At 31.4% G+C, this 57,671-nt stretch carries 48 protein-coding genes (2 of these 48 cut by a window edge); 29 read left to right on the top strand and 19 right to left on the bottom strand.

Features of this window, described 5'->3' with window-relative positions; all coding sequences use genetic code 11:
• From ACE193_RS07945 to ACE193_RS07915, 7 genes are all read left to right on the top strand, one after another.
• A protein-coding gene (locus ACE193_RS07945) for an SGNH/GDSL hydrolase family protein (RefSeq protein WP_375562468.1) crosses the window boundary here: on the top strand, positions 1–823 show its 3' portion. It extends 704 nt beyond the left edge of the window; the window shows 823 of its 1,527 coding nt (coding positions 705–1,527); the start codon falls outside the window, past its left edge; its stop codon occupies positions 821–823.
• Positions 824–964: 141 nt separating this feature from the next.
• Positions 965–1,678 carry a leucyl/phenylalanyl-tRNA--protein transferase gene (gene aat, locus ACE193_RS07940; RefSeq protein WP_375562467.1) on the top strand — a complete coding sequence of 238 codons (714 nt, stop codon included), beginning with the start codon at positions 965–967 and terminating at the stop codon, positions 1,676–1,678.
• Positions 1,679–1,901: 223 nt separating this feature from the next.
• The gene (locus ACE193_RS07935; protein WP_375562466.1) at positions 1,902–3,149 is read left to right on the top strand and encodes a glycosyltransferase; all 1,248 of its coding nucleotides are present in this window, start codon (positions 1,902–1,904) and stop codon (positions 3,147–3,149) included.
• A 214-nt stretch (positions 3,150–3,363) separates the two neighbouring features.
• Complete coding sequence (locus ACE193_RS07930; protein WP_375562465.1) at positions 3,364–4,476, top strand: type I restriction enzyme HsdR N-terminal domain-containing protein; 1,113 nt, start codon at positions 3,364–3,366, stop codon at positions 4,474–4,476.
• A 20-nt stretch (positions 4,477–4,496) separates the two neighbouring features.
• Positions 4,497–5,216 (top strand): response regulator transcription factor, encoded by a 720-nt coding sequence (locus tag ACE193_RS07925; protein ID WP_375562464.1) that lies wholly within the window; start codon positions 4,497–4,499, stop codon positions 5,214–5,216.
• Between the two features lie 97 nt (positions 5,217–5,313).
• On the top strand, positions 5,314–7,323 hold the full coding sequence (locus tag ACE193_RS07920) for a T9SS type A sorting domain-containing protein (protein ID WP_375562463.1): 2,010 nt from the start codon (positions 5,314–5,316) through the stop codon (positions 7,321–7,323).
• A 348-nt stretch (positions 7,324–7,671) separates the two neighbouring features.
• Positions 7,672–8,103, top strand: a complete 432-nt coding sequence (locus tag ACE193_RS07915; RefSeq protein ID WP_375562462.1) for a VOC family protein — start codon at positions 7,672–7,674, stop codon at positions 8,101–8,103.
• Positions 8,104–8,429: 326 nt separating this feature from the next.
• On the opposite strand, the gene ACE193_RS07910 is transcribed toward ACE193_RS07915, so the two are convergent.
• Positions 8,430–8,771, bottom strand: a complete 342-nt coding sequence (locus ACE193_RS07910; protein WP_375562461.1) for a 2Fe-2S iron-sulfur cluster-binding protein — start codon at positions 8,769–8,771, stop codon at positions 8,430–8,432.
• A gap of 387 nt (positions 8,772–9,158) precedes the next feature.
• Between ACE193_RS07910 and ACE193_RS07905 the strand changes: the two genes are divergently transcribed.
• The 3 genes from ACE193_RS07905 (at position 9,159) to ACE193_RS07895 (ending at position 12,210) form a co-directional block, all read left to right on the top strand.
• Positions 9,159–10,481: a hypothetical protein gene (locus ACE193_RS07905; protein WP_375562460.1), complete on the top strand. Its 1,323-nt coding sequence runs from the start codon at positions 9,159–9,161 to the stop codon at positions 10,479–10,481.
• 146 nt (positions 10,482–10,627) lie between these two features.
• Positions 10,628–10,819: a Lacal_2735 family protein gene (locus ACE193_RS07900; RefSeq protein ID WP_375562459.1), complete on the top strand. Its 192-nt coding sequence runs from the start codon at positions 10,628–10,630 to the stop codon at positions 10,817–10,819.
• A gap of 137 nt (positions 10,820–10,956) precedes the next feature.
• A complete protein-coding gene (locus ACE193_RS07895) occupies positions 10,957–12,210 on the top strand; it encodes a nucleotide sugar dehydrogenase (protein ID WP_375562458.1) in 1,254 nt (417 codons plus the stop codon).
• Between the two features lie 48 nt (positions 12,211–12,258).
• Here the strand turns inward: ACE193_RS07895 and ACE193_RS07890 are convergent, their stop codons facing one another.
• Positions 12,259–13,128 (bottom strand): DUF4349 domain-containing protein, encoded by an 870-nt coding sequence (locus tag ACE193_RS07890; RefSeq protein WP_375562457.1) that lies wholly within the window; start codon positions 13,126–13,128, stop codon positions 12,259–12,261.
• Between the two features lie 283 nt (positions 13,129–13,411).
• On the opposite strand from ACE193_RS07890, the gene ACE193_RS07885 reads away from it, so the two are divergent.
• Positions 13,412–14,182 (top strand): class I SAM-dependent methyltransferase, encoded by a 771-nt coding sequence (locus ACE193_RS07885; RefSeq protein ID WP_375562456.1) that lies wholly within the window; start codon positions 13,412–13,414, stop codon positions 14,180–14,182.
• Positions 14,183–14,271: 89 nt separating this feature from the next.
• Positions 14,272–14,835, top strand: coding sequence for a hypothetical protein (locus ACE193_RS07880; RefSeq protein ID WP_375562455.1), 564 nt, complete (start codon positions 14,272–14,274; stop codon positions 14,833–14,835).
• Here ACE193_RS07880 and ACE193_RS07875 read toward each other — a convergent pair.
• The 3 genes from ACE193_RS07875 to ACE193_RS07865 all read right to left on the bottom strand — a co-directional run bounded on the left by ACE193_RS07875 (position 14,830) and on the right by ACE193_RS07865 (position 17,784).
• Positions 14,830–15,585 (bottom strand): IS1 family transposase, encoded by a 756-nt coding sequence (locus tag ACE193_RS07875; RefSeq protein WP_375562454.1) that lies wholly within the window; start codon positions 15,583–15,585, stop codon positions 14,830–14,832. The two genes, ACE193_RS07880 and ACE193_RS07875, sit on opposite strands and share 6 nt — an antisense overlap.
• A gap of 100 nt (positions 15,586–15,685) precedes the next feature.
• Positions 15,686–16,690 carry a helix-turn-helix transcriptional regulator gene (locus ACE193_RS07870; RefSeq protein WP_375562453.1) on the bottom strand — a complete coding sequence of 335 codons (1,005 nt, stop codon included), beginning with the start codon at positions 16,688–16,690 and terminating at the stop codon, positions 15,686–15,688.
• Between the two features lie 536 nt (positions 16,691–17,226).
• Complete coding sequence (locus ACE193_RS07865) at positions 17,227–17,784, bottom strand: hypothetical protein (RefSeq protein WP_375562452.1); 558 nt, start codon at positions 17,782–17,784, stop codon at positions 17,227–17,229.
• 152 nt (positions 17,785–17,936) lie between these two features.
• On the opposite strand from ACE193_RS07865, the gene ACE193_RS07860 reads away from it, so the two are divergent.
• Positions 17,937–20,117: a DPP IV N-terminal domain-containing protein gene (locus tag ACE193_RS07860; protein ID WP_375562451.1), complete on the top strand. Its 2,181-nt coding sequence runs from the start codon at positions 17,937–17,939 to the stop codon at positions 20,115–20,117.
• A gap of 72 nt (positions 20,118–20,189) precedes the next feature.
• Here the strand turns inward: ACE193_RS07860 and ACE193_RS07855 are convergent, their stop codons facing one another.
• Positions 20,190–21,218, bottom strand: a complete 1,029-nt coding sequence (locus tag ACE193_RS07855) for a hypothetical protein (RefSeq protein ID WP_375562450.1) — start codon at positions 21,216–21,218, stop codon at positions 20,190–20,192.
• 90 nt (positions 21,219–21,308) lie between these two features.
• Positions 21,309–23,777, bottom strand: a complete 2,469-nt coding sequence (locus ACE193_RS07850; RefSeq protein WP_375562449.1) for a hypothetical protein — start codon at positions 23,775–23,777, stop codon at positions 21,309–21,311.
• 258 nt (positions 23,778–24,035) lie between these two features.
• Between ACE193_RS07850 and ACE193_RS07845 the strand changes: the two genes are divergently transcribed.
• Both ACE193_RS07845 and ACE193_RS07840 read left to right on the top strand, forming a co-directional pair.
• Entirely contained in the window at positions 24,036–24,212 is a 177-nt protein-coding gene (locus ACE193_RS07845; protein ID WP_375562448.1) for a hypothetical protein, read from the top strand.
• A 31-nt stretch (positions 24,213–24,243) separates the two neighbouring features.
• Positions 24,244–24,777, top strand: coding sequence for a transposase (locus ACE193_RS07840; protein WP_375562447.1), 534 nt, complete (start codon positions 24,244–24,246; stop codon positions 24,775–24,777).
• Between the two features lie 76 nt (positions 24,778–24,853).
• Here ACE193_RS07840 and yidD read toward each other — a convergent pair whose 3' ends face one another.
• The gene (gene yidD / locus ACE193_RS07835; RefSeq protein WP_375563350.1) at positions 24,854–25,087 is read right to left on the bottom strand and encodes a membrane protein insertion efficiency factor YidD; all 234 of its coding nucleotides are present in this window, start codon (positions 25,085–25,087) and stop codon (positions 24,854–24,856) included.
• Between the two features lie 339 nt (positions 25,088–25,426).
• Between yidD and ACE193_RS07830 the strand changes: the two genes are divergently transcribed.
• The 3 genes from ACE193_RS07830 (at position 25,427) to ACE193_RS07820 (ending at position 28,457) form a co-directional block, all read left to right on the top strand.
• Positions 25,427–25,846 (top strand): ATP-binding protein, encoded by a 420-nt coding sequence (locus tag ACE193_RS07830; protein WP_375562446.1) that lies wholly within the window; start codon positions 25,427–25,429, stop codon positions 25,844–25,846.
• 187 nt (positions 25,847–26,033) lie between these two features.
• Positions 26,034–27,293, top strand: coding sequence for an S-adenosylmethionine:tRNA ribosyltransferase-isomerase (locus ACE193_RS07825; RefSeq protein ID WP_375562445.1), 1,260 nt, complete (start codon positions 26,034–26,036; stop codon positions 27,291–27,293).
• 105 nt (positions 27,294–27,398) lie between these two features.
• Positions 27,399–28,457, top strand: a complete 1,059-nt coding sequence (locus tag ACE193_RS07820) for a hypothetical protein (protein WP_375562444.1) — start codon at positions 27,399–27,401, stop codon at positions 28,455–28,457.
• A 13-nt stretch (positions 28,458–28,470) separates the two neighbouring features.
• On the opposite strand, the gene ACE193_RS07815 is transcribed toward ACE193_RS07820, so the two are convergent.
• From ACE193_RS07815 to hslU, 3 genes are all read right to left on the bottom strand, one after another.
• Complete coding sequence (locus ACE193_RS07815) at positions 28,471–32,304, bottom strand: two-component regulator propeller domain-containing protein (protein WP_375562443.1); 3,834 nt, start codon at positions 32,302–32,304, stop codon at positions 28,471–28,473.
• A 162-nt stretch (positions 32,305–32,466) separates the two neighbouring features.
• The gene (gene floA / locus ACE193_RS07810; protein WP_375562442.1) at positions 32,467–33,495 is read right to left on the bottom strand and encodes a flotillin-like protein FloA; all 1,029 of its coding nucleotides are present in this window, start codon (positions 33,493–33,495) and stop codon (positions 32,467–32,469) included.
• Between the two features lie 218 nt (positions 33,496–33,713).
• Positions 33,714–35,108: an ATP-dependent protease ATPase subunit HslU gene (gene hslU / locus ACE193_RS07805; protein WP_375562441.1), complete on the bottom strand. Its 1,395-nt coding sequence runs from the start codon at positions 35,106–35,108 to the stop codon at positions 33,714–33,716.
• A 688-nt stretch (positions 35,109–35,796) separates the two neighbouring features.
• Between hslU and ACE193_RS07800 the strand changes: the two genes are divergently transcribed.
• On the top strand, positions 35,797–36,951 hold the full coding sequence (locus ACE193_RS07800) for an acyl transferase (protein ID WP_375562440.1): 1,155 nt from the start codon (positions 35,797–35,799) through the stop codon (positions 36,949–36,951).
• A 235-nt stretch (positions 36,952–37,186) separates the two neighbouring features.
• Complete coding sequence (locus ACE193_RS07795; protein ID WP_375562439.1) at positions 37,187–38,773, top strand: S8 family serine peptidase; 1,587 nt, start codon at positions 37,187–37,189, stop codon at positions 38,771–38,773.
• 109 nt (positions 38,774–38,882) lie between these two features.
• Here ACE193_RS07795 and ACE193_RS07790 read toward each other — a convergent pair whose 3' ends face one another.
• Complete coding sequence (locus ACE193_RS07790) at positions 38,883–39,809, bottom strand: hypothetical protein (RefSeq protein WP_375562438.1); 927 nt, start codon at positions 39,807–39,809, stop codon at positions 38,883–38,885.
• A gap of 566 nt (positions 39,810–40,375) precedes the next feature.
• Positions 40,376–40,924, bottom strand: coding sequence for a PH domain-containing protein (locus ACE193_RS07785; protein WP_375562437.1), 549 nt, complete (start codon positions 40,922–40,924; stop codon positions 40,376–40,378).
• A gap of 171 nt (positions 40,925–41,095) precedes the next feature.
• Between ACE193_RS07785 and trmB the strand changes: the two genes are divergently transcribed.
• The 5 genes from trmB (at position 41,096) to dnaB (ending at position 47,295) form a co-directional block, all read left to right on the top strand.
• A complete protein-coding gene (gene trmB / locus ACE193_RS07780; protein ID WP_375562436.1) occupies positions 41,096–41,755 on the top strand; it encodes a tRNA (guanosine(46)-N7)-methyltransferase TrmB in 660 nt (219 codons plus the stop codon).
• Positions 41,756–41,948: 193 nt separating this feature from the next.
• On the top strand, positions 41,949–43,109 hold the full coding sequence (locus ACE193_RS07775) for a hypothetical protein (RefSeq protein ID WP_375562435.1): 1,161 nt from the start codon (positions 41,949–41,951) through the stop codon (positions 43,107–43,109).
• A gap of 178 nt (positions 43,110–43,287) precedes the next feature.
• A complete protein-coding gene (locus tag ACE193_RS07770; protein WP_375562434.1) occupies positions 43,288–44,076 on the top strand; it encodes an ExbD/TolR family protein in 789 nt (262 codons plus the stop codon).
• Between the two features lie 46 nt (positions 44,077–44,122).
• Positions 44,123–44,617, top strand: a complete 495-nt coding sequence (locus ACE193_RS07765) for a hypothetical protein (RefSeq protein WP_375562433.1) — start codon at positions 44,123–44,125, stop codon at positions 44,615–44,617.
• Between the two features lie 146 nt (positions 44,618–44,763).
• The gene (dnaB, locus tag ACE193_RS07760) at positions 44,764–47,295 is read left to right on the top strand and encodes a replicative DNA helicase (RefSeq protein WP_375562432.1); all 2,532 of its coding nucleotides are present in this window, start codon (positions 44,764–44,766) and stop codon (positions 47,293–47,295) included.
• Between the two features lie 171 nt (positions 47,296–47,466).
• Here dnaB and ACE193_RS07755 read toward each other — a convergent pair whose 3' ends face one another.
• From ACE193_RS07755 to purL, 5 genes are all read right to left on the bottom strand, one after another.
• A complete protein-coding gene (locus ACE193_RS07755) occupies positions 47,467–48,534 on the bottom strand; it encodes a serine hydrolase domain-containing protein (protein WP_375562431.1) in 1,068 nt (355 codons plus the stop codon).
• Positions 48,531–49,310, bottom strand: coding sequence for a hypothetical protein (locus ACE193_RS07750; protein ID WP_375562430.1), 780 nt, complete (start codon positions 49,308–49,310; stop codon positions 48,531–48,533). The genes ACE193_RS07755 and ACE193_RS07750 overlap by 4 nt, the downstream gene beginning before the upstream one ends.
• Positions 49,311–49,404: 94 nt before the next feature.
• Positions 49,405–49,869 carry a GNAT family N-acetyltransferase gene (locus ACE193_RS07745; RefSeq protein WP_375562429.1) on the bottom strand — a complete coding sequence of 155 codons (465 nt, stop codon included), beginning with the start codon at positions 49,867–49,869 and terminating at the stop codon, positions 49,405–49,407.
• A gap of 10 nt (positions 49,870–49,879) precedes the next feature.
• On the bottom strand, positions 49,880–50,443 hold the full coding sequence (locus ACE193_RS07740) for a hypothetical protein (RefSeq protein WP_375562428.1): 564 nt from the start codon (positions 50,441–50,443) through the stop codon (positions 49,880–49,882).
• A 220-nt stretch (positions 50,444–50,663) separates the two neighbouring features.
• On the bottom strand, positions 50,664–52,892 hold the full coding sequence (gene purL / locus ACE193_RS07735; protein ID WP_375562427.1) for a phosphoribosylformylglycinamidine synthase subunit PurL: 2,229 nt from the start codon (positions 52,890–52,892) through the stop codon (positions 50,664–50,666).
• A gap of 388 nt (positions 52,893–53,280) precedes the next feature.
• On the opposite strand from purL, the gene ACE193_RS07730 reads away from it, so the two are divergent.
• The 3 genes from ACE193_RS07730 to ACE193_RS07720 all read left to right on the top strand — a co-directional run bounded on the left by ACE193_RS07730 (position 53,281) and on the right by ACE193_RS07720 (position 56,661).
• Positions 53,281–55,122: an ATP-binding protein gene (locus tag ACE193_RS07730; protein WP_375562426.1), complete on the top strand. Its 1,842-nt coding sequence runs from the start codon at positions 53,281–53,283 to the stop codon at positions 55,120–55,122.
• Between the two features lie 200 nt (positions 55,123–55,322).
• Positions 55,323–55,835 carry an Lrp/AsnC family transcriptional regulator gene (locus ACE193_RS07725; protein ID WP_375562425.1) on the top strand — a complete coding sequence of 171 codons (513 nt, stop codon included), beginning with the start codon at positions 55,323–55,325 and terminating at the stop codon, positions 55,833–55,835.
• A gap of 271 nt (positions 55,836–56,106) precedes the next feature.
• Positions 56,107–56,661 (top strand): hypothetical protein, encoded by a 555-nt coding sequence (locus tag ACE193_RS07720; RefSeq protein ID WP_375562424.1) that lies wholly within the window; start codon positions 56,107–56,109, stop codon positions 56,659–56,661.
• A 32-nt stretch (positions 56,662–56,693) separates the two neighbouring features.
• Here ACE193_RS07720 and ACE193_RS07715 read toward each other — a convergent pair whose 3' ends face one another.
• The gene (locus ACE193_RS07715; RefSeq protein WP_375562423.1) at positions 56,694–57,212 is read right to left on the bottom strand and encodes a GNAT family N-acetyltransferase; all 519 of its coding nucleotides are present in this window, start codon (positions 57,210–57,212) and stop codon (positions 56,694–56,696) included.
• 217 nt (positions 57,213–57,429) lie between these two features.
• Here ACE193_RS07715 and ACE193_RS07710 point away from each other — a divergent pair, with 217 nt between their 5' ends.
• Positions 57,430–57,671 carry the 5' end (the start) of a glycosyltransferase family 2 protein gene (locus tag ACE193_RS07710; RefSeq protein WP_375562422.1) on the top strand. Its footprint extends 736 nt past the window's final position, so the window shows 242 of its 978 coding nt (coding positions 1–242); its start codon is at positions 57,430–57,432; its stop codon lies beyond the right edge, outside the window.

The raw sequence follows: 57,671 nt of genomic DNA, 5'->3' as shown, positions 1-57,671 counted from the left end.
TTATTTCACAACAGCTACTTATAATGCTTTTGTAATTGATGCAGCACTTGCTGCACAAGTAAATGCAGGAATTGAAGCAACCATTAAAGGTGGAATAAGACAACAAGCAGAAGCTAATCGACCTGCTATTACAGCACAAGTGACTGCTGGATTAAGACAGGCAAGAATAGATGGGGGTATAGCTGCAGGACTTAGTGAAGCAGAGGCAACAGCAGCAGCAGATGCTTATCTAGCAAGTGCAGAAGGACAAGCCGATATTGCAGCTAGAGTACAAGGAGCAATAGATGCAGCAGTAGAATCAAATTATGAAGCAATACCATCTCAATTTCGCCCTACTGTTTCAGAAGGAGCAAATCCTTTTATTATTAGAAGCACTCCTAGTGCTACCAATCCAACAGGTTTGCGTTCGGCTACTCCAGATGATTTGATACTTCTTACAGTTCTTGCTTATACTGCTAGTCCAGAATTTCAAGCTCTTCCAGTTCTTCCTGAAAGTCTGGTATTAGATGTAAGTGAACAAGCAAAAGTAAATGCAGCTATTGATGCATACAATGGTGTTATCCAAGATGCAGCAGGTTCAAAATATGCGTATGTAGATATTAATGACTTCTTTAGCAAAGTAATATCTGGTTTTTCTTATCAAGGTGTTGGTTATAGCCCTAGTTTTGTAACAGGTGGTGCATTTAGTTTAGATGGAATTCACCTTACTCAACGTGGTTATGCACTTGCAGGAAATGAATTTATTAAAGCTATCAACGCAAAATACAATGCAAAATTATCATTGATTAATGTAAATGATTATCGTGGTGTATTGTTCCCATAAATCATTATAACTAATCATTAGTTTTACATAAAAGTCTTACAGAAATTTATTTTTGTAAGACTTTTTTTATTTTTTATAAAATCTAATTTCTAACTTTGGTTTTACTTCTAAATTCTAACTTCATATTTCTAACTTTATTTCATGGCATATCGTCTTAATCCAAATACATTAGATTTTCCTCCTGTTCAGTATTCTGATGATGATGGACTTTTGGCTGTTGGTGGAGATTTATCAGAAGAACGAATCAAAAAAGCCTATAATAACGGAATTTTTCCGTGGTATTCTGAATATAGTCCAGTTTTATGGTGGTCGCCTGACCCTCGTTTTGTTATTTTACCTCAAAATTTTAAATTTTCTAAGAGTCTTAGACCGATTTTAAGAAAACAGCAGTTTAGAGTTACTTTTAATCAAGCCTTCGAAAGAGTGATGCAAAACTGTAAAATGGCTTACCGACCCAACCAACATGGAACTTGGATTACTTCTGAAATGCAACAGGCTTTTATCAATCTTCATTACGAAGGTTTTGCTCATTCGGTAGAGGTTTGGCGAGAAAATGAATTAGTAGGAGGATTGTATGGAGAGATTGTAGGAACATGTTTTTTTGGGGAGTCTATGTTTGCGCTAGAAGATAATGCTTCAAAGGTTGGTTTTGTAGTCTTGGTAAAAAACTTATTAGCTAATAATTTTCAAATGATTGATTGTCAGGTTTACACAGAGCATTTGGCTAGGTTTGGAGCTGATATGATTCCTCGTGCAGGATTTATAGAGCGATTAGAAAAAGGAAAGGAAAAATCTTTTGATAAAGAAAAATTTGAAACCAATTTTAATGATTCAGCTGAATTTATTTTTTCGTAATTTATTGTTTGTGGGACATGAGCAACCTTATTTATATCTAACATGACCTCGGTATTCTATTCTTGCTTTATGTCCCTGTCAGACACTTCAGAGTGTCAGACAGCTATGTTGGACTAAATTGTCTGACACCTTGAAGGTGTACTGACAAGATAGTTGGCAAATCAGCTAATAAAGAAGCATAGACTGATAAATACATAAATTATAATACCGAGTTCTATATCTAATGAAAAAAATAAGTATTCTAGTAGCCGTCAGAAATGAAGAAAGAATAATTTTATCTTGCTTAGATAATTTACAACTAGCTATAAATGAATTTTACAAAACAGAAAAAAATAACAATAATTTTGAATTAGAAATCTTGATTGGAGATGATGATTCAATAGATGAGAGTGCAGGAATTATAAAGAAATTTAGAAACAAATTCATTCAAGAAAATCAAAAAATAAATTTTAAGTATTTTAAAATAGAAAATTCAAATAAAGAAATAAATCTGAAAGGCAAAGTAAATGTTATTCATCAATTAATCAATCATTCAGAAGGAGAAACCATTATTTTATTAGATGCTGATATTTTAGTAAATCAAAATTGGCTCAAAGAATTAGTAAAAAAATATTATCAAAAAGAATATATAAAAATGGTAATGGGAACGACAATTCCCAAATTAAATAATGCCGTTGTTGGTGTTTTAACGAAGCGACACCAACAACAATTTCTTACTACTTTTCAAATAATAGACTGGGTCTTTGGACAGGGAATTTTAGCCATTTTTTCAAAACTCCATTTTCCACAAACTGCAATGGGAAATAATCTCATTTTTGATAAAAAGACGTATCAAGAAATAGGAGGATATGAAAACATTGAGTTTTCAGTAACTGAAGATGTAGCTCTTTTTAAAGCCTTTCAAAATCACATAAATGGGCGTTGGTGGGGACACCAACAACGGCAGGAAAAACAAAATTGTCAGACACTTCAAAGTGTCAGACAATTAGAAAAGCAAAAAAAACACCGTTGCTCGTGTCCTCACGAGCGACTTATAAACAAAAATCAATTCTTCCTTCATCTTTTCAATCCTCAATCTTTAGCTTTCACAGAAGCAGAACCTACTCTAAAAGATTGGATTTTACAGCGTCATCGTTGGTTTTGTGGAGCTTGGCAGTTTTCTAATTTTCTTAAAAAAGGAATTTTGATAGCTTATTTATTCAGAATTATCTTTTTGTTAGGAATACTACTAGGAATAATTTTGAGTGGAAATTTTTACTTCATTCTATCAATTTTTATAATTTCAATAATTAATTTTTTACTGATTATTTCATTTTTTATAAAATTAAAACTCTTGCCTTTGTCGGTGTCTCTACCGACAACTATAATACAAATTTTTCTTTTCTGTTTGATAGAATCATTTTTATATTTCTTAGTAGGAATTTATTTTTTGAAAACAAAAAAGGTAAAATGGAAAGACAGAGAGTTTTGAAATATTGCCAAAAAAAATAGCAAAAGTTAGTATTTTGATAAATCAAGTTAGGATTTTTAGTAAAAAAAACGCATTTTTAGTATTACTTTTATTCTAGCTGTATTTTAGCTTCATTCTATCCAACTTACGTATTTAATTTATTCAAAAATTGGCTACAAACTCTACCTCAACAAGAAATAATAAAAAAACTGTAAAATCCTTAGATCCTTACAAAATGACCGAAATACTCAAACAAGGAGTTTTGGAAGGACTTATTCGCTTCGATGGAACAGGAACAGACCGTTATGTTTTTTATCCTCATCAATCTATGCGCTTGCGTTGGGAACCTGAAGAAGAAGTTAGGGCGTGGGCATACATAAAACTTGTAACAGAAAAAAAATACTCGCCTAGTAGAATAGCTTTTGAACGCAAAGTAAAAATGGGTTCTAGTTATAGATTTGTTGATATTGTTATATTTTCAGATAATCAACACACAAACGATGAAGTAATTATCGAATGTAAGCGTGCTGATGTAGGAAAAAGAGCGTTTTTAGAAGCTGTCGAACAAGGAAAATCCTATGATAATCAACTTTATGGAAAGTATGTTTGGGTTACTTCTCAAAAACGAAATACCTATTACAAGACCAAACCAGTAAAGAATGGTAGAGAGTATATAGAAATTGATAATTTGCCTTCTTTTTCGACTTCTTCAAAATTTACAGGTGCATTTAATGAAACTTTTTGGACAATAAAACACTCATTAAAAGCATTTTATAAAAATTATATCATTCCTCAAGCCAAAAAACCTTGGCTTACTGATGCTTTTCTTTTTGCTTTTGTATTCATTTTTATAGGTTTTCTGATAAGTTGGTTTAATGCAAAAGTTATCACAGCTCAAATCGATAATCATACTCGTTGGTTGGTAAAAGAGCGTATTCATTACGGACATTTGTATTGGACTGTTCCTATTCTGACTACTTTAGTTATGATGTGGGGATTCAAACGCAAACTTTTTCCTAAACTTACCGAAAAAAGAACAGCACGAAACCGTAAGAAAAAAGGAAAAAATCTACCTTTTGTTTTTAATAATAAAGTCATTTTTGCGACACTTATCGTCGTTATCCCTTCCCTTGTTTTGAGTGAGTTTTTGTTTGGAACAGATGAAATGTGTCGTACCTGTTGCTCTGAATACTGGTATTGTTGGTGGAGTAGAAATCATTATTATAAAGTAGAAGAATCTTGGCGAATGATGAATTATTTTGTTCCTTTTGTGATTGGAGTTCCTGTTCAATCGCTAATGATGGTAATTCTGAACTGGGTTTTTGAGGCTTTTTCTAGGGTAAGATAATTTTGAGAATGAAATAATTTATGAAAAAGATATTATTTGTAGAAGATGACCCTACACTAGGGTTTGTAGTAAAAGACCATTTAACACTAGAAGGTTATGAAATTGAATGGATAAAAGATGGACAAACAGCTTTTGAAGTTTTTGAAGATGAAAAAAATAACTTTGACTTGTGCATTTTTGATGTCATGCTTCCAAAACTAGATGGTTTTGAGTTAGCTCAAAAAATACGAACAAAAAATAAACAAATTCCGATACTTTTTCTGACTGCCAAATCATTACAAGAAGACCGTTTACATGCTCTTCGAATTGGTGCAGATGATTATCTGACAAAACCTTTTAGTATAGAAGAGTTAGTTTTAAAGATGGAGGTGTTTTTGAGGCGTTCGATAATTACAGAAAATCCTTTATTAGTACATAATCTTATCGATCAAAATTCCGTTATAGAAATAGGAAAGTATAGTTTTGATGTAAAAAATCTACTATTGCTTTCTCCTTCCCAAAATAAATATTCTCTTACTTCAAGAGAAGTTGAATTATTAGAGCTTTTTTGTAAAAATAAAGAACAGGTTTTGAGGAGAGAATTTATCTTAAAAGAACTTTGGGGAGATGATGATTATTTTTTGGGGAGAAGTTTGGATGTTTTTATTTCAAGATTACGCAAGTATTTGAAGGAAGATGAAACTATCCAAATAGAGAATATTCCTCGTGTAGGTTTTAAAATAACAACCAAAAAAGCTTGAAATGATGAATTGTTTTATTTTTTTGGCAAAAATAATTTAAAACTCAATAATTATCATTATTTTTAGGAAAAATATGGATTAAATTATTAAAAATACTATGGAAAACAAAAATTACTTACTTCATTTTTTAGCAACTGTTTTTTTGTGTTGCTTTATTAATATTGATTTATATGGGCAGTCTGACGATTGTTCATCTGCTCCTACCATTATTGTTAGCACAACAGGTTGTGTTTCTGTCCCAAGTACAAATGTAGGGTCTACATCTGGAAACGCTGCATCAGGAGGAAACCCTAGTTGTGCATTCGGTGGTGGCTTTGACCCAACAACTTTAGAAGATGTATGGTATCGTTTTGAAGCAGTAGCTAGTAATATTACTATTGAAACACAAATAGGTTCTCTTGGAGATACAGGTATTGAATTATATACTTCTACAGATGGAACATGTAATACACTTACATCTGTAGAATGTGATGATGATGGAGGTGCTGGAACTTTATCACTTATTACAAGAACTGATTTAGTTAATGGTCAAATTTATTACATAAGAATGTGGGGGTTTAATGGAGGAACAGGTGATTTTGGTATATGTGTACATTCTGTTTTACCCCCAGCTAACGATGAATGCACAGGAGCATTTGATTTAGATGTAGGGCAGTTTGAGTGTGTTTTTGGAGAAATCACAAATGTAGGAGCTACTTATAGTAATACTTTCGGCGGAGACCCTTCTTGTGCTAATGGTACTGGTGCAGAGGATGTATGGTATAGATTTGTAGCTCCAGCAGGTGGACAAGCAGTTATTGATACAGAAGCAGGTTCGATTACAAATAGTGGAATGGAGCTTTATCATGCACCTGATGGTACATGTGGCTCACTTGTATCAATCGATTGTGATAACAATGGAGGAACTGGTAATATGTCAAGAATATTAGAGTACAATCTTATAGGGGGAAATACCTATTATTTGCGTGTATGGGAGAATAATGGTGGAACAGGGACTATGGATATTTGCATCCAAAACCAATATTCAGATTGTGATGTTAGTTTTCCTTTGTGTAGTAGTTCTTCTTTTAATACGAATAGTTTTGGTCCTGGAGCAGTAGATAGTAATATTGGAAATTGTTTTACAGGAGGATTTGATGAAACGGAATTACAATCTATTTGGCTTAATTTTGAAATTCAAACTTCTGGAACTCTAGGCTTTGTAATAGATTCTCAAAATCCAGGAGGAGATGATTATGATTTTAATCTTTTTCGTGCAAATACTTGTGCAGGTATAGTAGGAGGAAATAGTGTATCTTGTAATGCAAGTTCTAGTACAGGTGCAGGAGGAACGACAGGATTAGATACAGGTTTAGCAGGTGGATTTGGTGATAATGACCCTGACCCTAACTCTGAAAATCCAGGTGGTGGTAATCCATTCAATGATGATTTGAATGTGGTAGCTGGAGAAAGATACTATATTGTAATTAATAATTTTAGTGCCACAGGTATTGGTTTTGACATTGCTTTCTCTGGAACAGCAGGATTAGACTGTGTGGTTTTACCTTTGGAACTAACCGAATTTGATGGAGAAAAAGTCAAAGACCAAAATTTATTGCATTGGGCAACAGCTAGAGAGTTTAATACTTCTCATTTTGAAATAGAGAGAAGTAATGATGCAATGGATTTTGTCAAAATAGGAGATTTGAAGTGTGGAAATAAAAAGATGGAAAATCAAATTTATCAATATTGGGATGATGAGCCACAAAATGGAATCAATTATTATAGATTGAAGCAAGTAGATTTGGATGGAACATTTACTTATACCAAAACAATAGCTATTGATAATCAAGGTGTAATTACAAAGTTTGAGATTCAAAAAATATATCCAAACCCTGCTCAAAACACTGTTAATTTTGTCTTTGCAATTCCTTCTTCTAATTCAGATATTCAACTAGAAATTTTTGATAGTAATGGAAAATCAGTTGCTAAGAATACTGAGAACTATGAAAAAGGAATTCAGAATTTTAATCAAAATTTATCTTCGTTCTCTAAAGGATTGTATATTCTTAGAATATCTAATCTAAAAACAGGACAAGTTTTGACAGAGAAATTTGTTAAAAAATAATTTCTAATACTTTAATTCACACTCATACTACTAGACATTTTACTAATTACTGTATAGGTCAGCCTCGTAGAGCAGACCGTTTATAGTCAATTTTACTTGTTTTTAGTTTATAGACGGTCTGCCCTCTGGGACTGACCTATTTATTTGAAAATGTCTAGTCTAGTAGTATGATTCACACTATGAAGTAGGAATTAAATAAGCTGATATTCAGTAGTTTATATTCGTAATTCATAATTACTCCTATGGAATGAGAAATAAATAAACTACACGACTTTTTAATTAAAAGTTTAATTAGTTGTTTATATTCATTTACCATTTACCATTTACAATTAATAATTCACCATTTCTATGCAGCCTTTTCATTTAGCTATCCCTGTCATTGATTTAGAAAAATGTCGTCAATTTTATAGAGATGTTTTGGAATGTTCAGAAGGACGAAGTGATTCTCACTGGGTTGATTTTGATTTCTTTGGACATCAACTTGTAATTCATCAAAAACCTGAAAGTAAATTCTCAAAAGAAAAACTTGCTTCAAATCCTACTAATTTGGTGGATGGACATGATGTTCCAGTTCCTCATTTTGGAGTTGTTTTGGAATGGCAAAAATGGGAGGAATTAGCTCAAAAGTTGAAAACTAAAAATATAAAATTTGTCATTGAGCCTTATTTGCGTTTTGAAGGAAAAGTAGGAGAACAAGCAACTATGTTTTTCCTAGACCCAGAAAATAATGCCTTAGAGTTTAAAGCCTTCAGAAATATAGACCAACTTTTTGCGAAATAAATTGATAGATTTACATATAAGTACTTGGACAAAATTAAATATAAGTAATGACTGATTAGTGAGTGATTTTTATGATAATTACAGGATAATACAAAGTTGTATTATAAAATAACAAATTAAATTTGAAATTGCATTTATCTTCATTTTATCTTAAAAATCATATAAATCATTTACCAATAAGTTACGGTATTTTTAGTTATATTTAATTCTACTCATTTACTTATAGGAGACTTTCTAGTCTGTTTCAAAAACACAAAACCATATTCTACTAAAAAGGTAAAATATGGTTTTGTATTTTTCAATTTATTTTGAACACAATAAATTGATTAACATTCAGAATACTCAATGTGAGGAAATTTATTAGAATTTGCCACACAGATTACTAATTTTGCATCTTCTTCTACATTATTTTTGAGGCTACATTGACATGCCAAACGCTCGTTTTCTTTTAGTCTTTCTAGTGCAAAAAAGTTTTTTTCTACGTTTCCTTTTGGTGTAAGATTTTCGCTGCCTTCTTTAATAATCATCTTACAAGTGGTGCATTTTCCTTTTCCTCCACAGGAGTGCAACCAGTCAATTTGTTCATCTAAAATGTTTTGTAATAAACTTTTTTTTGTGTCTGCCGAAAATTCTACGGCGTTCATGTTCTGAATTGTGATTTTTGGCATTGTTGGCAATATTTTGGGAATTAACTAGAAAAATAGAATTAAACTAAAAATAGTTTAATTTTTTTGAGCCTAAAAATAAGAGAAAATAAATTTAGAATACTAAAATAAAATAGAGTTCAAATTGTTTTCGTATTTTTAGCTAAAATTTTAGATTTAGAGAAAGTTTTATATGCACAAGTAGCAAAACTCTTTATATATAACACTTTAAAGACAACTTTTTCTGAAAAAAATCCTTTAAAAAGGGTTTTGAAATAATGTATTGATTAGCTTTTTGACGAACTTGCAATTCATTAAAAGCATAATCAAATTGGTATAACACAATACAAGACATAAAAATAGAATTTAATCCATTAAAAATAATATCCAAAACCAATTACTTATAAAATTATGGCAAGCAAATTAAATAATAACGCTGTTCTTGCTTATGCTGAATCATTCGCTAAAGCTGTTTGTTCGGAGTTTTTTGCAAAACATGAGCGTATTACAGGCTCTCAACTCACTGATTTTTGTGGAATAAAACAAATAAATTTATTTATCATTAAAATTCTTTTTGAAAATTGGCAAGCTGATAATGCTAAAATCAAAAGTCCATTTTTTGATTATGAAAATCCAGAAATTAAGGCTCTTTTAGAGAAACTTATGAATATGCTTTCTCGCAATATTTCTATTGACCAAGCTACTTTTGAGAAATTAGTTACACAATCTGTGGCTGATACCATTCAATTATTGTTAGCTCCGTATGTTTTTTACGAACAAGAAGTTCAGAAATTGGCTCAAAATGGAAGTACAATTCGTGTCAATGAAGAATTCAAACCTGCTTTAAAATACGTAAAAACACATAAAATTCTCTTTGAACAAATCATAAAAGGTTTAGAAGAAAAAAGTGATGCAGGAATGATTTCGGCTACAAAAGCGATTGACACCATCGGAAATATTGTAGATAATAATGTAGAATATGATGACCCAAAAACAGTTTTGCGTCAGCTTGGAGATATTGTTCCTCTCAAAATTCAAGAATTTGTTACTTTTACTGAACCTACTCAACAAGCTGAAAAAGTAGAAGAAAAAGCTCCTGAACCTGTCGCAGAAGTAACACCTCAAAAAGAAGAAACGAAAAGTTTTTTTGATACTTCTTTTGAAGAAGAGGAAGTAGAAAAAACAACCAATTTTGCTCCTTCTGAAGTAACTTATGCAGAAAAGAAAACAGAACCAAAAATAGAAAAAGTAAAAGAAGAAGCTACTCAAAAAGAAGATACACCTTTGTTCAAATCATATAAACGAGAGGAAGTAACAGAAGAGAATACTACTTATTCTGCACCTAATTTTATGAGCGAAGAGAAAAAAAATGGTAGCCCAGTAACGACTACAAGTGTAGCACCCAAACAAGCCGAAACGATTAAAGAACCTACTTTTGCTGATAAATATACAACAGGAGCAGATGATGATGCACCGACATTTGCAGAACGTTTTAAGCCTTCTGGTAAGACGATTAAGGAACTCATTACACTCAATCAAAAATTCCTTTTTACCAAAAAATTATTTGGGAATAATCAAGACGAACTAGAAGATGCACTCACAGGAATAGACCGTTGTGCGACTCACAAAGAAGCAATCATGTTTTTGAAGAATAATTATATCATGAAATATGATTGGAATTTTCAGAACGATGAAGTAAAAGAATTTTGGGAGTTAGTAGAGCTTCGTTTCTAATTTTTGAGACTACTTTTGAAAAGAAAAAAGTCATCAACACGTAATTTTGTTGATGGCTTTTTTTGTGAGTAAAAATTAAGAAACAAAACCATAAACAAGGTGTTAGTTGGGCATTAATTAAATATTTACTACTAATAATTACAACTATGTTCGGATTATTTAAGAAAAAAGACCCAATACAAGCAAAAATTGATAAATTGACAGAAACGTATAAAAAAATGACTGAAGAAGCCTTTAAACTGTCTCGTATAGATAGAAAAGCCAGTGATTTAAAAACGGCTGAAGCTGAAGAAATTTTGAAGCAAATAGATGAATTGAAGAATTCTCAAAATGGGTAATCAAATAATCTTATAAATAGCCCTAAAATAAACTTTTTCTCGTTTTTTTATATAAGTAAAAATTAGCTACTTTGTAGATTGAAAATATAAAACTGATTTTCAATTCTCCCTTTTTAAATTAACAAAGTTCTTTTTCTATGTCATATAAATTAGCAATTATTGGTTTGGGTTATGTAGGTTTGCCTTTGGCTGTTGAGTTTGGTAAAAAATATTCTACTATTGGTTTTGATATTAATGAAAATCGTATTGAAGAACTCAAAAAAGGCTACGACAAAACGCTTGAAGTAGATAAAGAAGGTTTACAAGAATCAAAACAACTTTCTTTCACAACAAGTCTTGAAAAACTGGCAGAAGCAACAATTTATATTGTAACTGTTCCTACACCTGTTGATTTATATAAAAAACCTGATTTAACTCCTATTCTTGCTGCTTCAAAAACAGTCGGAAAGGTTCTCAAAAAAGGAGATATTGTTGTCTATGAATCTACTGTTTACCCTGGATGTACCGAAGAAGATTGTGTACCTATTCTAGAAAAAGAAAGTGGACTAAAATTTAATCAAGATTTCTTTTGTGGATATTCTCCTGAACGCATCAATCCAGGGGATAAAGAACATACTATCTCAAAAATAAAAAAAGTTGTAAGTGGAAGTACACCAAAAATAGCAGAAGAATTAAATACACTTTATAAGTCAATTATTACAGCAGGAACTCATCTTGCCTCTTCTATCAAAGTAGCCGAAGCCTCAAAAGTCATTGAAAATGCTCAACGAGATTTGAATATTGCTTTTGTCAATGAATTGGCTCTTATTTTTGATAAAATGGATATCGATACACTTGAAGTATTGGAAGCAGCAGGTACAAAATGGAACTTTTTACCTTTCAAACCGGGATTAGTGGGTGGACATTGTATAGGTGTCGACCCTTATTATTTGACGTATAAAGCTGAAAGTTTGGGTTATCATCCAGAAGTTATTTTGGCAGGAAGAAGAATCAATGACACAATGGGGGTTTTTGTGGCTGCAAAAGTAGTAAAACTAATGATTCAGAGAAGTAGCAGCGTAAAAGGCGCACGAATTTTAGTGTTAGGGATTACTTTTAAAGAAAACTGTCCTGATATTCGTAATTCAAGAGTTATTGATGTAATTAGAGAATTTCAAGATTTTGGTGCAAATGTAGAAGTCTATGACCCTTGGGCAGATGCAGCCGAAGTAAAACATGAGTACACTCTTGATTTAATAAAAAAACCTTCTGAAAAGTATGATGCTATCGTTTTGGCAGTTTCACACAAAGAATTTGATTCATTAAATTTTGATACTATCAAACACGAAAAAACAGTTATTTATGATATTAAAGGAAAATTTGATAAGTCTAAAGTAACAGCAAGACTATAAAAAATAAACCTATAAGGTTTTCGAAAACCTTATAGGTTTAGGCAAAAATTACTTTTTCCTAGCTTTTCTCCATCTCACAATTCCAAAAATAATTCCTGCTAAGACAATCCAAAATACCCACAGACGCATCACTCCGACCACAAACATCAAGAAATCATCCCAACCTTCGCCCATATTTTCAAACAGACGACTAAAAAATGAACGTTCTGGTGGTTTAGAATAATTTTCTAATTTTTGAGTAAGTGTCAGATTGATTGTACTAAGCGAAACTTGGTCTTTTAAATAGCGCAAACGTCCTTCTTTTGCTTCTATTTCTTCACGGATGACACGTAGTTTGTCTTCAATTTTCAATATTTCAGAAATTGTCTTGGCATCTTTTAAAATCTCTGTATAGCGTTTTTCTACTTCTCTTTTTGATTTCAAACGTGCTTGAATATCTACAAATTCTTCACTTACATCTTGTGAGTTTTGAGATTGACTTTCTACAAAACCAATACTTGAAAGTTGTTTCATCAAGTTTTCAAAATTACTAGATGCTACACGAATTGTTATATTTTGCTGCTTTGAAGAGCTATAATCATTATAATTAGCAGCCGAAGTAAATCCTTTATTTGCTTTTACTTTTTGCAAAACTTCTTCTTTTGCTTTATCCAAATCTTGCACTTGAAGTTGCATATTTCCAGTTTTGATGACATACAAGCCTTGTACGATTGGCTCACCACTTGTTCCTCCTTCTGTGCCATCTTGATTACTTACAAAGCTGCTCATTGTTGCTTCATTACGTGCTTCTTCTGCATTCATCTTTGCTTGTGTAAGGTCGAAAGAATCTTGTTCTGTAAATTCATCCCTTTGACAAGAAGCAAAAAGGGGCAAAAAAAGAATCCAAACATAAAGTGAAAATTTCAAAGTAGTTTTCATAATTAAATAGAGTTAGTTTTTTGATTGTGATTGATGATTTTTTCTCATTTTATAATAAATAGATGCAAGGAATTAGAAAATTGCATAAATGATTTAGTAAAAATTTATCAATTTTTACTAAAATGTACTCAAAAAAAACTATAAAATCTGATTTTGAAGGTTTTAAAATCTAATTTATAGCGTTTTTACAAGAAAAATTAAGACCTTTGTAACTTATATAATTTATGTAAAAGCTCCTAAACGACAGTTTTTACCTCGTTTACGGTTACGATATACTAAAAATATGTTCAAAACAACAGAAATAACAGCTTATACCATTCCTAGCGATAACGTAATCCATCAACGTTTGCTTTTTGCTTATCATCAAACTGTCAAACATGTAAGTGGAAGCATTTTGGAAACAGGTTGTGGTGTGGGAAAAGGTGCAGAACTTTTCAAACCTCATTGTACGCATTACACGGCTCTTGACAAAAATCAAGAACTCATCAATCATTTGCAAAAACAACATCCAGAATTTACTTTTCTGAATCAAAACATTCCACCGTTTGCTAATCAAGCCGATGAAAGTTTTGATACTGTGGTTACGCAGCAGGTCATTGAGCATATCGAAGATGATAATTTTTACCTCAAAGAAATTCAACGAGTTTTGAAAAAGGGTGGGAAAATGATACTTACAACGCCAAATATCAAACTTTCGCTTACACGCAATCCTTGGCACACAAGAGAATATACAGCACAAGAGTTAGAAACACTTTTAAAGAAATATTTCTCAAAAGTAGATGTAAAAGGAATTACAGGGAATGAAAAAATTTGGGAATATTACAACCAAAATAAAGCATCGGTTGCCAAATACAAAAAGCTAGATATTTTTAATTTAGAACAAAACTTGCCTAGACAAATTCTTCAAATTCCGTATGATATTTTGAATAGAATGAATCGTAAAAAATTGCAAGAACAAGATAATTCGTTAGTTGGTTCGGTTACAATGGGTGATTATTTTGTCTCTGATGATGCCGATAAATGCTTTGATTTCTTTGCTGTGGTGGAGAAGTAAATTTTTTATAAATCTATTCTGATTTTATGATTAGAATAGGTTTATTCTTTAATATTTCAATTTTCTAAAATCTATAATTTTCTTTGAATATGGGACTTGATATAGACATTGTTACAGATAATTATCAAGAAATAGAAGAAATTTATAGTGGAGATTTTTTTCACAAACATAGCCTAAGTAGGCAGTTTTGCAACCTCATGTTTAGAGAAGCTTCAGTAGGACATGAAGCAGAGTTAGACCAAATTGGTAAAATTACAAATGTTGATATCTCAATAATTTATCAAATTATGGGTTACCCAGATGAAGAATCTCTAGAATTCGAACTAGGTTTAGCAAAAACAGAAGAAGAAAAACAAAAGATTTTAAGTAATGCTGAAGAAGCAAGGGCTAAACTAAAGAACAATTTAGATAAAGTTTTGCAAATTGTAACTTCACTAATAGAAAAACTCTCAAAACTTGAGAACTTAAATAAACTTTTACTGCCAACAGCATATGATATGCTGGATGCAGAATATTATTTTTCTGACTTTAATACTGATAAAGGAGATGGATATATAGGAAATAATTTTGGACAAGATTTAAGAAATTTCAAACGTTTTTTAGAGTTTGCAAAAGAAAATGGAGCAAAAACAGTGGTGGTGTTCTTTTTATAAGGATGGATTCTTTGCAATAATTTCATTGTTGTAATTTACTATAAAATATTTGATTGAATTATAATGATTCTCCCATTTTTTAGAAAAGGATAAAGAAAGCCTAACTAATGGGCTATTTCTCTGTCTGATTGTGTTATTAAAACGCTCAATTTTAGTAGTTTCTTTTTTACCTTCTTGTCGGAGTTGTTTTTTAGGAAATACAGTTCCATAAGAAGCAAAATCATCAGCATAAACAATGGCTTTTTCTCTTAATTTCTTATCTATACTCAAATAAAGTCCTAATGCACCCTCTTGATCTCTACCTCCACTATGAAATCCAACTACCAATCCTGTACGTCTTTCGATAGCTAACCAGATCCATTCTGGACAATCTTTAGCACCTACAAAACTCCATAACTCGTCGGCTTCTACCAGATATAAATCTATATCTGCTGAAGCTAAACGACCAATAGGCAAATCTTCTTTTATTCGCTCATAGCAGAGTTTCATACGAGAAGTAACCCAACTGACACTTTTTTTAAAAAGGCGACTAATGCCTCTTAAAGCAATACGTTCTAATAGAAGTTGAGCTACTAACTCATCTTGGTAAGAACTAATAATAGCTTCCTTACTTTCAGGTAAAGGACGTTCTACAAATTGGCGTTTACAAGTTTTACACTTGTAATTTTGCTTATTGTAATAAGTTTGACCGTTTTTTACGGTATATTTGCCTTGGCAATGAGGGCAAATGTGAGTTTGTTTAGTTTGCATTTTACAAATATCACAACTCATTGCCATTTTTTCAAAAAAAACATCCTTATATTTAGAACACTACCAAAACAGTTTGGTTTATGTTTGGGTAATTTATTGATTATTCTTCCTTTTGTTCATTATCCTTCTCAGCCTGTTCACTTTTTTCATTCTGAATATTTTCTTTATTCTGTTTTATCTGAAATTGCTTAGGTGTAATTCCTTCATACTTTTTGAAGACACGAATAAAATAGGTCATGTGATTGTAACCCAGTTCGTAACAAATATCTGTAACTGACTTTGAAATATCTACCAAACGATTTTTTGCAATCTCCACTCGTTCTCTATTTATATAATCAATCGGTGAAATATCTAGTGTTTCTTTGAATGTTCTGAAAAAAGCAGCCTTACTCATACTGGCAATATCTGTCAAGGTATCAATAGAAATAGGCTCGTCGATATGTTCTTTTATATAACCTAAAACAGCTTCAATACTTGGGCTGGTTTCGTTTTCTAGTTCTTCATTTTTTTCTAGCTCAATTTTATCTCGTGCAGGAGTTCTTACAAATCTTAAAATAAGTTCTTTAATAGCAAAATCTATAAAAGCCTCTTTATTATAGTGTTCTTCTGTAAACAAATCAATCAATCTTGCAATCGCTTTTTTGATACTGGTATCGTGCGTAACATTGATTGGATTTTCTCCAAATTGCCAAACCGAAGTATTTTCTACCTTCAATTTACAATCCTCTTGGGCTACTCCAATTTTATTATATTGAGAAATAGTAAGATTAATCGTTTCGATAGGAACTTCTAATTCTAGCCAAGAAAGTCCATTTTTTTTTGTTTTAGTTGTTTTTTTAGTCTGTTTTTCTTCACTTGATTTTGCGTCCAAACGAATAGCTTTATGAGGAGGAATAATCAAGGATTCGCCTACGGTACAATTTTGTTTATAGTCTTTAAAGTCAAAATTAATATTTCCGTCTAAAACAACTACTAAAGTAACTTTGCTTGTTTGGATAGTTTTGGGTTTGATAGTATTACTAATAAGTTCATCATTATAATTAAATAGCGATAAAGTAGTTCTGTTAGATTGATAAATTGTAGATTCTAGGGAAGCAATAGACATAAAATAAAAGGTAAATCAATAAAATAATTCGAACAATGGAATAAAAATAGGAAACTAATCTGTCATTTTTTTACAAAACGAAACAATAGTGTTACTTTTTGAATGCTTTGAAGGATTGATTCAAAAAATAGAGAGTTTCGTATAATTTTTACTACTCTACTTGCCGTAAATTTGTTATGTGTTAGGGAAGAAACACACTTGTTGAAAGCAAAAGTAGTAATTAGTTACTCATAATAAAAATGAGAATAAAATGACCTAACTTACAAAGACTTAGCAAGATACAATTTTTCTATCACAAATTTGGAATAAAACACAGATAATAAGAAGATAGTCTTACACACCCAGAAATATATTCACACACATAAGTATATTTACTGAGAGCTATCTTTAAACAACATAAAGGTTTTAATGAGATTCTAGTTTCATTTGTTTGGAACATTTTTTTGACCTTACACACAAATAACACAACACACACACGAATCAAAAGGCTTATTCTATTTTTAGAATGAGCCTTTTGTGGTTTTAGAGAGGTTGAATTACCAAGTAATTATATAAGTACAACTATCAGCTCCACCAAGACGAGTAGGTTTAGACGTATCTAGCTCTACTTGTATGGTTTTTGAAGATTTGAAGATAAATTTCCTTACCATAGTGATTATAATTCCTCTATCAAAGTCACTAGGATACGGATTTTTACATTCCATGATAGCCTTTTTATGATTTTTATCAAACGAAAGTAATTTATAATAACCAATATCTCCATTTCTATGGTTCATGTGATATGCCATATTAATACCTTTTAAAGCACTTTCTAGGTCATTAATTTGAGGTGGAAAAATAGCGTTTTCAGGAATAGCTTTTCCTATACTAAAGAGAGTTGCTTTTCCAAACTTTTTACTAATTTCTGCAAAAGCATCTAGCCATGACCTTTGACTATACCAAGAATTAGGTTCTATATCTTGTAAATTATACTTCTTGAGAGTGTCTTTAAGTACTCCATGAGCAAAGGCATTATGTGGAATAGCATTTAAAAAAGATAGAATTGTCTGTCCATTTACTTCTACATTTGGAGAAAAAGGAATAAATTGTGCCATAATAAAGGGGAGGAGGTTTTTATAAAAAGTGTTTCTATCAAAAATAAGATTTTTTAACTAAAAAAACAACTGAAAGTATTTATTTGTGGTTTTAGAAAGTTTTGACTTATATTAGCCTTATTTTTAGCAAATCTTCATTCTCAATTTTTAAAATGAAAAAATACATCATCAAAAAAACTTCAAATTTTGTCCTTTTAGTTTTACTTTCTTTTTCACTTTCTGCCCAAACCACAGAAGAGAAAAAAGATTTATTCACACTAGAACACGCTGCTCTTTATAATTTATCCCCAAAAAATATTGGACAATTACATTGGCGAAAAAATGGCTATTATGTTTATCAATCCTACGACGGACAAGAACTCCAAACGGCTCATCCAATTCTGAAAATTGCTGAACAAACACTCGTTTCTACCAAAACACTAAGCGAAAAATTAGAACTTACTGTTGTTATGCGCCGTTTGCCTCGCTTTAATTGGATAGATGAAAATTTGGCTTGGTTTGAATATGCAAATAAAGTTTATATATATAATTTTGAAAATCAAAGTGTAAAACTCGTTACAAATGTCGTAGAAAATGCAAGTTTTGCCGAATCTCATTCTGCTGAAAAACTAGCTGTAGTTATTGATAATAATATTTGGATTAAGAATGTAAAAAAGGACGGAACAACAGAATTTATTCAAATTACAGAAGATGGAACTAGAGACCTCACGTATGGAGAAGCTGCCCACCGTTACGAATTTGGAATTACAAAAGGACTTTTTTGGTCGGAAAATGCCGAAAAATTAGCTTTTTATCGTACAGATAGAAGCATGGTAACTGATTATCCTTTGATTGATTATTCTCCTTATCCAGCCAAACATACACCTATAAAATATCCGATGGCAGGACAAAAAAGTCATCATGCAACGGTAGGAGTTTATGATTTAGCGTCTAAAAAAACGGTTTATTTACAAACAAGAGAACTAAAAACAGACGAAGAACAGTATTCTACCAATATTACTTTTAGTCCAGATACAAAGACAATTTATGTAGCTATCGTAAATCGTGAACAAAATTTTATGCAATTAAAAGCATACAACGCAAATACAGGCGAAAAAATTAAAACACTTTTTGAGGAAAAAGACGACAAATATACAGAGCCTCAGCATTCGCTTTTGTTTATGAAGAAAAATAAAAATCTATTTGTTTGGCAAAGTCAAAGAGATGGTTTTAATCATTTGTATTTGTACGATACTGATGGAAAATTAATTAGACAACTTACAAAAGGAAATGGAGTTGTAACTGATATTTTGGGAACGGATGCCGAGGAGAAATTTTTATACTTTACGGCTGCTTTAGAAAGTCCGATTGAAAATCATATTTATAGAACAGAAATCAAAACAGGTAAAATTACAAAAATCACTAAAGAAGCAGGAACGCATTATGGAAAACTAAGTGAAGACGGAAAATTTTTATTAGATTCTTATTCTAATCTTGAAACGCCAGCGATTACGCAAATTATTGATACAAAAACAGGAACTTTAGTAAGAAAAGTTTTTGAAGCTGAAAATCCACTTGTAAATTATGAACGTGGACAAATGGAAATTTTCAAACTCAAAGCTGACGACGGAACAGACCTTTATTCAAGAGTTATCAAGCCTACAAATTTTGATTCTACCAAAAAACATCCTGTCATGATTTATGTTTATGGAGGACCTCATGTGCAGCTTATTCAAAATAAATGGCTCGGTGGTGCAGATTATTTTATGCAATATATGGCGCAACAGGGTTATATTATTTTTACGCTTGATAATCGTGGTTCTTCGAATAGAGGAAAAGATTTTGAACAAGCAACTTTTAGAAATTTGGGTGAAAATGAAATGTCAGACCAACTAAAAGGTGTAGAATGGCTCAAAAAACAATCGTATGTAGATAGCGAACGTTTGGGTGTTTTTGGTTGGAGTTTTGGTGGGTTTATGACAACTTCTTTGATGACAAAACATGCAGATTTGTTTAAAGTGGGTGTTGCTGGAGGACCAGTAATAGATTGGAGTTTGTATGAAATTATGTACACAGAACGCTACATGGACACGCCACAAGAAAATCCAGAAGGTTATAAAAATGCAAATCTTTTAAATTCTATTGAAAACTTAAAAGGTAGATTGATGATTATTCACGGTTTGCAAGATGATGTCGTTTTGCCACAACATACTCGTTTATTGATAAATAAAGCCATCGAAAAACAAATTTTGTTAGATTATTTTCCTTATCCTTCGCACCCTCACAATGTCAGAGGAATGGACAGAATACATTTGTATATGAAAATAGCAAAGTATTTTGAGGATTTTCTTTAGAATTAATTGCTGATAATTGAAAAAGGCTTTGTATCATTTTTGATGCAAAGCCTTTTTTATTTGTTCTATTATCTACCACCATTCTATATCAATCGCTTCTAAATCTACATCTGGAAAATTATACTTTTCTATCAATAACTTTCTTGGAAATGATTTTTCTTGTGGGTCTATCATAGAATATAATAATTCTTTTATTTCATCTAGCTTTTCTTTATCTATGCTTTGAGCTAAATCCCATACTTTATTTACAGTATAACCTCCCATAAGTGTACTGGCTTCCATAACTCCACTATTAATTTTTAAAAGGTTATCTGCTCGTTCTATTACTTCTAAAAATTTGGTAAACGTAAATGACAAAGAACTTCCCCATTGCATTTTGTAGTCTTCTAATTGCTCTTTTTTTCGTTTTTTATAGCTTTGTGATTCTATATTATCCACATACCTTTCTACATCATTATTAATTAATTTATACTCAAAAGCCTTTCTATTTCTCAAAAATTTGCCGTTTTTAAAATCTTTCAATAAGTCTTCTCCTATCTCAAAAGCCTTCATTAAAGATTTAAGTTGTTGCAATCTATAAAATCTAGGAGGATTAGAAGAAATAGCCTCTTGATTCCAGTCTGATTGACTTGGAACTAAATTCACAAATTCAAGATAAATATCTAAAAAATCTTTTACTGTATAAGATGTAGGAGTAATTCTAGTATTTCCAATATAGATGCCCCATATTCTTTTATCTCCATCATCCCAAGAAATAACTAAGTTTCTATCAGAGTAAAAATAGTAATGCGAACTATATTTTTTTTCTATAGAATCTGCTTTGCCAAATAAACGCTCAATATCTTTTTCCTCTTTTATTTTCAAAGAGTCTAAACCTTCTTTTCTAATCAAAAATTCTACAATTTTATTATCCGATGTTCTATAACAGTAAAAATCATCATTGTGTGTATTAACCCAACCATCCCCAGTAATCTCTTTTTCTGTTATAGATAGTTTGTCTAATAATACATTGCTATTTTGATTAAGACGAACACCCAAAAGAGTGATTTCATCTAAGTTAAAATCTTTTGTCAAAATGTTAATATTTTCTTGTAATTCCATAAATTATAATGTTTTTTTTGATTAAAAATAATAAAACCACATCTGACAAAAATCAAATATGGTTTTATAGAAATTAATAAATATTAAAAATTACTCTTCCCTATTCTCAGGCAATTTCAATCCACTCAAAACAGAGCTAAGCTGCGTTCCTTTCAAAAGATTTCCAAAGACATCAGCGATTGATTTTCCTCCCAAAATAGCTAATGGTGCCATTGAATCAGCCATTTTTTGAGCAAGTTCCTTATCAGAGAAAGATTGTAAAGCAGCAATTAAATCTGGAGAAACTGCTTTTGCTTTTGCAACAACAGCTTCTACTTCGGTTTGCTCTTCCAAAATAAACTGTTCTAATTCTTTTTGGGCTTTTTCTAACTCTACAGTATTGATAGCTTTTTGTCTTGAAAGCTCGTCATCATTGATTTGATTAAGCGATTTTTGCTCTTCTAATCGTGCCTGTAAATGACGTTCTTTACTGATTATTTCGCTTTCAATTTTTGATAAAGTAACCTCTAAGAGTTTTTTGGTTTCTTGTTTTTGAAGTTCGTAAATCGTTTGTTTTGTTTCGGATTGTGTGGCTGCAATTTGTCTTGTAATGGCTTCACTTTCTTGCGTAAATTCTAATTTTCGTTTTTCAGAATTAATACGAAGAGTTTGCATAACAGTATCTTGCTGCGAAGAAATTAGTAAGTTTTCAATATTTGCATCTCCCAAACTTATATCCAAAATTTCTACATCGTAGATACGCATTCCGTTTTCTTCAAAAAGCCGTCCTGTTCGTTTTCCTGTTTTCTTATCAGATTCTCCCAAAATAGCATCTCTCAAAATAGTAATTCCATTGGCATAAAATTCCATAATTGGGTATCTTCTGACTGTATTTCGGATATAGGAACGCATGTGGTCTGTCAGAAACTTAACATAATTTTCTACATTAAACCATTTATCAGAACTTCCCTCAAAATTGACACGGTATGAAAGATTTATTCTAACTTGTGTATAATCTGCTGATTCTGCCATTATTTCATCAGAAACTTTATTATACAAAACTCTCAAATAAACGGTTTTGATAGAGTTTTCTGTGGTTTTTGGAGTTCCTGTTGAAAGCTCTATGCCTTCTAATTCCTCATCATATTCTAATAAATACGATTGAGGACCTTCAATAACTTTTCGTTTTCCTGTCTTACTGACCACCAAAACAGCATATCCTGTCCAAGGTGCAATCGTAACAGCTCCCTCATACTTGGTGTCTAGCGTAATCATGCGAGGTGGCGTATGCGAACTATCACGATTAAACTCATCGCCTACCATTTCATCAGAAATCTTTGCTTTTTTACGGAGTTGTTGTGGCTGCTGAGGAGCTTGATTTTGTTCTTGTAATTCAAAATCAGTAACAAAATTATCGTTTTTGGCAATATTTTGTAAAGCCAAATTATATTCCATTGCCTCATTATTATTGGGAAACCAAAGTGAAGTTTGTTTTTTGGAAAGAACACGACGCACCAAAACAAATTCTCTAGGGTCAGGTAAAAACATCGCTGCACCTTTCATAAGAGCAACTGTTCCCGTTTTTCTATTCAAATAATAACGTCCTTCTCCTGCTGGAATGGCAATGGCATAATGGCGTTCTTTCGTTCCGTAACGAACAATGGCGTGTTCTGGACGAGGGTAATAAATCATTTGATCTTTTCCTGTTATGAAAAGTTCGTCGCCTTCTTTGTATTCATTTTTTCCTTCTTTGTAAGGAGCAATTACTTTTATATAAAGTCCACTCATTTCGTTGAGTTCGATAGCTTTAAATTTTCGCATTCCATTTTTTTGAATGAAAACTTCTGTAGGTTCTGGGAAAACGACTTTTGGACCTTGAATGTAGCGTTTGTTGCCGTCTTCGTTCAATAAAATACAATATTCCAAACGCTCTAAAGTTACAGCTTCACGTACATATTCGTCGTCATCTGCATATTCATCTCTGACTACTTCGATGCCTGTTGGTGGAATATAAAACGAAACTTCATCGCCACGAATAATCAAAAGTTGTCCCATGGTTAAGGTTTCGGCTACTTCGTTTAGTTCTTTTGCTTCGTTTGCTTCTCCTTCTTTTGTTTTGATGACAGATTTTCCCCAATTTTCTCGTGCTTGTTGCTCATCATAAATACGAACTAATAAATATTGATTTGAACTTAGGTTATGACCACGGATAACTCGTGCCATTTGCCCTGCCCAAAGTGCAAAAGAAATAGGTCCTGCAATATTTACTTTTCGTCCAACATTGAGTTCTGCTAAATTATTACTTGTTCCAATTTTTGGAGGATTTGTATCTTTTGAAGGATTTTTTAATACTACATACCAACCTTCAGGCGCAATAATAAAAGAGCGCATAGAATCCTCTAAATTGCATTTTTCGAAACGCTTCGTATCAGGGTCAAACATAACAGGACGGTCAGTATTGGCAAGACTCGTCTTGTAAGGACCTACATAAACATTAATATTTCCCTTTGTTTGGTCAGAAATAAAGGCATATTCGTTGGGAGCTAAAACTAAATCTCGTTCTCGGTTTGTGTCAGACATAAGTTGTTGGTTTTGTGTCATTGGCGAGGACACCAATAACGGCTAAAATGATAGATAAATTTGATGATTATCAGTAGAATACTTTCTTGATAAAATTCTTTCTCAAAATAAGAATTAATTAGTATTTTACAAAGGATAAATGTTAGTTAGTGTAAAAAATACAATAAGTTGTTTGTTTTCATTAACGCTACTTCATAAATAAAGGTTTCATTTTTTTAGAAAAAAACATCATTATCATTGTAGGTCAAAGGCTTGCCTTTGACAAAACACAAAACACAAAACACAAAACACAAAACACAAAACACAAAACACAAAACACAAAACACAAAACACAAAACACAAAACACAAAACACAAAACACAAAACACAAAACACAAAACACAAAACACAAAACACAAAACACAAAACACAAAACCGTCAAAGGCTTGCCTTTGACCTACAAATTCAAAAATTCAAATAAAACAAAATGAAACATAAAAATTACAGAAAGCCTATCATACGAGCAGAATGGTGGAATTATGATTGGAATGGTGCTTATTTTATTACTATTTGCACTAAAAATAAAGAACACTTTTTTGGTAAGATAAAAGATAAAAAAATGGAACTCTCAAAAGTGGGTGTTATAGTTGATGTTTTGTGGCATCAAATCCCTATTCATAGAACATATGTGGAGTTGGAAGAATTTGTAATAATGCCAAACCATTTGCACACAATTATTACGATAGATAAGCCTATGATAATAGAAGAAAAGACAGAACTAAACTCAGAAGGTTTTACGAAAAATCGCTTTCAAAATCAAGGTAAAGATACTATTTCCTCTATTATTGGAGGTTTTAAGTCTGGAGTAACCAAACACGTAAATCGTTTAGGATTAGAATCTGCTTGGCAAGCTCGTTTTAATGATCACATTATTAGAGATGAAAAATCATATCAACACATTTCAAATTACATTCAAAACAATGTAGAAAACTGGGAAGATGATACGTTTTTTACGCCATAAAATATATGTAATCATTGTAGGTCAAAGGCAAGCCTTTGCCCTACATTTATAAATGAAATATTATTTCAAAAATAAATCATTCCACAGGGTCATACCCACTTCCTCCCCAAGGGTGGCATCTTCCAATTCTTTTTAATCCTTTCCAACCTCCTTTGAAAGCACCGTGTTTTTGTATTGATTCGACCATATAAGCTGAACATGTGGGCGTATAACGACAACGAGGAGGAAGCATCGGCGAAATAAAATATTGATAAAATCGAACGATTGCTAAAAAAATGTAAGAGAAGAAACGTGAAATAGCTTTTAGTATCACAATAGAAATAGTATTATTTTGATAATTAATTTAATTAGAACGTTGTGAGGTATATTTACGTTATGATTTGGTTAGAATAATTTCTTGTTTATTCTATAGTTTTCTATGTTTTTTAATAAATGTCAAAAAAAATGAGAAAATTGAGCCTCAATACTAAGTTTATTTTTATAACATTCTTATATTTGACATTTGAATCTAGAAATTTTCTACTACAAAACCAGTAACTACCCTAAATTTAGTAATTTTGAGAATGGATTAATATTTTAATTCTCATTTATTAGTTGTTACCATTAATTCCCTTTTTTTAATTATATATATTGCAACATATCAACTATTATGAAATCAGTTTTGCACATCAAAATACCTTCCCTTTTAGAAAATATCCGTATTGTAGAGAGTTTTATAGATAATGCTCGTGATAAGTTTAACTTAAATGATGATATATACGGAAATATTATGGTTGCTGTTACCGAAGCTGTCAATAATGCCATTATTCATGGAAATGGAAAAGATAAAAATAAAGAAGTCGATTTGAGTTTAGAAGTGGGAAAAGAAAAATTGTTTTTTACGATAAAAGACCAAGGAAAAGGATTTGATCCAAATTCTCTCCCTGACCCAACTGCACCCGAAAACTTACTTACTATCGGAGGAAGAGGAATTTTCTTAGTGAGAAATTTGGCTGATAAAGTTGATTTCTTGGATGAAGGAAGAACTGTCAAGATGACTTTTAATGTTACTAATTCAGTTTTAAACTAATTTTGTTCAATTACGAATTACGACCTGCTAAAGCAGCGAAGCTAATTAAAAATTATGATTAGATTTTTTGTAAAAAACTATTAAGAGTTAATTTACATAATATATTCGATGATTTTTTTATCAAACCCATAGTAAAGCTATTAGAAATTAACTGATAACTGTTTACTGATAACTGAATAACTGCAAAGTGGAAAAGATAAATTTAGAAGATTATACCTATCATTTGCCGAGCGAAAAAATTGCTCAAAACCCTTTAGAAAAACGAGATAGTTCGAAGCTTTTAGTTTATAAAAAAGGCACTATTTCGCATCATCATTTTACAGAAATTACTGATTTTCTTGATGAAGATTATACTTTGTATTTTAATAATACGAAGGTTATTCCTGCACGTCTTTTATTTGAAAAAAAGGCTACTCAAAAAGGACAAAATGGAAAAGGTGCAACTATCGAAATATTTTTATTACATCCAGTTTTACCTACTGCTGATGTTAGTGAGGCAATGCTCAATACAGAAAAGTGTACCTGGAAATGTGTTGTAGGCAATCTAAAAAGATGGAAAGATGGATTGACATTAGAAAGAGAATTAGAAATTGATAATCAAAAAATCCTAATTGAAGCCAAAATAGCTGATAGAAATGAGCTTTTGATAGAACTAGAATGGAAAAGGCTAGATAAAAATAATCAAAAAATAGAAATTCCTTTTGTAGATATTGTAGAAAAATTAGGTGTCATGCCTTTGCCTCCTTATATAAAAAGAAAAGCTGCACAAAAAGATGCTAATACATATCAGACCATTTATAGCAAGGCAGCAGGAGCAGTCGCAGCACCCACAGCAGGACTGCATTTTACACAAGATGTTCTCAAAAATCTTGCAGACAAAAATATTCAAACTAACGAACTTACACTTCATGTAGGTGCAGGAACTTTCCAACCTGTCAAAAAAGAAAATGCTGGAAATGTAGCCACTCATACAATGCACTGTGAACAGATTGTAGTTACAAAAGAGAATATAAGAAGCATCATTGATTCTGAAAAAGCGGCTTCTGTCGGAACAACTTCCATGCGAACTTTAGAGAGTTTGTACTGGTATGGAACGAAGATTATTTTAAAAGAAAATACGACTTTTTTTGTAGAAAAATTAGAACCTTATAGCTATGATTCTGAAATAAAATTGCCTTCCAAAAAAGAAAGTTTTGAAGCAATTTTGAAGTATATGAATGATTCTAATCAATCCAAACTGACAGGAGAAACCGAAATTTTTATTCTTCCTTCTTATACTTTCCGTGTTTGTGATGCGCTAGTTACTAATTTTCACATGCCACAAACTACACTTATTTTGCTTGTAGCTGCTTTTATTGGAGAAGATTGGAGAAAAATTTATCAAACGGCTTTGGATAATGATTATCGTTTTTTGAGTTATGGAGATTCTTCTTTGTTATTTTTGTAGAATTATTTTAAATCAAAGTGTATTTTAACACTAAGGAAAATCAAGCATAAAATTTGAATAGGTCTAGTTGAATAATTTTTTATTTTTCGACTAATCCATAATCGTATGAAATTTTACCTATCTCTGATTTTTGTTTCTCTTTTGTTTTTTTCTTGTTCGAAAGACAATATTGATGTAGAAAAACGTAATTACAAAATGGGTTTTACTACTTGGCCTTATGATTTTAGTTTGGAAGCTGTCAATTCTACCTATTCTTTTATCGAACAAAATGCAGACATTTATTCTGAACACATAGATGGCAAAATTCCTTGGGAAGCTCTCATTAATCAAACAGCTTTTCCAACCGAATTTGTAGATGAAGTTGATGGCAAAATTAGCCGTAAAATTAATTCACATCAATTACTGCTTTCTGTAAGTTTATTAAATACGTTGAGAAATGATTTACAGGAAGGATATAATGAACAAGTCCCTGCTTATACTTCTCTTTCTGATACACATATCGAAAATGCCTATTTTGATTATTTGGTGTATTTGGTAGATAGATTCAATCCTGATTATTTGGTAATGGCAATGGAAGTCAATGAATTATTGACCAATAATTCGGGTAAATGGAATGAATATAAAATTTTGGGTGATAAATTAAGAATTCGTTTAAAAACAAAATATCCTAATCTGCAACTAGCAGAATCATTTACTTTACATAGTTGGTATCAACAACGCACTGATTTTGTAGATGATATTAAAACATATAGTCAAAAATCAGATTTCTTAGCTGTTAGTTTTTATGCTTTTGTGATGCAAAAACACACAAAGACAGAGTTTCAAGGTGCATTTGATTTTTTACATACCCAAACTTCTAAGCCAATTGCTTTTGTAGAAACGAATGCTTTAGCGCAAGATTTATCTATTCCAAACCTCAATGTATTTATTACTTCATCAGAAGAAGAACAAAATATTTATTTAGAAACGCTACTTGAAAATGCCCAAGAGCAAAATTATGAGTTTGTAATTTGGTGGGCGCATAGAGATTATGACAGATTATTAGAGTTTTTTCCAGAAGATTCGAAAGATTTGGGAAGTATTTGGAGAGATACAGGACTTTTAGATGAGGATGGAAATGAGCGACCTGCTTTTTCTACTTGGAAAGAAAACTTGGATAGGTAATTTATAAAAAGAGTTATAATTTTACACCTACAATAGCTATGTCATCTCTTTGAGGAGCATCTTTTTGATAATCTTTAAGTGTTTTTAATAATAGTTTTTGTTGTTCTTTTAAGGGAATATCTTTTATGGTATCTAATCTATCCATAAATGCTTGAGTACCCAAACGCTGTTCGTTAGGTGCATTTTGGTCTATGTATCCATCTGTTGTCAAATATAATATTTCTCCTTTTTCTAGTTCTACTATATTTTGAGTAAAAGGAGTTTTACTTTTTCGACTTCTTCTTCCTCCAATCGAACGTCTGCTTCCTTTTATCCTTTCTATTTTTCCATTATGAGAGAAAAACAAACTATTTTTTGCACCTGCAAAAGTAATTTTAGTTCTGTCATTTTGTAGGTTTTCAGTTTCTATTTTACAAAGTACCAAATCCATTCCATCACTATTTTTGGCTTGTTGTTGTTGTAGAGCATCTTGTATTTCTTGATCTAATTTCTCCAAAATATCAGCAGGTTCTTCCATATTTTGAATATTTATCAACTCATTAAAAATGGAAATACCTATCAAAGCCATAAATGCTCCTGGAACGCCATGTCCTGTACAATCTGCAACAACTAAATATGTTCCTCCAGCCGTATGACTCAACCAATAAAAATCACCACTTACGACATCTTTAGGAAGATAAACCAATAAATTATCCTCAAAAACCTCTCTTAATTTTTCTTTTGCTGGCAAAACAGCCTGTTGTATGGTTTGAGCATATCGGATACTATCTGTAATTTCTTGATTTTTTTGTTGAATAGTAGAAAATGATTTTGCATTCGAAAGAGCAATTGTAATATAAGAACTTAATGCTCTGAGTACAGCAACTGATTCGGGTTTATAGGCATTTTTATCAAAACTTTGTACTGTCAAAACACCCACAATTTGATTGTTTAGGAATAAAGGAACATAAATTACTGCATTAGTAATACCATCTTGAATTACTTCTTTTAGCTGATTATAATGTTTATAATCCTTCTCCATATCATTAATCCAAATTTCTTCTTTTTTGGTAAATGATTTGACAGAAAGAAGTGTATCATTATCTAAAGAATCAGAAGAATTAGGCTGTATTTTACCTTTTTCGATATAATATTTAAAATCTAGTGTATTACTAAACTCATTGTACATTCCAATTCCGAAACCATCAGTAGACATTAGTTTTTCTACTTGTATATATACAATTTCAACAATAGTTTTGAGGTCTAGTTCAGCCGTTATTTGTTGTCCCATTTTACTAACAAGGTCGATGTTCTTGTATGAATTTTCTAATCTTTCATGTTGTACTTGTATTTCTTCTTTTTGTTGATTTATTTCGGCTGTACGCTGTTCTACTGTTTTTTCTAGTCTTTGATTTCGTTTTTCTACTCGCCTCACTCTCCATCTATAAACCAAATAAATGATGACAAAAAACAAAATAAGTGTAATAACTTTGAATACTGTAGTTTGATAAAAAAGAGGTTCTATTTTAAACTCAAGAGTAGCTATTTCATCACTTTTTAATCCTTCTTCATTATAGGCTTCTAATTGAAATATATATGTATTAGGAGGAAGGTTTGTATAGGTGGCTTTTCTTTCCTCTTCTGCTGATATCCAATCTTTGTCTATACCTTTTACTTTATATCTAAACTTTACATCAGAAGGATGAACAAAACTAAGTCCTGAATACTCAAACACAATACGTTGTGTACCTGCTGGAAGTAGTACAGGTTCTTGGTTCGTAAACATAGAGTTTCCATCAACTATAATTTTATTAATAGCGACATTAGGGTGTATTTGATTTGTAGGGATAGAGCTAGGATCGATAGACACAACACCTCCAACAGTAGGAATCCAAAATTTCCCATCTGAAGTTTGTATTGAAAATGATGCACCCGAACATTGACTTTCTTTCATGCCATCACTTTTATTGAAAAGTTCGAAAGGAATTTTTTCAATTTCTCCATTGGTAATTTTTTCAAAGTCTTTTTTTGCCATCACAAAAATACCTTGACTTGTCGTACACCAAAAATTACCAACTTTATCTTCTAGTATATCAAAAATACTTGAAACAGGTAATCCATTTTTGGCTGTGAAATTTGTAATTTTATTATTTTCAATCTTGCTAATACCTTGTGTAGTAGTTGCCCAAACTGTATTATCTTTATCAAAATATGTACTAAAAACTAGGTCGCTTACTAAGCCTTGTTCTGTTGAGATATGTTCTAATTGTTTTTTGTCTTTGAGTTTTATGATACCAGCATTATTTGTTCCTACCCAAATAATTCCGTTTTCATCTTGCTTTATAGACATTATAAAATTAGAAGGAAAGTCTGTGTCTGTATTGTGATAGGTAATCTCTCCAGAGGGTGAAATTATGGTAATTCCTCCTGTACGTGTTCCTATCCAGATATTATGATTTTTATCTTCAAGAATTGTTCTTACAATATTACTTGAAAGCCCATTTTTTTCATTGTAAAATACTTCTTTTGTATAAGGTATTTTGGCTAATGGGTCAAAATTTTGAAGTTGTATTACTCCGTTGTCTGAACCTAACCAAACAGAGCCATCAGAAGCTTTTTTAATGGTTTTTACACGGGCTGTTATACGTTGGAGAGGGTGTCCAAAAGCCATAGCATTACCTTGGTGAATAATATCTAGTTGTGGAAAATCTGACCCTACCAAAAGGGTATTTTTATCAAAAGGTTCTAATATATTTATTGAGTTATTTGAGAGCCCATCTGTCGTGGTATAATTAGTAAACTTTCCTTGTTTTAGTTGAACAATCCCTCCTTTATAACAAGTAAACCAAATATTTTTTTCTTTATCTTGAATAATTTTTCTAACTATATTATGAGGCAAACCATTGCTTTCATTCAGTCGCTCTACTTTATTATCTTGGGTAATTCTAAGTAATCCATTATTTGTTCCTACCCAAATACTACTAAAATTATCTATATAAATAGAATTTATATAATCTTGAGAAGTAAACTCTAATTTTCTGATTTGATTATTTTCTAAAACAGCTATTCCTTCTGTTGTTCCGATATATATTTTGGTGTTTTTATAATTTTCTTCATACAAAATCTCTGTAACATTATCGGTAGGTAATCCATTTTCTTGTGTAAACTCTTTTATTTTTTGTCCATCAAAATGAACAAGCCCAACTTTAGTAATGGCAAAATAAATATTTCCTTTTTGGTCTCCTGTTATTTTTTTAACAGTAGTATTCTGATAATTATTTATTTGTCCAGTTGTGTTTTTTGCTCCTTCCCACCTTATCAATCTTTCATTTTCTACAAAATAAATCCCTTTTCCTCTTGTTCCTAGCCAAATTCGTTTGGGCTGATTATTTCTACTTTTTTCTACATAGATAGTTTCTATACGTACTGATAAGGTATCAAAAAGAGATTCAATTTGACGATTTTTGTAATGTACAAGACCATTTCCTTCCGATCCTATCCAAATTTCGGATTCCTTACCACTTTCATTAGTTTCTACTTCTAATGCAGTGAAACTATTTGTATTAAATTCAGGGTTTGTCGAATTAGTATAAGTATGAAAGTTTGCACCGTCAAATCTAACTAAACCATCATATCCCGTAACCCAAATAAAACCAATATTATCTTGAGTAATATGGTTTGTTGTATTTGAAGGCATTCCCTCTACTGTTGTCCAGTTTGTAAGAATATATTGAGTTAAACTTTTGTCTGGAGTAAGTCCTTGTTGGGCAGTAGTATTAAGTTGAGGCTGGGCATATAAATTAATGACCAGACAGAAATATAAATAGGTTGCTACAAAAAGAGAAGTAAAATGTAGTTTTTTTATCATATCATTAAGAGTTGTTCTACCAATAATACTACTTTTTAGGCTATTATCAAACTAATTACAGTGTATGACCTATGTTTTCGATAAAAATAAAATGACAATTTATAAAAAACTCCTAGTTCTCATAACTGAAAAATAGGAGTTTCATTCTTTTTAAATTTTCTTTTATATTCTAGGAGGATTATAACCACCATCATCATCATTTCTACGTTTTTGAGGTTGTTCTTCTGGAGCTGCAATCGATTCACGCATGAGTGTATCGGCTTGCATATTGCGTAAACGTTGATAATCCATAATTCCGAAGTTTCCACTACGTAAGGCTTCTGCTAGTGCTTTTGGAACTTCAGCTTCTGCTTCAATTACTTTTGCTCTTGACGCTTGTGCTTTTGCTTTCATTTCTTGTTCTACTGCGATTGCCATTGCACGACGTTCTTCAGCTTTTGCTTCTGCTACTCTAAGGTCGGCATTGGCTTGTTCGATTTGAAGTTTTGCTCCAATATTTTCTCCTACATCAATATCTGCAATATCAATCGATAATATTTCAAAGGCTGTTCCAGCATCAAGTCCTTTTTCCAAAACAAGTTTTGAGATTCTATCAGGGTTTTCCAAAACGTCTTTGTGAGAATGCGACGAACCTACTGCCGTTACGATACCCTCACCAACACGAGCCAAAATAGTTTCTTCGCCTGCACCACCGACTAATTGAGCAATATTTGCACGAAGTGTAACACGAGCTTTTGTGATAAGCTGAATACCATCTTGGGCTACTGAAGTAACAGCATTGGTTGTAATTACTTTTGGATTAACTGAGATTTGAACGGCTTCTGAAACATCTCTACCTGCTAAATCAATCGCAGCAGCTTGTTTGAAACTCAAATCAATATTTGCTTTGTCAGCTGCAATCAAGGCTTTTACGACTTCCTCAACACTACCACCAGCCAAAAAGTGAGTTTCTAGATCGGAGGCTGTAATTTCCTTCAATCCTGCTTTACTAGCATTAATGAGAGGCAAAACAATTTTACGTGGACGAACATTTCTGATTCGCATAGCTACCAGTTCTAGTAAACCCAAACGCACCCCTGAGAAAATGGCCGTAATCCATAAATTAATCGGAATATAGGTTCGGATAACATAAGCAAGCCCTAATACGATTACGCCAAGAATACTAAATAGAATAATCTGTTCTGTCGACATAGTGTTTTTTTAAATGGTTGGATGAAGTAGCAATTTAATAAATTGTTGTGAAATAAATTTTGTTTTTTTCTAAAAAGAAATTATAAAAAAATCCATAAAATAGAGATTTTCTATGCTATGGATTTTTGAGATTTTAATAGTCTATATAGTTTGTTTTTTTGAAAAATTATTGTTGTTGATGTTTAGAACTTCCTTTTCATCAACAATACTTTCTTTTTTTAAAGAATATACTGACTCAAATCTCTATTTTTGACAAGAGCTTTGAGTTTTTCTTGTACCATTTCTTTTGTGATTACTACATGAGCATTTGGAGGAATAGTATCTGGAATATCAAATAAAATTTCATTTAATAAATGACTCATCACTGTATTCAAACGTCTTGCTCCAATATTTTCAAGTTCACTATTAATATGAAAAGCAATATCAGCAATTTCTTCCAAGGCATCTTCTTGATATGTTAGTTTTACGCCTTCCGACTCCAAAAGAGAAACATATTGTTTACTAAGGGCATTTTTTGGGTCTTTCAAGATTTTATGGAAATCTTCTTTTGTAAGTGAATTGAGTTCTACACGAATTGGAAAACGTCCTTGTAACTCTGGAATCAAATCCGAAGGTTTTGAAACGTGAAAAGCTCCTGCTGCAATAAATAAAATATGGTCTGTATTTACAATTCCGTGTTTTGTAGTTACGGCACTTCCTTCTACAATCGGCAATAAATCACGCTGCACACCTTCACGACTTACATCAGCTCCTCCACCTTTATTTCCCGAAGAGGCTACTTTATCAATTTCATCAATAAAAATAATTCCTGAATTTTCAGCTTTTTTGATGGCTTCTATTTTTACCTCATCCATATCAATAAGTTTGAAGGCTTCTTCTTCTAAAAGCAACTTTCTAGCTTCTTCAATCGTAACTTTACGTTTTTTGGAACGAGAAGGTAACATTCCACTTAACATTTCTTGAAGATTCATCATCGAAACTTCATCAATCGCACCACCTACAACACCAACACCAGGATTATTACTAGATTCTAATGTAATCTCAATTTTTCGGTCTTCTAATTCTCCTACACGTAATTTCTCTCTAAAACGCTCTCTTGTTCTTTCATTAAGCTCGGCATCAGAAGTAGGCATTTCATCAGAAAAACCGACCGTAGAAGGTGCAGTAGAAGGTTGTCTATTTTTTAGAGGTGGAATAAGTGCATCTAAAATAATATCTTCGACAGCTTTTTCTGCTTTTTGTTTTACGGCATCACGCTTTTCAGTTTGAATAAGTTTGACAGCTTGTTCTACCAAATCACGCACCATACTTTCTACATCACGTCCCACATAACCCACTTCTGTAAATTTTGAAGCCTCTACTTTTACAAAAGGAGCATTTGCTACTTTTGCCAAACGACGAGCAATTTCTGTTTTTCCAACACCTGTTGAACCAATCATTAAAATATTGTTTGGCATAATTTCACGTTGCATATCTGATTTGACGTGCATGCGTCTCCAACGATTACGCAGCGCAATGGCTACATTTCTTTTAGCGTCGTGTTGTCCGATGATATATTTGTCAAGCTCCTCAACGATTTGTCGGGGCGTATAATAGATGTTATTGTCAATCATAAATTTATTTTCAATTTTGTCGTCAGTGGGGACACCGACAACGGAAAAAACAGCGACTTAGTAATACTCTCCTCGCCATTGTCGGTGTCCCCACCGACGATTTTTAACTTATATAGATTTTGAATTTATCAGTTAAATCTTAATCTAACAAGTATCGTAATTTTTTATGAGAATAAAAATTGTTATTTCATTTTTATACTTGTTTTAGCTACTTTTAAATCACTTTCATAAAAGTTATTGAAAGTTTATCAAAAATAGTATTCCTTTCTTAACGAAAAAGAATGTTTTTAGTTTTGTAATATATATATCGCTTGTGGGGACACAAGCAATGGATGGGTTATTCACAAGATAGCAAAACTGACCGTTGCTCGTGTCCTTACCATAGCCGTGAGGCTATTGAGGAATTTTGTTTTTTACTCCTTTAGGAGTTCCATATTGGATAGATAAAAACAGAAAAAATAAAATTCATTTACTCTGTAGGAGTTGTATATTGGTTGCATTTTATATTGAAAATACTATCAATATGTAGTTCCTAACGGAACAGAATACAATTTTTTCTTTTATTTACTACCAATATAAAGTTCCTACGGAACACTTGAAGTGTAACGAAAGCAGTGAAGCTAAAAAGTTAAATAATTTTTAACCTTACGGCTATGGTGTCCTCACGAGCGACCTTTTAAAAAAAAGTATGCACGAAAATTTTATCAAAAATTATAAAGAGAGTATCTTCTCTATTCCAAAAAATGATTTTGAAGCATTCGAAAAAAAGACTTTAGAATTATTTTATTTCCAATCAAAATATAATCCTGTTTATAAGCAGTATTTAGAAAAGTTGAATATTGACTCATTAAAGGCAAATTCTATAAAGTCTATTTATGATATTCCATTTTTACCTATTCGATTTTTTAAGTCACATAATGTGCAAATAGAAGGCGTAAAGACAAATCAAATTTTTACAAGTAGTGGAACGAGCGACCAAACAAATAGAAGCAAACATGCTATTTCGGATTTGCATTTTTATGAAAAATCAAGTCAATTTATTTTTGAAGAATTGTATAAGGAATATGGAAAATTAAATGATTTTCAGATTTTTGCGCTCTTGCCTTCTTATTTGGAACGTGATGGTTCTTCCTTGATTTATATGGTAGATTATTTTTTGAAGAATGCTCAATCAAACTCAAATTATTTTCTCTATGATTATGAAAAACTTAAAAATGAATTAGAAAAAGCTGCTTTAAAGAATCCTAAAAAACCAGTTTTATTACTAGGAGTAACATTTGCGCTTTTAGATTTTGCTGATTTTTTGACAGAAAATTACCCAAATTATAGCCTACCAAAGACACAACAATTTGAAGAAAACACTATAAAAAATGAAATAATTGTGATGGAAACAGGAGGAATGAAAGGACGAAAAAAAGAAATGGTAAGAGAAGAAGTACATTCTGTTTTAAAAAAAGCGTTTGGAGTCTCGGCGATTGATTCAGAATATGGAATGACAGAGCTTTTATCTCAAGGTTATGCACTCAAAAATACAAACCAAAATAATTTGAAAAATAATAATGAAAACACAGAAATTTGGTTTCAAACGCCTTCTTGTCTCAAAATAATTATTCGTGATACCAACGACCCTTTTGACTTGAAAAAGATAGAAAGTATGAATAATAGTATAAGTAATCATCAAATTCAAAGTGGTGCAATCAATGTCATTGATTTGGCAAATGTAGAAAGCTGTGCCTTTATCGAAACACAGGATTTAGGAAAGATAAATGCAAAGGGAGAGTTTCAAGTCTTGGGGCGTTTTGATTATTCTGATGTCAGAGGGTGTAATTTGTTGGTGATTTGATAGAAGTAATAAAAATTACACCTCAAAAAGAATTTGAAAACTCAAGTTCTTTTTTTTGCATAAAACTAAGAATGAATAAGTTGTTAAAGGTGTATTAAATTTGGATAAATTAATTTTTTTTGAAAAAATATTCGGCTTGCATCACTTTTTTTAAAATATATTTTTATATTTGCCCTTAGAATTAGTCAATTAACTTTTTTTGACTTAACACACAAATATAAATACTCTTTACAAAATGAAAACTTATTTTTTCAATTCAAAGTCGATTGTTCGACGCTATTCTCCTTTGGCTATTGCAGCTTTTATGATGTTTTCTTGTCAGCAAGAATCTGAAATTATTACAGAACAAGCTATTGAGCATGCTGCTATTGATCGTTCTGATTTAGATAACATAATCTGGGAAACTGTCAAAAAAGAAGGTTCTTTTGATTGGAACAAACAATCAGAACAAATTATTTGGAATGCGCTTTCCAAGTCAGATGGTGTTTTGGCAGTTGGTTTTAAACCCAAAAGTCAAAATAAAGATATTCGTACTATTATTGATAAAATAGATATTAATCAAGGTGAATGGAATGATGCTAAAAATTACGTTTTGGATATGATTTTTGAATCAGAAAGAAAATTAAATCCAGATTTGAAGCGTGAAGAATTAATTGCTTTTGAAGAAAATACACTTCCTGTTTTAGATGTAGTTATCAAAAATCCAACGACATTAACTCTCCTTCGTAAATCTGATTTTGTTCGTTATGCTGAACCAATGGGTTATGAACCAAATGTAAGCAAAGGTCAGCAGTTTAATAAAGAACTTTCTAGTAGTGGTTGTAGTGGAAGTAATCCTGAAAATGGACTTATAAACGGAGTAGATTACACCACCTTAGCTCCAAATTCAAAAGGTTCTTGGAATCACAATTTTCATAATGTTTCACAGGCTTGGAATACGGCTTCTGGAAGTGGAATAACAGCAATGATTATTGATACAGGCTCTAGCTTTGCACAAAATAATTATGGAAGTGGACTTAATCAAGGACTTTCACAAGGTAGAACAATAGAAAAATTAGTAACACTTCCTCGTGATACTTTTTGGGGAATTCCGATTGGAAGTCCTGAAACTCCAGATGATGACTGTGGACACGGAACGGCTATGACAGGAGTTTTGGGTGGTTCTCGTGGTACAGATGGAAGTGCAACAGGAATTGCTTACAATGCTAATTTGGTTACAGTTCGTGCAGCAGAAGATGTACTTATTGAAGGTTCTAGAGAATCAAAAGGTGTTTCTGATGCGTATGTAATTGCTGGTAATCGTTCAGATATTCGTGTTACGAGTATGTCTTTGGGAAGAATTACAAATAGTTCTCAAATTGCTGATGCTGTTCGTTATGCCTACAATAGAAATGTTTTGATTTTCTGTGCTGCTGGAACTTCATTTGGCTGGTCTTCGGGTTGGTTTGGTGTTATTTTTCCTGCTACAATGAATGAAACAGTAGCTGTAACAGGTGTAAAAGACAATATGCAACGTTGTGATGCATGTCATGACGGTTCGAAAGTTGATTTTGTAGTGGTAATGGAAAAAGCATCAAATGGTCGTCATCCTCTTACACTTGCTATGTCGGGTGATGTTCCTGCAACAGTTGGAGGCTCATCTGTTGCAACTGCTCAAACGGCTGGAATGGCAACTTTAGTTTGGTCTTCAAATCCAAGCCTTACAAGAAATCAAGTGCTTAATAAACTCAAAGTTTCGGCAAGTTATTATCCAAATCGTAATTCAAACTTCGGTTGGGGAAAAATTAATTTGCAAAATGCTTTGACTGCTTCGGCAAATTAAAATAGAATTTGTTAGTAATCAAAACTCCTCAAAAGAATGCTTTATGGTTCTTTTGAGGAGTTTTTTTTATTTATATAATAATTTTGAATACCAAAAAAATAGGTATTTATTACAGAATAGATTTGGCTAAATTTTTCTCTATTATTTCAGCATATCTTTTTATAAAGAATGAATACTGTTCAAAGAAAAATATAGATTTTTTAAATAAAATTCCTTTGTCTTCACTAGAATTTCCTATTCTAAACAGATGAGGATTTTGACCCAAAAAATAATTAAAGCCTATTCTATAAATTGGGTATTCATCTTGTTCTATTAGGTAATTTTCTTGTTTCAAAAATGTATGGAAAGAATTTGAAAGAATTTCAATTTCTATACGAGGTAATTCTAAATACATATTTTTTAGCTCTGTCTGTATATAATTTGTATCAATGTATAAAGCAATACTCATTTGATTTCCAATATCTTTAGTGTATCTAAGAATTCCTTTTTTTGATAAAGATTTATTTTTTGAGTAATCTGGAAAGAATGATTTTATAAGTTTTTCATAAAAAACAATTACATTTTTGACATTGAAAAAATAATGCTTTTGGATAACAACTCCATTTGAGGCAGGAGTTTGAAGGGGATTATGTAAAGTTCTTTCTCTTATGTTTTTTGGTTCTCTATCTTCAAATAACTCTATTGAATCAAAGTCAAATTCTTTTTGTGTCCAATAATTACTCATTAATTCTTCTAAGAAGCCTTTGAAATCATCATTCGAAGAAAATATAGTTTTTATTCCTTTATGAATTGGATAACCTCCTTTGTAAGGTGCATCATAATTGAGAATATAAAATGAGGAGTTCATAAACTCTTCTTTGAGTGTTTTTCTCAATTTACTATTATTTATTGTACCTATTTTATCATCAAAAAAAGCACAAAGCATTGCATAATGAAAAGAATTTTGATTTTCTGTTGCACATAAATAAATTTCTTCTGCTATGTTTTTCCTTATTCCAAAAAAAAGTTGCTTGAATTTTTGATTGAAGTTATCCATATATTTTTTGATAAAAATGAGTTTCAAATAAGTTGTAACGCAAAAAAAAATGAACAGAGTCAAATTCTTTGGTTATCTGACAATTTTTGTAAAATTTTGATTTTTACTCCGTTAGGAGTTTTATATTGGTAGAAAAATAGAAACGTTAAAACTCATCTACTCCGTAGGAGTTGTATAGCATTTTTTACTACCTATTCTAAATGCTACCAATGTGTAGTTCCTAACGGAACAGAATACAGTTTCTAGCTTCTTAACTTTGCTACCAATAAATATCAAGTTCCTATGGAACAGAAAGGCAAATAAGTCTATTAATGAGTTGTAATTTAACTACTCATTGTTACACGCTCCACAAAAACTGTCAGATAACCAATTCTTTTTCTCAATAAAAATACTTCTAGTAAAAAATATCTACTCCTTCAATTTCAAATAAATAATTTTTCCCTTCTGAATTAATCTCTGTTCATAGTTAGTATGTTTTTAGAGTATGAACTGGATAATTGACAGTTGAGATTCGTTGGTTTATAATTTTAAACTCTCGTTTGAAGTGTGTTTTTTACCACCAAAATCTATTCAAAATCCACTTCTCTCACATTTTTGTTTGTTCTTAATCGTTCTACTTGATTTCTCATATTGTTTCTTAGCTCATCGCCCTTTTTTATTCCTGCTAAAGAAAGGTTAGGATTGCTTCTGTCAGATGATGTAATTTCAAGTACTGAGAGTCCGACCAATCGCTGCAAAAAAGGTTCTACCAAACGAATATCTTTTACTCTGTATAGTTCTATTTCGTCGGTTGTGCGTGTCAAAATTCCTTTTTTTATGATAAGTCGTTCGCTTGTGAGAGTATAGTTAATGAAACGAGTATCAACTATTTTTAGAAAAACGATTGAAAAAGGAATAATAATACTGGCAAGCAAAACCACCCAAAAGAAAGTATCTAATTTTGGATTTTCGATTCCTTTTGTCCATAAATAAATAATCAAAGAAGGAAGAACAACTCCTGAAATTGCCCAAAAAATAACATTGCCAAGATGTAAAAGCCACGAAGGAGATCCATTCCAAAGTGTTTGTTCTGTGTTATGATTGTTTAGATTATCTGATGGATTTGCTGTATTCATTTCAAAAAAGGCTTTAAATTAATAGAATTATGGCTTACAATGAAGCAAGATAAGATAGAATGAAATATATTTGTACTCAAATTATAATTGAATCACAAAAATAAGAATATTTAAAAGATTAAGGTCTTTCAAAAATTAGTATTTAGATATACGTTTAAAATACACGAAAAGATGGCTAGAAAAAAAATGATGCGTTTTGAAGAAAATTTAGAACGTTATAATGTATTGCAAATTGAAGATGAAGCCTATAAAAATTTAAAGGGAAACTGGAACAAAACTCATTTTCCATCTTCACAACCTATTGTTTTAGAACTTGCTTGTGGATATGGCGAGTATAGTGTCGGATTAGGAAAAGTCTATCCCAACAAAAATTTTGTAGGTGTAGATGTAAAAGGGGATAGACTATGGCGAGGAAGTACAGATGCTTTAAATAATGAATCTTTTAATGTCGCTTTTTTGCGTGCAGAAATACAAAAGTTAGATGAGTTTTTTGAGGAAAATGAAGTGAGTGAAATTTGGGTTATTCATCCAGACCCACGTCCGAGAAAAAGAGATAGAAAACGTCGTCTTACCAACTCTCGTTTTTTGGATATGTATCAAAAAATCTTAAAAAAAGGAGGAACAGTTCATATCAAAACTGATGATGATCCTCTTTATGATTATACGTTGGAAGAATTATCAAAGTATAAAATCAAAAATCTGTTTGTAACTAGAGATTTGCACAACTCGCCTCTTTACCCTGAACACCACGGCATACGTACACGTTATGAAAACAGAGCGCAAAAACAAGGTCTAAAAATCAATTATTTGCGTTTTGAATTTGAAGATTGAGCTGCGAAATAGCTTTTTTTGTGAAAATGTGCGTTATTATTAGTTTTCCTATTTTTCAAAAACACTAAAACCAAATACTTCTTTTTTACTTCTGGAAGACCAATAACAACGCATAGAAACCCAAAAATTTTTAGTTTCTGCTATTAATTTTATAGATAAAGATTTATTTCTCAAAATTTTATTTATATTTCTTATGAAAAATTTAAACGTATCTATACTTCTTTTTTTAGTGTTATTTTTGAGTTCTACAGTTGTGGAAGGACAAACAAATATAGAAGAGTATGATAATTTAAAAACAGTAAAAATGACTTTCTTTCAGAAAGATTCACTAACACAACAAGTAAAAAAAGATGGTTATTCGATAGAGGAAAGTTACGTAAGTAAAGCATACTACAAGAATTTTTCAAAATCATTATCAAATTGTAAACCTTGTATTATTGAATGGTACGATGAAAATAAAAATGTAGTCAAAGAAGGTGTTTATTATGTAGAAATCTATGAAAAAGACAAATGGGCTTTTAGTCAAATAGTGGGCTGGTTCAAAACCTACTATTCGAATGGAGAGTTAGAGCGAACAGAAAAATATACATTTGAAAAAAATCACTCAAACTATAAAACCCTTCATAGAGGAAAAAAATCCTACAAAAACCCTGTAAATATTAACAGAATAGGAACTTGGACATATTTTGATGATAAAGGGAATGTTCTCAAAACTGAAAATTATGATGATAAAGAAACTAAAGAAGAACCTCAACAGAAGTTTTATCTAGTCAATTCTTTAGATACGACAAAAAAAATCAGAGTAGCAGCAACTAATTATTTCAATACAATAGATTATGATACTCTTTCAAATGATTCTTCAATACTAGAAGTTCAAATGCAGTTTACAGGTTTTATTACTGACCTATCAGATTCTACACTCAAATTTCAAACAAGGAGTGAATACTTGATGATTGCTAATAAATTTGGGAAGGTTACCAAAAACAATGATTGTTATACGTGTGGCTATTATCTTGGTATGAAGGATTCGATAAAAATATCGACTATTAATCTTCGTAAAATAAATTTTCTTTCCACTAATTCCTCTTCACGAGAAACTCTAGGTGCAACGGGGCAATTTATAAGTGGAGTTTCTTTAATAACTACTTTAGTCGTTGCACCCTTAATAAGTATAAATTACAAAAATGGAAATTTTAATCAAGACAGGTATTATAAATTTGCTGGTGGGGGCTTGCTTGGTTTGAGTATTGGTATTCCTCTGACATTTTTAAATGACCAAAAGAAATATAATCTCATTTATAAAAATGGTCAGAAAAGTAAAAAGCATTGGTTTTTGCAAAAGATGGAAAGGTAAAAAAACTCCTGTTCTTCTTTATTGTTTTCAGTCTAACATAATTCAAATTCTTTTTTGTAGTAAACCCATACTTTTATAAACTAACAAATTAAAACCCAAAAATTTTTAGTTTATGCTATTATTTTCAGTAAATTTGTTAAGACTTTCGAAGATTAAAAAAACAAATAAAATTTAAAAAATGAAACCAGTATCATATATTTTTATTATACTTTTTCTGCAATTATGTTCTTCTTGTTTGGCTCAAGATAAAATCAATTATAAAAACGAAAGATTAATCATTGATTGTATAACAGAAAAATATGATAGTATAGACATAGATTTACAAAGCGAAGCAAAGAAATACGAACAAATACTTATAGAAAGCAAACATTTACAGGATAGTTCAGCCAAAAGTTATCTTGTACTATATAAAGACTTAATGAGTACTCAAATAAATGACAGTATTCCATATAATACAGCATTAGATAAAAGACTTATGGGATTTCGGAAAAAGTGTGTAGAGAAGAATATAACAGGACTAGATTCCATTGTAAATGATAGATTTTATGAAGCTGGTCTGCTTATGGATTCTGTAATTAAAAATCAAGAAACTATGACAACAGATGAAATTATAGATGCCAATAAGCGAGTTGGACGTTTATTTTCTGAAAAAGACTTTGAAGAACCTTATTATCGTATTTCTATATTGAATATGGTTTCTAGTTTTAGCATTATGAAACAAGAAAAATTCCTTATCAAAATTTATATAGATTTAGACCATAATATTGTTCTTAATGGTAAGACAACTACTTTAGATTCTCTTAGAAAAGAAGTAAAAATACTAACAGATAAAATTCCTGATAAAGAAAAAAAATATATCATAGTACAAATTTCAGGGGATACCTCATTGGATATGGGTATCGTAATTGATGTCAGAGAAGAATTAAGAGGGAGTGATGCCTTGCGTGTAAACTATGGTATTGATTGAATCTATTTTTAAGTTTTCTAATCAACTCAAATAATTTTGAAAATATATGAGCAAAAGTGATAAATCTAAACATGCCATCTGTATTGCTGCAATTAAAAAAAACACTATGAAACCTTATGATTTCAAATGGACTAAGTTTTATTCTAGCAATTCAGAATTTTCTCATAATAAAATTCAACTGCAACGAAAGGAAGGAGAGCTAATTATTTGCTCAACTATTATAAATGAAAAAAATTACAGCATCCTAACTACTCAAAGACTAATCACGAAAGAAAACGGAAATGAGAAAATAGGTAATATGAATGAAGCCTCAGATGAAAGCTATGGAAATTTCAAAGGTTATGGAGACGTTGGGTTTACATTTGGATTGGTTAAGTTAAAAAGTGAATTAGAACTAAAGTATTTTATTGAAACAGGTAAAGCATCTATGGTTATGGTTCATGGCATAAGAACTTTGATTAGAACACAGACCCTAACTGAAAAAAATATAGAGAATTTAATACGAATTTGGAATAGGCAGAATCAAAACAATGAGAAATAAAACTTTAGAAATGAAAATCTATTTTTTTAGTTTATGCTATTATTTTTAGTAAATTTGTATAAAAACACTTCCAAAAAAAATGTAGCATACTCTTTAGAGTGTGAGTAGTTTAAATAGAGTTTAATAAAAGATACATCTTCAAAAAAATGGATAACAAAACCAATAATTTTTCTAAAAAAGGTTCTTTCAATAAAAAAAAGCAAAACAACTTTGCTTCTGATTTATCGAATGAAATGGGCAAACTTCCACCTCAATCCATTCCTTTGGAAGAGGCTATTTTGGGGGCGCTTTTGTTAGAAAGAAAGGCTTTTGAAGATGTAGTCGATATTTTGAAGGCAGATAGTTTTTATAAAGATGCTCATCAACTTATCTATCAAGCGATGTTGGAACTTTCTGCAAAAGGTTCTCCGATTGACCTGCTGACTGTTCGTACTCAATTAGAAAAAAATGGAAATTTAGAGATTGTTGGAGGTGCATATTCTCTTGTTCGACTCACTACTGAAGTAAGCTCTTCCTCAAATGTAGTTTATCACGCTCATGAAATTGTAGAACGTGCCATCAAAAGAAAAATGATTGGTGTCGCTTCGACGGTTCGTCAAAATGCCTTTGAAGATACAACAGATGCTTTTGAACTTTTAGATGAAACACAGAGCGAACTTTTCGAAATTACAGAAGATAATGTCAGAAAAAGAACCTCTGATATGGCTTCCGTGTATTTGAACACACTCAAGGATTTAGAAGAAAAACGAAAAAATAAAACAGGAATTACAGGTATTCAGAGTGGTTTTACGGCTTTGGATAGAATAACAGCAGGTTGGCAGCGTTCGGATTTGATTATCTTAGCAGCTCGCCCTGGTATGGGAAAGGCACAACCTTTAGATGCAAAATTACTTTCTCCAACAGGTTGGAAGATGATGGGAGAAGTCCAAAAAGATGATTTAGTAGCAGGAAGTGATGGGAGGTTTTATAAGATAAAAGACGTTTTTCCACAAGGCAAAAAATCAATTTATAAAGTTAGTTTTGAAGATGGAACAAGTACAGAATGTTGTGAGGAGCATTTATGGATTACTTTTCAACAATCTGAAAATAAATTAGCTGTTCGTTCTTTAGCTCAAATAAAAAATACACTTCGTACAGGAACAGGCAAACCCAACCATTATATTCCAATGGTTATGCCGATTCAATGGGACGAAAAAAAATTACCTTTAAGTGGATATTTGGTAGGTCTTTTTGTATCTAATCAAGGTCAAACAAGTCTTTTGGCTGATAAAAATTCCTTCAAAACCAGCGAAAGAATGGCAGAAACATACCAAAAGCTACAACATGCTTTTGGTAAACAAATGGTTAATTTTGCAGAAGAGCCATTTATTCCTCAAGAATATTTATGGTCAAGTGTAAGACAACGTACCGAACTTTTAGAGGGAATGATGGCTTTTTCGGGACGCTTGGCTAAAGATGCTCACAACGAAATACGAGGAAAGTATCAAACGGATTCTTCTCGTATGAAAGATGATTTTATGTTTTTGATTCGTTCGTTGGGAGGAATTGTGTTTTGCACAGAAAATAAAAATCAAAAAGGAGAAGTCCTTTTTCAGCTAGAATTCGAATTACCTGCAAGCCTTTCTGACTTAGAAACAGGAACACACACAACTACAAACAACAGTCTTTCGCCACTTTTCAAATACATTACCAAAATAGATTTTATTGGAAATAAAGAAGCTGCTTGTATCAAAATTGATAGTGCTGATAGTTTGTATGTAACGGATGATTTTACGCTTACTCACAATACAGCTTTCGTTCTTTCAGCCTTGGCAAATGCAGCCGTAAAATACGACCATTGTGTAGCTATTTTTTCATTGGAGATGTCAGCCGAGCAGCTACTTACTCGTATGATGTCCTCAGAAGCAGAAGTGGAAAGTCAGAAATTACGTAATGGAAGCATTGCAGACCACGAATGGGCGCAACTTATTCACAGAACTACACAACTTTCAGCTTCCAAAATTTTTATTGATGATACGCCAGCCATTACCATGCTAGAACTTCGTGCAAAAGCAAGAAGACTAAAATCACAGCATAATTTGGATATGATTGTCATTGATTATTTGCAACTTATGTCTGGAGATGCAGGAAAAGGAGGAGGAAACCGTGAACAAGAAATTGCAGGTATTTCAAGAGCTTTAAAACAACTTGCTAAAGAATTGGATGTCCCTGTAATGGCACTTTCTCAGCTTTCTCGTGCCGTAGAAACTCGTGGAGGAGATAAAAAACCAATGCTTTCCGATTTGAGAGAATCGGGTTCCATTGAGCAAGATGCTGATATGGTAATTTTCCTTTATCGCCCAGAATATTATGAAATTACACAGGATGAAATGGGAAATCCTACACAGGGAACAGCCGAAGTAATCATCGCTAAAAACCGTCATGGTAGTTTGGAAACGGTTGTTTTACAGTTTGTAGGTAAATACACGAAGTTCCAAGATATAGATGAAGGAGCTTTTTCACCTGGAAATACAGGCTATGATAGTGGTTTTCCGAATGCAAATGACAACCTTTCTTCTATGCCTCCAATAGATGATGGCTTTACGACACTTCAAAGCAAAGGAAATAATATGAATCCGATTGATGATGACTTGAAGAATAAAAAATCAGTAGATTTTGATGATGAACCTCCTTTTTAGATTATAAATCTCATTGACTGACGACTTCATTTGAGCCTCAATGAGTTTACAAACGTCATTGAGGAGGGAATAAAAAAGGATACAGAGTTATAAAAAAACTCATATTCTTTTTAATAAAAATGTATTTTCATTCCTTCGTGAGTTGATTTGAATCCCAAGTCTTCATAAAGTTTAATTACAACTACTTATCAACAGTGTCATTAGTTCATTACTTTTATCCCAAAAGATTTGATTTGTATATCCCCATGCTGTATAAACAATCACTAAATTTTTATTTGGCACAACTAATACAAACTGTCCTCCATGTCCGTCTGCATAATACGCATTCCAAGCAGGTAAAATCCAAAAATAATATCCATAGGGTTCATTATGGCTGTTAGCCGAAACTTGTGTAGTTGTTGCATTTTTGAGATAAGTGCTATCTATGAGTTGCTTAGTATTCCACTTTCCATTTTGTAGTAATAACTGTCCTAGTTTACCCAAATCTCTTGGTTTTAAAAATAAACTAAATGCGCCAAATGTTGTTCCATCTTTGGCTTTTTCCCATTTCCATTTTGTAATATTGAGCTTTGAAAATAGTTTTTCTGCTGCGTATTGCTCTAAGTTTTTATTGCTTTTTGTTTCAATAACTTTCGAAATCAACTGAGGTGCGCCATCGTTATAATTCATAACCAAACCTGCTGGATATTCTTTTTTGAAGGAAAGAACATGTTTTATAGAGTTCTTCGAAGTCCTGTATAAATCTAGTGTATGCTTGCTATTATCAAACTCAAGACCTGTTCGCATGGTTAAAGCATCCGAAATTGTTATATCTCTTTTGTCTGTATCTTCATCAAAATAAGTCGGATAGATAGCATACAGTTTTTCATCTATTGAATCTATAAGACTATCTTGAATAGCAATTCCTGTCAAAATAGAAGTTACAGATTTGGTGCAAGATTGAATATTTGCCAATTTATTAATATCATTTTTATCATTGGGATAGGCTTCTGCTACCAACTTTCCATTTCTAAAAACAAGAAGACTTTTTGCCATTTTAAAACGCTCATCTTCATAAACTAATTGATAGGCTTTATTCAATAATTCGGTATTTATTTCTTCTTCTTGAGGTGTAGAAATTATCCAATCATCATAGTTTTGAATAGGCTCAAATCCAGTATAATTCAATTTGAAAGGTTCATCTGCCAAACAAGAAACAAACAAAAATAAAATACAGCAAACACAAATATATTTTTTCATAAGTATAATTTCAGACCGAGAAGATGTTGAATAGTAGAAAAGGAATTGCTTTTTGAAGTATCTAATTTTGTATAACTAAACTGATACAGAAACCCTGTTTTAAATTTAGCCTTACTTTTTGGTTTGTACTCTAAACTAGATTGTATAGCTCTGTTCTTATTCCAAGTTCCAAGTTGAGGATTAGCATGAAAATTAGTAATCAATCCTTCAAAAGATAAATCATCGATTTTATATTGTCTATCTACTTCTGGACGGATCACCAAAAATAGAATGGGTAATTGAAGACAAACTATAAAAGAATCATCATTAGAAAGTTGATAATAAAGTCTATTAGAAAACTTCAAATCAATAAAATTTGCCCAATACAAATGACTATCATCCCAATTTGGATAATGAGAAATGGCATAATTTAGTCCTGTTGCTATCCCACTATAAAAAGTATAATTATTCGTTTTTTGTATCAGAAATGAATACTCATAATTCAATTTGAAGTGTAAATTTATTGAAGAGGGATGATTTTCAAAAACGGTCTTGACTTTAGAATAAAGAAAATTTGTTTGAAAAGAAGAAAGATTCTTATTTATTCTCGTAAAACCATAATTCAATTCATATCCAATTCCTGTATGAACTTTTGGGTGGAGATTATTTTCTTTTATTTGATTTATGCCTATCGAAACTTGAAAATGCTTTTCCTTACAAATAGAACCTGCCTTGGATTGTCCAAAAGAAATAGATAGTTTACAAATCAATAGCAGTACAAAAAATAGTTTTTTCATCAAGAAAAGGTTTAGACATTTTTATCTTATCTAAATTTACATAATTATTCAAAAAAAGGACACAGAATTATAAAAAATTCTATATCCTTTTTTACTAAAAGTGCATTTTCATTCCTTCATGAGTTGATTTGAATCCTAAGTCTTCATAAAATTTAATGGCTTGTGGTCTTTTTTTATCTGTTGTTAATTGTAATACGTGTGCATTTCGCTGTTTTGCTCTGTTTATAGCCCATTCAAACATCGCTTTTCCAATTCCTAATCCTCTTTTATCTTTTCTAATTCTGACGGCTTCTATTTGCGCTCTAATTCCCCCCCGATAAGTCAGATATTGAATAAATGAGAGTTGTAAAGTTCCTATAATTTCAGTATTTTTATCAGCACCTTCATCTTCAACAACAATCAATTCTTGATTTTTATCAGCATTTATTTCTTCAAAAGCCTTTATATATTCTTGTGGTAATGGGTTTTGAAAATTTTCTCTTTTTTGTCCCAGTTCATCATCAGCAATCATTTCTACAATTTTTGAAACGTCTTCTTTTGTGGCTTTTCTGAAGTTCATAAGTGGCTTTTTAATAGTTTTCTAAACCTATATTATCATCAGTATATTCTAAATCAAGTCCTTTATAAACATTCAATATTAGTCTAGGATTCAATTCGGTGTACATTAATCCATTTATTTTTACTGTGTAAATTTTACAATGATCTCCAAAAGGATAGAAAGAATTATATTTAGTAATTGCAGTACAAAGATAGAAGTCAGTCTTAAATACAGATATATTTTTGTCTTTTCTAACAAATTTTAGACTTTCCTTCACTATATAATTCGAAAGACTGATTATTGTTGTTTCTATTTGAAAAGATGAAACAAGCATTGTAGTGGTATAGCTTTGATTTTTACTCTTTTCTATTAAACTATCCAATATTATTTCATTTTCTGCAAGAATTATGTTGGTAATAGAGTCTTGTAATTTATTAGATTTATATTCCATCCTAGACTTATCAGGCATACTAGACGTTCCCAATGGGGCAGTGTAATTACAGTCATATTTAGAATGGTAATAAGGTACAATAAAACCAAAATAGAGTATTGTAATCAGTAATGCCAAAAATGATGTTAGATATACTTTTTTCATTATTTTTTATTTTTCAGTAAATCTTACACTTGTTAAATTTTAGATTTATTATTATTTTGACTAGCAATGAATACACAAATCTAAGAAATTAATATAAAACAAAAAGGATACAGAATCATAAAAAAATTCCATATCCTTTTTACTTCAAAATTATTTTATCAAAAAAGGTAATTTTCATTTATATTCATCATAAAGATCATTAACCAATAAGTTCAAATATTTAGTTCAAATACTTCGGCAAAGTAGCTTCAAACTCTTCTTTTGCATCATCAACTGAAAGCCAAATAGTTCCATCTACTTGACAAACTTTTTCAGAAACCACGCTTCCAAGCTCTGAAAAATCTACATTTTGAATTTTGAGTAATGCTTCAAATTCTTCTTTCTTATCTTTAGAAACAGAAACAACAACTCTACTCTGACTTTCTCCAAACCAAAAAGCATCTTTACGCACTTTGTGAGAAGTCGTCTTGACAGAAAAACCTAAATCTTTACTGGCTGCCATTGCTGATTCTGTAAGTGTTACGAAAAGTCCACCATCTGAAACGTCATGAGCAGAAACAATAAGTTTGTTTTTGATAAGTTCTAAAATCGTTTTTTGAAGTTTTGATTCTTCTTCTAAGTCAATAAAAGGAGCAGGAGAGGCTTTGTACTTATGATACGAATACAAATATTCCGACGAAGAAATATCATTTCTTGATTTACCAACTTGATAAATAATATCGCCTTCATTTTTAAAATCTAACGTCATTTTGAGCTTAATATCTTCCAAAAGACCTAACATTCCGATTGTCGGAGTAGGAAAAACAGGACCTTCATCCGAAGATTGATTATAAAAACTCACATTTCCACCTGTTACAGGCGTTTTGAAAACTTCACAAGCTGCTTTCATTCCTTTTATTGCTCCTACAAAATGCCAATATACTTCTGGAATATATGGATTTCCAAAGTTCAAGCAGTTTGTAATCGCAACAGGCTCTCCACCACTACAAACAATATTTCTGGCAGCTTCTGAAACGGCAATCATAGTTCCTTTTTCTGGGTCTGCATTGACATAACGAGAATTACAATCTACCGAAATAACAATATTTTTATTTGTTCCTTTTACATTTACAATCGCTGCATCAGAAGGTTGGTTTGTAGAAGTATTTGCCGTTCCGACCATCGAATCGTACTGTTCTGAAATCCAACGACGAGAAGCAATATTTGGATGTCCAATTAAAAATTTAGCAATTTCAGGGAGTTTTTCATCTTCTGGTTCTTCTATTTCATCAATCTGAAACTGTTGGAATTCACTAAAATAAGCAGGTTCTGTATATTCTCTATTATAAACTGGTGCGCCACCTCCCAAAACCAAATCATCGGCAGGAACATCAGCCACTAATTCATCATTTACATAAAACTCTAGTCTTTTGGTGTCTGTAACTACTCCAATTTGAGCGCAATTCAAATCCCATTTATCAAAAATAGCTTGTAACTCGGCTTCTTTTCCTTTCTTAATAACAATAAGCATACGTTCTTGTGATTCTGATAAAAGAATCTCAAAAGGCTGCATATTTTTTTGTCTTGTCGGAACTTTATCCAAATAGATTTTCATTCCGTGTTCTCCTTTTGCACTCATTTCGGAAGTTGAGCAAGTAATTCCTGCTGCTCCCATGTCTTGAATTCCTATCAAATGTCCTGTTGCAATGGCTTCTAAAGTTGCCTCTAAAAGCAATTTTTCTTGGAAAGGGTCGCCTACTTGTACGGCTGGAAGGTCTTTTATCGAATCATCTGAAATGTCTTTTGAGGCAAATGAAGCTCCATGAATTCCGTCTTTTCCTGTTGCAGAACCTACAATATAAACAGGATTTCCTACGCCAAACGAAATAGCAGAAGCAATTTTATCAGTTTCTACAATTCCTGCTGAAAAAGCATTTACTAATGGATTTACATTATAACATTCATCAAAATAAACCTCTCCTCCTACTGTTGGGATTCCAAAGGCATTTCCATAATCTCCAATTCCTTTGACTACACCACGAACTAGCCATTGTGTTTTTGGAGAGCTAATTTTGCCAAAACGAAGTGAATTGAGTTGAGCAATAGGTCTTGCACCCATCGTAAAAATATCTCTATTTATTCCTCCTACACCTGTTGCAGCTCCTTGATACGGCTCTAAGGCAGACGGATGATTATGCGATTCTATTTTAAAACTACATGCCAAACCATCTCCAATATCTACTAAACCTGCATTTTCTTCTCCTGCTTCTACGAGCATTCTATCTGATTTTTTGGGAAGTGTTTTGAGCCAAACAATAGAGTTTTTGTAAGAACAATGTTCTGACCACATAACAGAAAAAATACTTAATTCAGTAAAATTGGGAGTTCTGCCGAGTATTTCTTCAATTTTGGTAAATTCTTCTGCTGTAAGTCCAAGTTTTTGTGCTGTTTCGGTTGTCGTGATTTCCATATTTTTGTTAGGCGAATAAATAATTGAGACGAGTTGAAAAACAAATTAGTATCAGATTGCTATTACTTATGAATATGCAAAAGTAACAATTTTTAGAGAGTTTGAGTAACCTAATTTTAATCAAATTTGTATTCTAAAGAAGTTATGACAAAAAAATAGAACATGAATCAGATATTTTTGGAGCTATTTCGAATTTTTCAAAACAAGTTTGTGAGGCAATACGTTTTCAGAGAGGAAAGAATAAATATTTTTTTTGTAAAACACTTTCTTTTTATTGTATATTTGATAGAATTACCTATAAATATAATTGATTTATAATTGACTTTGAAAAAATAGTCTAACCAACTACTCAATTTTCAGATACATTTTTTCTTATCTGTTTTCAAACATGGCATTCAAATCATCTCTTCGGACACGTATCACAACAGGGTTACTTTTTTTGTTAGGAATTATCATTCTTATTAGTGGTGTTGCTGTTTTTTATTTGACTCGCCTTTCTAATTCATCTGATAAAGTTCTTCATGAAAATTATCAAACTCTCTTTTTTATTCGAAATCTGACAGATGCTTTTCAAGTAGTTTCTTCTTCTCAAATACGTTATGTCGCTCAACAAAATTTTAATTATGAAAGTTATAAAAAGTTTGATATTCTGACAAGAGTTTATATTGATTCTTTAGATGAAATTATTGATAGTAAAGAGGAAAAAAAATATTTAGATTCTCTTTCTACTGGGTATTCAAAATTGATTAGAGAGTTTGATGAAACACGGCGAGATGGCTCTATTAAGCTCCCAGATATGAATCTTTATTATTCAAAATTAAGATTGAACTTCTTACCTGTAAGAGAATATTTAGACAAACTTAGAGAAATAAATCAAAATGAAGTTATAAAGAAAAATGACTTAGTTCAACAAAATACTGAAGAAGCTCTCTTTTATATGGCTATTATCGGAGGGTTTTGTGTGTTGATTACGGTGGGTTTTATATTTTATTTTCCTGTTTATTTGACAAAGCCTTTGAATGAGCTTTACTTAGCTTTGGAAGAAATGAGTAATAAAAATTATACGAAACGTCTGCATGTAGGTTCTACAGATGAGTTTGCACGACTAGCCATTTCTTTTAATAAAATGTCTAATAAAATAGCTGAATTTGAAAATATTAATTTAGAAAAAATATTAATTGAGAAAAAACGAACAGAAACAATCATTGAACATCTTCAAGATGGAATTATTGGTGTAAGTGCTCAAAATAAAATTCTTTTTATTAATCAAGTAGCTGAGATTTTACTTGATATGTCTTCTGAAGAAGCTGTCAATATGTATATTCCAGATTTGTTAGTTAATAATGATATTCTTTATCATGTGATGATTGATTTGATGGATATAGAAAAAGGACAGTTGTTTGCCGAAAAAACAATTAAAGTTCCGTCAGCAGACCGAGATTTGTTTTTTTCTAGGCAAGTAATGAGTCTTCCCGAGACAGAAGAACTTTCAGGATTGATTATACTTCTCAAAAATGTAACAAAGTTTACAGAAATGGATGCTGCCAAAACACATTTTATAGCAACCATTTCACACGAATTAAAAACTCCTTTAGCAGCAACACGTTTGAGCTTAGGATTATTGAGAGATACAAGATTAGGACAACTCAATGAAGATCAATCAGATTTGATTGGAGATATAGAACAAGCTACCGAACGTCTTTTTGCACTCACAAGTGAGATTCTGCAATTATCACAAATTGAATCTGGTAAAATAAAGATAAATCTACAACCAGTTGGGGTAGATGATTTGGTAAACTATACTTTACAAGCCATAAAAGTAGCTGCTGAACAAAAATTCTTATCTATAGAAGCTAATATTGCACCTAATTTACCCACGTTTTTTGCAGATATTGATAAAATAAAATGGGTTATTATTAATTTCTTGACAAATGCAATACATTATGCACCTCAAAAGTCAGAAGTAAAATTGAGTATTTATCCTGATGATAATGGAATTCTATTTTCGGTAAATGATAAAGGAAAAGGCATTAGTGAAATGTATTATCTGAAAGTATTTGAGAAATATTTTCAAATTCCTGATGCAGATGGAAATACAGACAAAAAAGGTTCTGGGCTAGGGCTTGCTATTTGTAGAGAGTTTATAGAAGCACACAAAGGCGAAATTTGGGTGGAAAGTGAAGTAGGAAAAGGTAGTACATTTTTCTTTTGGCTTCCCTTAAATACATAAAAATATCTGTTAAAAGAATCAAAAAACACTTACTCCAAATAATATAATGTTATTTTGCTTCAAAACTTCTTTTATTTGGCTAGTATCTAATAAAAGTTTTATATAATTTTGCACTACAATAAAAACGTTTACCTCTTTGTATGCGTTATATACATTTTAATTTCTATTGTATCATCAAATTTATAAACTGATATTTAGTTATGGCACTTCATTATAAAATAGATCTAATTGATAAACAGATTTTGGAAATTCTTCAAGAAAACGCCAAAATTACAAACGCTCAACTTTCTAAAGACATCAACCTTTCACCTGCACCTACTTTAGAACGTGTCAAAAAACTAGAAAATGCTGGTTATATTCAAAGTTATCATGCTCGTCTTGATGCTCAAAAATTGGGATTGGGAGTAGCTACTTTTGTAAGTGTAAAACTAAACAAACATAATAAAACAAGTAACGAAAATTTTGTAAAACAAGTAAGGGAAATCGACGAAATTGTTGAGTGTCATTATGTTACAGGTTCTAGTGATTATGTATTGAAGGTAGTTTCAAAAGACATTGATTCATATCAAAGTTTGATTATGAATAAAATTAGTGAAATTTCTGAAGTAGATAATATGCAAACCATGGTAATTCTTAACACAATAAAAGATAGTGATTCATTACCTATTCCAGAAGCTACTCCAGCATTGATAAAAAACATAGAAAACAGTTAATAAAAATCTGTTTCACTATTACTCTTCAAGAATAGCTGACAGAATAGTAATGAAAAATAACAATGTAATAATTCTGTAACATTAGGTTTATAGCTTATCAAATACTATATTAAGAAGTATTTGCTAACATCTACTACCTAATTTTGCTTTAAATTTTGTATTTTTGTTTAAAACTAAACCCTTTTTCCTCCCCTATAAAAGGCTAAAAGTATAATCAAATTTTCTACATTTTGCTACTTTGTTATTTTACTAAAAATATTTCTATTCTGTCATGCATATTGATCTTACCAACTCTGATAAAAAAGTAAAACTTTGTCGTCAAGGTTTTTTGTATTTACGTAAAAAAGGAATTCATGAAGGTTGGCGATTACATTCGGCTGGCTATGCTGTGCTTCAACAAATGAAGTTTGGCAAAATTCAGACGCTTTATATGCACAAAATATTAGCTGATAACTTTGTCAAAAAGCAAGATACTGATAAAAGGCTTTTTGTACGTATGCTTGATTCTAATAAATTAAATTGTCAGATAGAAAATTTAGAATGGGCAACCATGTCAGAACTTCGTCGTCATCAAACCAATCATACCCCAAATAATTACAGAGGAGTTTCGAAAGATGGTAAGAAATATAGAGCTATTATTTATGACCAAGGCGAACGGATTTATTTAGGTGTTTTTGATACACCCGAACTAGCAGCCGTCGCCTATAATCAAGAATCTTTAAAACGTTTTGGAGTAACTGAAAGCCTTAATGAGCTTCCAAGCCCTTTAGATATGAGTCCTCCTCCAACAAGAAATGAAACACCAAATGCAAGAGGAAGTAAATAGTATATTGATAATGAGTTGATTGTTACCTGTTTTTAGTCTAATAAGACTTTATTCGGGTCTAGTTTATCTAAAAATCTTACTTTGTAGTTATCTAAGTAATCTTGGTAGAATTTTCCATTTATCCATTCTGAATCAAGAGTAGCCTCCCATTTTTCATAAAAGGTTATAGCTGGTGTATTCCAATCCAAGACTTGCCACGTCATCATATTCGTGTTTTGGCGTTTGGCTTCTAGGATAGTCGCTTCAAAAAGAAGTTTACCTATTCCTTCACCTCTATATTCTTCATTTACTAAAAAATCTTCCAAGTACAAACAGCGTCCTTTCCAAGTAGAATAACGAATATAAAAAAGTGAAAATCCTATAATTGTGTCGCCTTGTTCTGCCACGATTGCACCATAAGAAGGATTCTCTCCAAATCCATCAATAGTCATTTGTTCAGGAGTTGTACTGACTTCGTGTTCTGCCTTTTCATAAATAGCAAGTTCGACAATCAAATCAAAAATTTGAGGAACATCTTTTTCAGTAGCTCTACGTATTGTTGTTTTTTTCATAATTTAGAATAAATAATAAGCGTTTGTCTATTTTAGTATGTAAATTTGCTCAATTAAATGTAGCAAAACAAAAAAATATAGGAATAAATTTGTTTTCAATTTTTCGATAAACACAGATTATATAAACTTTCAGTTTTGTGTTTTTAGCTAAACTATTATCAAACGAGTTATATTCGTAATTCGTAATTTTTAATTCGTAATTATTTCTTGTAGAAACATGTCTGACCTTCTTCACTCTTCCAATACATTAACCTCTTCTTTACAAATCTCAATCGTTATTCCTCTTTTTAATGAAGATGAATCATTACCTCCTTTGCATGATTGGATTGTGAAAGTAATGGAAAAAAACAACTTCTCGTATGAAATTATATTCATAAATGATGGAAGTACAGATAATTCGTGGAAAGTAATTGAAGAATTAGCACAAAAAAACGAAAGTGTAAAAGCAATTTGTTTTTC

It is taken from the genome of Bernardetia aquimarina (assembly GCF_042180575.1).
Lineage (GTDB): Bacteria > Bacteroidota > Bacteroidia > Cytophagales > Bernardetiaceae > Bernardetia.
This window is presented reverse-complemented; position numbering and strand designations above follow the sequence as displayed.

Excerpts from the sequence above, each read along its gene's own strand:
- aat (WP_375562467.1), top strand. The coding sequence starts at position 965 with ATGGCATATCGTCTTAATCCAAATACATTAGATTTTCCTCCTGTTCAG.
- ACE193_RS07935 (WP_375562466.1), top strand. The coding sequence starts at position 1,902 with ATGAAAAAAATAAGTATTCTAGTAGCCGTCAGAAATGAAGAAAGAATA.
- ACE193_RS07930 (WP_375562465.1), top strand. The coding sequence starts at position 3,364 with ATGACCGAAATACTCAAACAAGGAGTTTTGGAAGGACTTATTCGCTTC.
- ACE193_RS07925 (WP_375562464.1), top strand. The coding sequence starts at position 4,497 with ATGAAAAAGATATTATTTGTAGAAGATGACCCTACACTAGGGTTTGTA.
- ACE193_RS07920 (WP_375562463.1), top strand. The coding sequence starts at position 5,314 with ATGGAAAACAAAAATTACTTACTTCATTTTTTAGCAACTGTTTTTTTG.
- ACE193_RS07915 (WP_375562462.1), top strand. The coding sequence starts at position 7,672 with ATGCAGCCTTTTCATTTAGCTATCCCTGTCATTGATTTAGAAAAATGT.
- ACE193_RS07910 (WP_375562461.1), bottom strand. The coding sequence starts at position 8,771 with ATGCCAAAAATCACAATTCAGAACATGAACGCCGTAGAATTTTCGGCA.
- ACE193_RS07905 (WP_375562460.1), top strand. The coding sequence starts at position 9,159 with ATGGCAAGCAAATTAAATAATAACGCTGTTCTTGCTTATGCTGAATCA.
- ACE193_RS07900 (WP_375562459.1), top strand. The coding sequence starts at position 10,628 with ATGTTCGGATTATTTAAGAAAAAAGACCCAATACAAGCAAAAATTGAT.
- ACE193_RS07895 (WP_375562458.1), top strand. The coding sequence starts at position 10,957 with ATGTCATATAAATTAGCAATTATTGGTTTGGGTTATGTAGGTTTGCCT.
- ACE193_RS07890 (WP_375562457.1), bottom strand. The coding sequence starts at position 13,128 with ATGAAAACTACTTTGAAATTTTCACTTTATGTTTGGATTCTTTTTTTG.
- ACE193_RS07885 (WP_375562456.1), top strand. The coding sequence starts at position 13,412 with ATGTTCAAAACAACAGAAATAACAGCTTATACCATTCCTAGCGATAAC.
- ACE193_RS07880 (WP_375562455.1), top strand. The coding sequence starts at position 14,272 with ATGGGACTTGATATAGACATTGTTACAGATAATTATCAAGAAATAGAA.
- ACE193_RS07875 (WP_375562454.1), bottom strand. The coding sequence starts at position 15,585 with ATGCAAACTAAACAAACTCACATTTGCCCTCATTGCCAAGGCAAATAT.
- ACE193_RS07870 (WP_375562453.1), bottom strand. The coding sequence starts at position 16,690 with ATGTCTATTGCTTCCCTAGAATCTACAATTTATCAATCTAACAGAACT.
- ACE193_RS07865 (WP_375562452.1), bottom strand. The coding sequence starts at position 17,784 with ATGGCACAATTTATTCCTTTTTCTCCAAATGTAGAAGTAAATGGACAG.
- ACE193_RS07860 (WP_375562451.1), top strand. The coding sequence starts at position 17,937 with ATGAAAAAATACATCATCAAAAAAACTTCAAATTTTGTCCTTTTAGTT.
- ACE193_RS07855 (WP_375562450.1), bottom strand. The coding sequence starts at position 21,218 with ATGGAATTACAAGAAAATATTAACATTTTGACAAAAGATTTTAACTTA.
- ACE193_RS07850 (WP_375562449.1), bottom strand. The coding sequence starts at position 23,777 with ATGTCTGACACAAACCGAGAACGAGATTTAGTTTTAGCTCCCAACGAA.
- ACE193_RS07840 (WP_375562447.1), top strand. The coding sequence starts at position 24,244 with ATGAAACATAAAAATTACAGAAAGCCTATCATACGAGCAGAATGGTGG.
- ACE193_RS07830 (WP_375562446.1), top strand. The coding sequence starts at position 25,427 with ATGAAATCAGTTTTGCACATCAAAATACCTTCCCTTTTAGAAAATATC.
- ACE193_RS07820 (WP_375562444.1), top strand. The coding sequence starts at position 27,399 with ATGAAATTTTACCTATCTCTGATTTTTGTTTCTCTTTTGTTTTTTTCT.
- ACE193_RS07815 (WP_375562443.1), bottom strand. The coding sequence starts at position 32,304 with ATGATAAAAAAACTACATTTTACTTCTCTTTTTGTAGCAACCTATTTA.
- floA (WP_375562442.1), bottom strand. The coding sequence starts at position 33,495 with ATGTCGACAGAACAGATTATTCTATTTAGTATTCTTGGCGTAATCGTA.
- hslU (WP_375562441.1), bottom strand. The coding sequence starts at position 35,108 with ATGATTGACAATAACATCTATTATACGCCCCGACAAATCGTTGAGGAG.
- ACE193_RS07800 (WP_375562440.1), top strand. The coding sequence starts at position 35,797 with ATGCACGAAAATTTTATCAAAAATTATAAAGAGAGTATCTTCTCTATT.
- ACE193_RS07795 (WP_375562439.1), top strand. The coding sequence starts at position 37,187 with ATGAAAACTTATTTTTTCAATTCAAAGTCGATTGTTCGACGCTATTCT.
- ACE193_RS07790 (WP_375562438.1), bottom strand. The coding sequence starts at position 39,809 with ATGGATAACTTCAATCAAAAATTCAAGCAACTTTTTTTTGGAATAAGG.
- ACE193_RS07785 (WP_375562437.1), bottom strand. The coding sequence starts at position 40,924 with ATGAATACAGCAAATCCATCAGATAATCTAAACAATCATAACACAGAA.
- trmB (WP_375562436.1), top strand. The coding sequence starts at position 41,096 with ATGGCTAGAAAAAAAATGATGCGTTTTGAAGAAAATTTAGAACGTTAT.
- ACE193_RS07775 (WP_375562435.1), top strand. The coding sequence starts at position 41,949 with ATGAAAAATTTAAACGTATCTATACTTCTTTTTTTAGTGTTATTTTTG.
- ACE193_RS07770 (WP_375562434.1), top strand. The coding sequence starts at position 43,288 with ATGAAACCAGTATCATATATTTTTATTATACTTTTTCTGCAATTATGT.
- ACE193_RS07765 (WP_375562433.1), top strand. The coding sequence starts at position 44,123 with ATGAGCAAAAGTGATAAATCTAAACATGCCATCTGTATTGCTGCAATT.
- dnaB (WP_375562432.1), top strand. The coding sequence starts at position 44,764 with ATGGATAACAAAACCAATAATTTTTCTAAAAAAGGTTCTTTCAATAAA.
- ACE193_RS07755 (WP_375562431.1), bottom strand. The coding sequence starts at position 48,534 with ATGAAAAAATATATTTGTGTTTGCTGTATTTTATTTTTGTTTGTTTCT.
- ACE193_RS07750 (WP_375562430.1), bottom strand. The coding sequence starts at position 49,310 with ATGAAAAAACTATTTTTTGTACTGCTATTGATTTGTAAACTATCTATT.
- ACE193_RS07745 (WP_375562429.1), bottom strand. The coding sequence starts at position 49,869 with ATGAACTTCAGAAAAGCCACAAAAGAAGACGTTTCAAAAATTGTAGAA.
- ACE193_RS07740 (WP_375562428.1), bottom strand. The coding sequence starts at position 50,443 with ATGAAAAAAGTATATCTAACATCATTTTTGGCATTACTGATTACAATA.
- purL (WP_375562427.1), bottom strand. The coding sequence starts at position 52,892 with ATGGAAATCACGACAACCGAAACAGCACAAAAACTTGGACTTACAGCA.
- ACE193_RS07730 (WP_375562426.1), top strand. The coding sequence starts at position 53,281 with ATGGCATTCAAATCATCTCTTCGGACACGTATCACAACAGGGTTACTT.
- ACE193_RS07725 (WP_375562425.1), top strand. The coding sequence starts at position 55,323 with ATGGCACTTCATTATAAAATAGATCTAATTGATAAACAGATTTTGGAA.
- ACE193_RS07720 (WP_375562424.1), top strand. The coding sequence starts at position 56,107 with ATGCATATTGATCTTACCAACTCTGATAAAAAAGTAAAACTTTGTCGT.
- ACE193_RS07715 (WP_375562423.1), bottom strand. The coding sequence starts at position 57,212 with ATGAAAAAAACAACAATACGTAGAGCTACTGAAAAAGATGTTCCTCAA.